At 62.2% G+C, this 55,573-nt stretch carries 56 protein-coding genes; 29 read left to right on the top strand and 27 right to left on the bottom strand.

Annotated features, from left to right (window positions below):
• Positions 1 to 430: hypothetical protein (locus tag ABIE33_RS23485; protein ID WP_429130168.1), on the top strand; the 430-nt coding region annotated here is incomplete at its 5' end.
• Positions 431 to 494: 64 nt separating this feature from the next.
• On the top strand, positions 495 to 1,232 hold the full coding sequence (locus ABIE33_RS23490; RefSeq protein WP_429130170.1) for a LuxR C-terminal-related transcriptional regulator: 738 nt from the start codon (positions 495 to 497) through the stop codon (positions 1,230 to 1,232).
• A gap of 8 nt (positions 1,233 to 1,240) precedes the next feature.
• Here the strand turns inward: ABIE33_RS23490 and ABIE33_RS23495 are convergent, their stop codons facing one another.
• The 5 genes from ABIE33_RS23495 to ABIE33_RS23515 all read right to left on the bottom strand — a co-directional run bounded on the left by ABIE33_RS23495 (position 1,241) and on the right by ABIE33_RS23515 (position 7,003).
• Positions 1,241 to 1,510: a transposase gene (locus ABIE33_RS23495; RefSeq protein ID WP_429130172.1), complete on the bottom strand. Its 270-nt coding sequence runs from the start codon at positions 1,508 to 1,510 to the stop codon at positions 1,241 to 1,243.
• Between the two features lie 137 nt (positions 1,511 to 1,647).
• Positions 1,648 to 3,090 (bottom strand): HlyD family type I secretion periplasmic adaptor subunit, encoded by a 1,443-nt coding sequence (locus tag ABIE33_RS23500; protein WP_429130173.1) that lies wholly within the window; start codon positions 3,088 to 3,090, stop codon positions 1,648 to 1,650.
• 15 nt (positions 3,091 to 3,105) lie between these two features.
• Positions 3,106 to 4,821: a type I secretion system permease/ATPase gene (locus tag ABIE33_RS23505; protein ID WP_429130174.1), complete on the bottom strand. Its 1,716-nt coding sequence runs from the start codon at positions 4,819 to 4,821 to the stop codon at positions 3,106 to 3,108.
• A 99-nt stretch (positions 4,822 to 4,920) separates the two neighbouring features.
• Positions 4,921 to 5,544, bottom strand: coding sequence for a PE-PGRS family protein (locus ABIE33_RS23510; protein WP_429130176.1), 624 nt, complete (start codon positions 5,542 to 5,544; stop codon positions 4,921 to 4,923).
• A 376-nt stretch (positions 5,545 to 5,920) separates the two neighbouring features.
• Complete coding sequence (locus ABIE33_RS23515) at positions 5,921 to 7,003, bottom strand: hypothetical protein (RefSeq protein ID WP_429130178.1); 1,083 nt, start codon at positions 7,001 to 7,003, stop codon at positions 5,921 to 5,923.
• A 370-nt stretch (positions 7,004 to 7,373) separates the two neighbouring features.
• Between ABIE33_RS23515 and ABIE33_RS23520 the strand changes: the two genes are divergently transcribed.
• Genes ABIE33_RS23520 through ABIE33_RS23530 form a run of 3 tightly spaced genes read left to right on the top strand, consistent with a single transcriptional unit; the run spans position 7,374 to position 11,055 of the window.
• On the top strand, positions 7,374 to 8,834 hold the full coding sequence (locus tag ABIE33_RS23520; protein ID WP_429130180.1) for a DUF3300 domain-containing protein: 1,461 nt from the start codon (positions 7,374 to 7,376) through the stop codon (positions 8,832 to 8,834).
• 25 nt (positions 8,835 to 8,859) lie between these two features.
• Positions 8,860 to 9,816, top strand: coding sequence for a DUF2950 domain-containing protein (locus tag ABIE33_RS23525; protein WP_429130182.1), 957 nt, complete (start codon positions 8,860 to 8,862; stop codon positions 9,814 to 9,816).
• Positions 9,817 to 9,822: 6 nt separating this feature from the next.
• Positions 9,823 to 11,055, top strand: a complete 1,233-nt coding sequence (locus tag ABIE33_RS23530) for a hypothetical protein (protein ID WP_429130184.1) — start codon at positions 9,823 to 9,825, stop codon at positions 11,053 to 11,055.
• 326 nt (positions 11,056 to 11,381) lie between these two features.
• On the opposite strand, the gene ABIE33_RS23535 is transcribed toward ABIE33_RS23530, so the two are convergent.
• The 12 genes from ABIE33_RS23535 to ABIE33_RS23590 form a co-directional block, all read right to left on the bottom strand.
• Positions 11,382 to 11,726 (bottom strand): cytochrome C oxidase subunit IV family protein, encoded by a 345-nt coding sequence (locus ABIE33_RS23535; RefSeq protein ID WP_429130186.1) that lies wholly within the window; start codon positions 11,724 to 11,726, stop codon positions 11,382 to 11,384.
• 9 nt (positions 11,727 to 11,735) lie between these two features.
• Positions 11,736 to 12,458: a heme-copper oxidase subunit III family protein gene (locus tag ABIE33_RS23540; RefSeq protein WP_429130187.1), complete on the bottom strand. Its 723-nt coding sequence runs from the start codon at positions 12,456 to 12,458 to the stop codon at positions 11,736 to 11,738.
• A 10-nt stretch (positions 12,459 to 12,468) separates the two neighbouring features.
• Positions 12,469 to 13,173: a cytochrome c oxidase subunit 3 gene (locus tag ABIE33_RS23545; RefSeq protein WP_429130189.1), complete on the bottom strand. Its 705-nt coding sequence runs from the start codon at positions 13,171 to 13,173 to the stop codon at positions 12,469 to 12,471.
• Complete coding sequence (ctaD, locus tag ABIE33_RS23550; protein WP_429130191.1) at positions 13,170 to 14,948, bottom strand: cytochrome c oxidase subunit I; 1,779 nt, start codon at positions 14,946 to 14,948, stop codon at positions 13,170 to 13,172. Before ctaD ends, ABIE33_RS23545 begins: the two co-directional genes overlap by 4 nt.
• A 35-nt stretch (positions 14,949 to 14,983) precedes the next feature.
• Positions 14,984 to 15,826 carry a cytochrome c oxidase subunit II gene (locus tag ABIE33_RS23555; protein ID WP_429130377.1) on the bottom strand — a complete coding sequence of 281 codons (843 nt, stop codon included), beginning with the start codon at positions 15,824 to 15,826 and terminating at the stop codon, positions 14,984 to 14,986.
• Between the two features lie 140 nt (positions 15,827 to 15,966).
• Complete coding sequence (locus ABIE33_RS23560) at positions 15,967 to 16,353, bottom strand: c-type cytochrome (protein ID WP_429130193.1); 387 nt, start codon at positions 16,351 to 16,353, stop codon at positions 15,967 to 15,969.
• 211 nt (positions 16,354 to 16,564) lie between these two features.
• Positions 16,565 to 17,632 carry an ABC transporter ATP-binding protein gene (locus ABIE33_RS23565; RefSeq protein ID WP_429130195.1) on the bottom strand — a complete coding sequence of 356 codons (1,068 nt, stop codon included), beginning with the start codon at positions 17,630 to 17,632 and terminating at the stop codon, positions 16,565 to 16,567.
• Between the two features lie 10 nt (positions 17,633 to 17,642).
• Positions 17,643 to 18,476, bottom strand: a complete 834-nt coding sequence (locus ABIE33_RS23570) for a carbohydrate ABC transporter permease (protein WP_429130197.1) — start codon at positions 18,474 to 18,476, stop codon at positions 17,643 to 17,645.
• 5 nt (positions 18,477 to 18,481) lie between these two features.
• A complete protein-coding gene (locus ABIE33_RS23575) occupies positions 18,482 to 19,414 on the bottom strand; it encodes a carbohydrate ABC transporter permease (RefSeq protein WP_429130199.1) in 933 nt (310 codons plus the stop codon).
• A 100-nt stretch (positions 19,415 to 19,514) separates the two neighbouring features.
• Positions 19,515 to 20,774 carry an ABC transporter substrate-binding protein gene (locus tag ABIE33_RS23580; protein WP_429130201.1) on the bottom strand — a complete coding sequence of 420 codons (1,260 nt, stop codon included), beginning with the start codon at positions 20,772 to 20,774 and terminating at the stop codon, positions 19,515 to 19,517.
• Positions 20,775 to 20,865: 91 nt separating this feature from the next.
• Positions 20,866 to 22,038: a PLP-dependent transferase gene (locus ABIE33_RS23585; protein ID WP_429130202.1), complete on the bottom strand. Its 1,173-nt coding sequence runs from the start codon at positions 22,036 to 22,038 to the stop codon at positions 20,866 to 20,868.
• The gene (locus ABIE33_RS23590) at positions 22,035 to 22,751 is read right to left on the bottom strand and encodes a FadR/GntR family transcriptional regulator (RefSeq protein WP_429130203.1); all 717 of its coding nucleotides are present in this window, start codon (positions 22,749 to 22,751) and stop codon (positions 22,035 to 22,037) included. Before ABIE33_RS23590 ends, ABIE33_RS23585 begins: the two co-directional genes overlap by 4 nt.
• Before the next feature lie 147 nt (positions 22,752 to 22,898).
• On the opposite strand from ABIE33_RS23590, the gene ABIE33_RS23595 reads away from it, so the two are divergent.
• Positions 22,899 to 23,153, top strand: coding sequence for a hypothetical protein (locus ABIE33_RS23595; RefSeq protein WP_429130205.1), 255 nt, complete (start codon positions 22,899 to 22,901; stop codon positions 23,151 to 23,153).
• Positions 23,154 to 23,320: 167 nt separating this feature from the next.
• Here the strand turns inward: ABIE33_RS23595 and ABIE33_RS23600 are convergent, their stop codons facing one another.
• From ABIE33_RS23600 to ABIE33_RS23610, 3 genes are all read right to left on the bottom strand, one after another.
• On the bottom strand, positions 23,321 to 24,424 hold the full coding sequence (locus ABIE33_RS23600) for a M24 family metallopeptidase (RefSeq protein WP_429130207.1): 1,104 nt from the start codon (positions 24,422 to 24,424) through the stop codon (positions 23,321 to 23,323).
• Between the two features lie 171 nt (positions 24,425 to 24,595).
• Positions 24,596 to 25,282 carry a helix-turn-helix domain-containing protein gene (locus ABIE33_RS23605; RefSeq protein WP_429130208.1) on the bottom strand — a complete coding sequence of 229 codons (687 nt, stop codon included), beginning with the start codon at positions 25,280 to 25,282 and terminating at the stop codon, positions 24,596 to 24,598.
• A 194-nt stretch (positions 25,283 to 25,476) separates the two neighbouring features.
• Positions 25,477 to 26,169 carry a GntR family transcriptional regulator gene (locus tag ABIE33_RS23610; RefSeq protein WP_429130209.1) on the bottom strand — a complete coding sequence of 231 codons (693 nt, stop codon included), beginning with the start codon at positions 26,167 to 26,169 and terminating at the stop codon, positions 25,477 to 25,479.
• Positions 26,170 to 26,291: 122 nt separating this feature from the next.
• Here ABIE33_RS23610 and ABIE33_RS23615 point away from each other — a divergent pair, with 122 nt between their 5' ends.
• The 4 genes from ABIE33_RS23615 to ABIE33_RS23630 all read left to right on the top strand — a co-directional run bounded on the left by ABIE33_RS23615 (position 26,292) and on the right by ABIE33_RS23630 (position 30,555).
• Positions 26,292 to 27,659, top strand: coding sequence for a glutamine synthetase family protein (locus ABIE33_RS23615; protein ID WP_429130211.1), 1,368 nt, complete (start codon positions 26,292 to 26,294; stop codon positions 27,657 to 27,659).
• Positions 27,656 to 28,969, top strand: a complete 1,314-nt coding sequence (locus ABIE33_RS23620; RefSeq protein ID WP_429130213.1) for an NAD(P)/FAD-dependent oxidoreductase — start codon at positions 27,656 to 27,658, stop codon at positions 28,967 to 28,969. Before ABIE33_RS23615 ends, ABIE33_RS23620 begins: the two co-directional genes overlap by 4 nt.
• A gap of 388 nt (positions 28,970 to 29,357) precedes the next feature.
• Positions 29,358 to 30,272, top strand: a complete 915-nt coding sequence (locus tag ABIE33_RS23625; RefSeq protein WP_429130214.1) for a transglutaminase-like domain-containing protein — start codon at positions 29,358 to 29,360, stop codon at positions 30,270 to 30,272.
• 133 nt (positions 30,273 to 30,405) lie between these two features.
• On the top strand, positions 30,406 to 30,555 hold the full coding sequence (locus ABIE33_RS23630) for a hypothetical protein (protein WP_429130215.1): 150 nt from the start codon (positions 30,406 to 30,408) through the stop codon (positions 30,553 to 30,555).
• Positions 30,556 to 30,571: 16 nt separating this feature from the next.
• Here ABIE33_RS23630 and ABIE33_RS23635 read toward each other — a convergent pair whose 3' ends face one another.
• Positions 30,572 to 30,964: a nuclear transport factor 2 family protein gene (locus ABIE33_RS23635; RefSeq protein WP_429130217.1), complete on the bottom strand. Its 393-nt coding sequence runs from the start codon at positions 30,962 to 30,964 to the stop codon at positions 30,572 to 30,574.
• 46 nt (positions 30,965 to 31,010) lie between these two features.
• A complete protein-coding gene (locus tag ABIE33_RS23640; protein ID WP_429130219.1) occupies positions 31,011 to 31,628 on the bottom strand; it encodes a TetR/AcrR family transcriptional regulator in 618 nt (205 codons plus the stop codon).
• Between the two features lie 114 nt (positions 31,629 to 31,742).
• Here ABIE33_RS23640 and ABIE33_RS23645 point away from each other — a divergent pair, with 114 nt between their 5' ends.
• The 7 genes from ABIE33_RS23645 to ABIE33_RS23675 all read left to right on the top strand — a co-directional run bounded on the left by ABIE33_RS23645 (position 31,743) and on the right by ABIE33_RS23675 (position 38,970).
• On the top strand, positions 31,743 to 32,840 hold the full coding sequence (locus tag ABIE33_RS23645; RefSeq protein ID WP_429130221.1) for an ABC transporter substrate-binding protein: 1,098 nt from the start codon (positions 31,743 to 31,745) through the stop codon (positions 32,838 to 32,840).
• Positions 32,841 to 32,963: 123 nt separating this feature from the next.
• The gene (locus tag ABIE33_RS23650) at positions 32,964 to 33,827 is read left to right on the top strand and encodes an ABC transporter permease (RefSeq protein ID WP_429130222.1); all 864 of its coding nucleotides are present in this window, start codon (positions 32,964 to 32,966) and stop codon (positions 33,825 to 33,827) included.
• The gene (locus tag ABIE33_RS23655) at positions 33,827 to 34,618 is read left to right on the top strand and encodes an ABC transporter permease (protein WP_429130224.1); all 792 of its coding nucleotides are present in this window, start codon (positions 33,827 to 33,829) and stop codon (positions 34,616 to 34,618) included. Before ABIE33_RS23650 ends, ABIE33_RS23655 begins: the two co-directional genes overlap by 1 nt.
• Positions 34,615 to 35,715, top strand: a complete 1,101-nt coding sequence (locus ABIE33_RS23660; protein ID WP_429130226.1) for an ABC transporter ATP-binding protein — start codon at positions 34,615 to 34,617, stop codon at positions 35,713 to 35,715. The genes ABIE33_RS23655 and ABIE33_RS23660 overlap by 4 nt, the downstream gene beginning before the upstream one ends.
• Before the next feature lie 4 nt (positions 35,716 to 35,719).
• The gene (locus ABIE33_RS23665; RefSeq protein ID WP_429130228.1) at positions 35,720 to 36,454 is read left to right on the top strand and encodes an MBL fold metallo-hydrolase; all 735 of its coding nucleotides are present in this window, start codon (positions 35,720 to 35,722) and stop codon (positions 36,452 to 36,454) included.
• A gap of 15 nt (positions 36,455 to 36,469) precedes the next feature.
• A complete protein-coding gene (locus tag ABIE33_RS23670) occupies positions 36,470 to 37,903 on the top strand; it encodes an aldehyde dehydrogenase family protein (RefSeq protein WP_429130230.1) in 1,434 nt (477 codons plus the stop codon).
• A 221-nt stretch (positions 37,904 to 38,124) separates the two neighbouring features.
• On the top strand, positions 38,125 to 38,970 hold the full coding sequence (locus tag ABIE33_RS23675) for a DMT family transporter (RefSeq protein WP_429130378.1): 846 nt from the start codon (positions 38,125 to 38,127) through the stop codon (positions 38,968 to 38,970).
• Positions 38,971 to 38,975: 5 nt separating this feature from the next.
• Here ABIE33_RS23675 and ABIE33_RS23680 read toward each other — a convergent pair whose 3' ends face one another.
• Together ABIE33_RS23680 and ABIE33_RS23685 are read right to left on the bottom strand one after the other, a co-directional pair.
• Positions 38,976 to 40,154, bottom strand: a complete 1,179-nt coding sequence (locus ABIE33_RS23680; protein ID WP_429130232.1) for an aminotransferase — start codon at positions 40,152 to 40,154, stop codon at positions 38,976 to 38,978.
• 18 nt (positions 40,155 to 40,172) lie between these two features.
• On the bottom strand, positions 40,173 to 41,219 hold the full coding sequence (locus ABIE33_RS23685; protein WP_429130234.1) for a LysR substrate-binding domain-containing protein: 1,047 nt from the start codon (positions 41,217 to 41,219) through the stop codon (positions 40,173 to 40,175).
• Between the two features lie 222 nt (positions 41,220 to 41,441).
• On the opposite strand from ABIE33_RS23685, the gene speB reads away from it, so the two are divergent.
• From speB to ABIE33_RS23740, 11 genes are all read left to right on the top strand, one after another.
• Positions 41,442 to 42,503, top strand: coding sequence for an agmatinase (speB, locus tag ABIE33_RS23690; protein ID WP_429130236.1), 1,062 nt, complete (start codon positions 41,442 to 41,444; stop codon positions 42,501 to 42,503).
• A gap of 93 nt (positions 42,504 to 42,596) precedes the next feature.
• A complete protein-coding gene (locus ABIE33_RS23695; RefSeq protein ID WP_025428168.1) occupies positions 42,597 to 43,391 on the top strand; it encodes a transporter substrate-binding domain-containing protein in 795 nt (264 codons plus the stop codon).
• A gap of 62 nt (positions 43,392 to 43,453) precedes the next feature.
• A complete protein-coding gene (locus ABIE33_RS23700) occupies positions 43,454 to 44,122 on the top strand; it encodes an amino acid ABC transporter permease (RefSeq protein WP_429130238.1) in 669 nt (222 codons plus the stop codon).
• The gene (locus tag ABIE33_RS23705) at positions 44,119 to 44,766 is read left to right on the top strand and encodes an amino acid ABC transporter permease (protein WP_429130240.1); all 648 of its coding nucleotides are present in this window, start codon (positions 44,119 to 44,121) and stop codon (positions 44,764 to 44,766) included. The genes ABIE33_RS23700 and ABIE33_RS23705 overlap by 4 nt, the downstream gene beginning before the upstream one ends.
• A gap of 73 nt (positions 44,767 to 44,839) precedes the next feature.
• On the top strand, positions 44,840 to 45,919 hold the full coding sequence (locus ABIE33_RS23710; protein WP_429130241.1) for an ABC transporter substrate-binding protein: 1,080 nt from the start codon (positions 44,840 to 44,842) through the stop codon (positions 45,917 to 45,919).
• A 114-nt stretch (positions 45,920 to 46,033) separates the two neighbouring features.
• Positions 46,034 to 47,071, top strand: a complete 1,038-nt coding sequence (locus tag ABIE33_RS23715) for an ABC transporter ATP-binding protein (protein ID WP_429130243.1) — start codon at positions 46,034 to 46,036, stop codon at positions 47,069 to 47,071.
• Positions 47,068 to 47,922 (top strand): ABC transporter permease, encoded by an 855-nt coding sequence (locus tag ABIE33_RS23720; protein WP_065783651.1) that lies wholly within the window; start codon positions 47,068 to 47,070, stop codon positions 47,920 to 47,922. Before ABIE33_RS23715 ends, ABIE33_RS23720 begins: the two co-directional genes overlap by 4 nt.
• Positions 47,919 to 48,719 carry an ABC transporter permease gene (locus tag ABIE33_RS23725; RefSeq protein ID WP_429130245.1) on the top strand — a complete coding sequence of 267 codons (801 nt, stop codon included), beginning with the start codon at positions 47,919 to 47,921 and terminating at the stop codon, positions 48,717 to 48,719. Before ABIE33_RS23720 ends, ABIE33_RS23725 begins: the two co-directional genes overlap by 4 nt.
• Entirely contained in the window at positions 48,716 to 49,495 is a 780-nt protein-coding gene (locus ABIE33_RS23730) for a carbon-nitrogen hydrolase family protein (RefSeq protein ID WP_429130247.1), read from the top strand. Before ABIE33_RS23725 ends, ABIE33_RS23730 begins: the two co-directional genes overlap by 4 nt.
• A 105-nt stretch (positions 49,496 to 49,600) precedes the next feature.
• Complete coding sequence (locus tag ABIE33_RS23735) at positions 49,601 to 50,554, top strand: ring-cleaving dioxygenase (protein ID WP_429130249.1); 954 nt, start codon at positions 49,601 to 49,603, stop codon at positions 50,552 to 50,554.
• Positions 50,555 to 50,676: 122 nt separating this feature from the next.
• Entirely contained in the window at positions 50,677 to 51,240 is a 564-nt protein-coding gene (locus ABIE33_RS23740) for an NADPH-dependent FMN reductase (RefSeq protein WP_429130251.1), read from the top strand.
• Positions 51,241 to 51,451: 211 nt separating this feature from the next.
• Here ABIE33_RS23740 and ABIE33_RS23745 read toward each other — a convergent pair whose 3' ends face one another.
• Together ABIE33_RS23745 and ABIE33_RS23750 are read right to left on the bottom strand one after the other, a co-directional pair.
• Entirely contained in the window at positions 51,452 to 53,005 is a 1,554-nt protein-coding gene (locus ABIE33_RS23745) for a VOC family protein (RefSeq protein WP_429130252.1), read from the bottom strand.
• A 95-nt stretch (positions 53,006 to 53,100) separates the two neighbouring features.
• On the bottom strand, positions 53,101 to 53,958 hold the full coding sequence (locus ABIE33_RS23750; protein WP_429130379.1) for an SDR family NAD(P)-dependent oxidoreductase: 858 nt from the start codon (positions 53,956 to 53,958) through the stop codon (positions 53,101 to 53,103).
• A gap of 211 nt (positions 53,959 to 54,169) precedes the next feature.
• On the opposite strand from ABIE33_RS23750, the gene ABIE33_RS23755 reads away from it, so the two are divergent.
• On the top strand, positions 54,170 to 54,925 hold the full coding sequence (locus tag ABIE33_RS23755; protein ID WP_429130254.1) for a Crp/Fnr family transcriptional regulator: 756 nt from the start codon (positions 54,170 to 54,172) through the stop codon (positions 54,923 to 54,925).
• A gap of 80 nt (positions 54,926 to 55,005) precedes the next feature.
• Here the strand turns inward: ABIE33_RS23755 and ABIE33_RS23760 are convergent, their stop codons facing one another.
• A complete protein-coding gene (locus ABIE33_RS23760; RefSeq protein WP_429130256.1) occupies positions 55,006 to 55,518 on the bottom strand; it encodes a Dps family protein in 513 nt (170 codons plus the stop codon).
• Positions 55,519 to 55,573: the final 55 nt, after the last annotated feature.

Below are 55,573 nucleotides of genomic sequence, written 5' to 3' on the forward strand. Positions count from 1 at the left end.
AGGCCGAGGAGGTGATCGCCTCGTCAGCGGCCCGCAAGGAGGCAAAAGCCGACGCCGTGGGACAGAAAACCACAAATCCTGCCACCGCAACCAAATCAAACAAAAAGCCCGCCAGGTGAAAACCCGCGGGCTTTTTGTCGTTCTGAGGCAGAACAAAGCAATGGCCGGGTGGAAGGAGTTGCCGGACGCGGCAGCAGGCCAGTTCAGCGTCCGCTTCGACAAAACGAGGGCGGCGTGTTGCCGAACTCGGTTGCAAAATTGTGACGGCGCCGGTGATAGGCTTTCGATCATCGTCACAACGAACTGCGCGTATTTTACTACTCAAGATATGTTACAGCGCCCAATGTCAGTGAGTGCGCTTAAAAAAATCATTTGTTGTCAGTGGCTTGCCGAGATTGGTCCGATCGGATTAATCCCCATTTTCTCATGACATGATGCATGTTCGGGCATAATATGCCGGTCTTAGAGGTTGCAAACATCCTGGGGGTCGGCTCGTGTCCATCAGTTCAGGAACGCTGCGCCGCAAAGGGCGCAATGCACCCACCGGTATCGTCGTCGAACCGCATACCCTCGCCCGCACTGCCATTGTCACGCTGCTCGAGCGCGAACTTGCGGGGTGGAGCTTCATCGACATGATCTCGACCGCCAGCCTGGACAGAGCTCTCGGTATGGACATTCGTCTGATTACGCTGGATCTGGCGGGGAGAGGCGTCGGAAGCAGCAGTCTGCGCTCCGATCTTGCAGCCATCACCGAGCGGTTCTCCGATGCTCCGATCGCCTTGCTGTCGGATACAGATGATATCTCGATGGCAACGCAGGCGCTGCAGATGGGCATCCGCGGCTTCTTCACCACGTCGCTACCAATCGAGATCGCCCTTGCTGGGCTCAGGCTGGTGCTGGCGGGCGGTGTGTTCTGTCCGCATCCGCTGGGCACCTTTGCCGATGGAGCCGCGCTGCATTTAATGCCTGACGATGCTGACCCCGAGGCCAGGCGGCCGCGCCGCGACGATCTCCTTCATGCCGACTTCACGCCGCGGGAAGCCGATGTTCTGGCTGAGTTGCAATGCGGCTCGTCCAACAAGGTTATCGCCGGCAAGCTGAACCTGTCGGGGCACACCGTGAAAATGCACCTCCAGCACATCATGCGGAAGCTGCAGGTTCAGAATCGCACAGAGGTCGTCGCCCGGCTCGGCGGCAGGACATCGCCGCGCAACGGAGTGGCGATCACGTAGTCGCCATCTTATTTCGAGGCCTTCTCCAGCATCTCGCTCAGTGTCGCGGCCGTCAGCATGGCTTCGGCCAGCAGTTTCTTGAGCTTCTGGTTCTCCTGCTCCAGCGCACGTAAGCGCCCGACGTCGAAGCCGACGGTTCGAAGCTGTGACGATTGCCAGCGGTAGAAGGTCGGCTCGCTGATGCCATGGCGGTGGCAAACCTCCGCCACCGTCGCGCCGGCCCGATGTTCCCTCAGAATGCCCATGATTTCGTCGTCGTCGAATTTTCGCTTGCCCATCATGGTATCCTTCAATGGGATCGAGCCAAGGGTGCAGGTGACCAAGAATGCAAGAGGCCAAGGATGCAAGGGGCGTCGCGAATGATGGAGCGGCGCCTCCATTCGCATCGCGCACGGAGCCACCGGCCAAGGCATCGTCAGTCCTCACGAAATGCTCTGTTGAAACTGTCGAGCAGTGGTCTCAATGCATAGAGCGCCACACTGTTCGTGCCCGTTTCGATCAGTGTTTGAGTCGGCATGCCTGCGACCAGCTCGACCTCGCGCATCGTGGCCAATCGTTCATCAACGACGTGGATTGTTGCGGCGTAATAGGATTGGCCGGTTTGTTTGTCGACCAGGCGGTCCGCCGAGACATATTCGACCTGGCCCTTCAGCAGCGGTACCCGGCGCTGGTTGTAGGGGAGCAAATGCACCTGCGCATCGAGGCCGGGATGCACGAGATTGATGTCCTCTGGCCGGACGCGGGCGGAGACGATCAGGCGCCCTTTGCGTGGAACGAGATCGACAAGCGGTTCACCGGCGCCGATGACGCCGCCGGTTGTATGGACGCGCAAGTCCATGATCACACCGTCCTCAGGCGCCCTGATCGCAGTTCTCGCAAGCTGGTCGTCGATCGCACGCAACCTTTCGCTCAGTTGCAGGATTTGTGTCTCCGTTTCGCGCATGATTTGCGCCACCTCGTTCAGGCGATCGCTTCGAAGCTTGACGAGGTAGGCCTGGGCTTCGCTGATCACCTGATAGGCACGGGAGATCTGGGCGGCGATATCGCCGGCCCGCCCGCTGATATCGGCCTTTTCCCGTTTCAGATTGAGCACACGGCTCTTCTTTTCCAGCCCCTTGATGGTCAACGTCGTGACGGTTTCTAATTCCTGTCTGGAGATTTCGACGCGTTCGCTCAGCGCCGACTTCTGGGCGGTGAGGCCGACGACCTCCTGCTGCACCTGTTTGATCTTTTCTTGCGTGATCGCAATCTCGGCGCGCATGACCTGGCGGCGGGTTTCGAAAATCCGCTGCTGGCCGGTGACGATCGCGCTGATTGCGGGATTGTCGACCATGACGGCCAGCATTTCGGGCGGGTAGGTTATGTTGTCGGCATCGTCCTGCTCGGCAAGCAGGCGTGCGCGTCTGGCTTGCGCGTCCCAAAGCTGCCCCTGCAGGCTGTCGCGCTCCGAGCGGAACTTGGTGTCGTCCAGGTCTATCAGGACCTGGCCGGACGTGACCGTATCGCCGTTCTTCACCCGGATCTGCCTGATGATGCCGCCTTCCAGATGTTGAATGGTTTTGCGGCTGGATTCCGGTTCGACGACCCCGGAGGCGATCGCCGCGCTGGTGAGCGGCGCCAATGCTGACCAGGTGCCGAGGCCGATGACGAAAAAACCGATCAGCAGATTGCCGGTTCGGGCGACGGAGCGAAGCCGCGACATCGGCGAGGCGGCGGCGAGTTCGATCGGGACGAGGCCGTCCTTCGGTGCATAGGTCAGCAGCTTGCCGATTTGACCTTGCGCCTTTGCCAGGTGGTCGGCCGCGCTGCGAGCAACAACGGATCGTGATGGAGGCGGGTTGATCTGTGTGGGGAGCATTGCGCCATCCCCCTCCTATGTTCCGGTCCGCGCCGGAGGTTGAAGATGAGTTTCGAAGATCTGCTCGCTGTCTCCGAAGGCGTCGACCGTGCCGTTGCGCAGGATGGCGATCTTGTTGGTGACAGGCAGAATACCCATGCGATGGGTGATGACGACGACGATCATGCCGCGTGACCTCATCCGCGATATGGCGGTGAATAGCTTGCGCTCGCCGTCATAGTCGAGGCTCGAATTCGGATCGTCGAGCACAACCAGTGACGGATTGCCGTAGGCGGCGCGTGCCAGTCCAAGCTGCTGGCGCTGCGCACGCAGGAGCAGGCCGCCACCTTCGCCTATATCGGTATCGTAGCCCTTGGGCAGCCGCATGATCGTTTCATGCAAGCCGACGAGCTTGGCCGCCTCGATGGCCTTGCCGGGGTCGGATCCGTCCAGCCGACCGATGACATCCTTGACGGCGCCGCCGAAGAGCTCGATATCCTGCGGCAGGTAACCGACATGGCGTGTGCCCGCGCAAAGGCGCAGGGCGGAGATATCGACGCCGCCGAGAAGCGCACATCCGCTCGACGCCGCCTCGACGCCGGCCATGATCCGGCCGAGCGTCGACTTTCCCGATCCCGATGGCCCGATCAGGGCGACGCAATCGCCCGGCACGAGTCGCAGGGTCACGCCCTGCAATATCTGGCGATCGGCATAGGGCAGGGTGTAGCCGACACTGTCGAGGATAAGGCCGCTCGGCTCCGGCACGGGAACCATGCGCGCGTCGCTGTCGGCAGCAACGGCAATCAGCATCTGATTGAGCCGCTCGAAGGCGTTGCGGGCAAAGGTAAAGGAGCGCCAGGCGCCGATTGCCCCTTCGACCGGGGCAAGGCCGCGGCCGAGCAGCAGGCTGGCGACGAAGATGATGCCCGGACTGCTGTTTTCCTCGAGCACCAGCCAGGTGGCAGCACCCATCATCAGGATCTGCGTGAGCGTCCGCACGGATTTTGACAGGCCGAGAATGATCTCGGTGCGCTGCATCGCGGCGTCCTGTGCCTTCCTTGCCGCTTCGGCATCGCGGTAGACGATCTGGGCAGCACCATCCTGCATGCCCATCGCCCGGATCACCTGAATGTATTTGAGGGCGCTCGCAAAGCGCACGTAGCTGCGCGCAAGAGCGCGGTTGGCGTGGGCAAGCGGGCGCCGGGTCGCGAGCTCGGTCAGGACGGCCAGGAGCAACAGGGCGATGGCGCTCAATACGCCGATCACGCCGAGCAGCGGGTGGACGAGAAACAGCAGCAGCAGGAATACGGGCGCCCAGGGAACGTCGAAGAGCAGCGAACTTGCCGGCGAATCCAGAAACTGCCGGAGCGTCGACAGGTCCTTGTAGCAATCGGTCGCAACTGCGGTGCTGGTGCGGGCGCCATATTCGAAGGAGGCGGTGAGAACCACCGGGCGCAACCGATGATCGAGCCAGCTGCCGATACGCGACAGGGCGGCGCGACGCACGATATCCAGCAGCGATCCGACCACCACGGCGACCGCGACGATCAGCGTCAGCATCACCAGCGTGTCGGCGCTGCGGCTCGACAGCACGCGATCGTAGATCTGCAACAGATAGATCGAGGGGGTGAGCAGAAAGAGATTGTAGCCGCAGCTATAGAGGAAGACGAGACCAAAGGCGCCGGCGCAGGCCCTGAGGGCCATGACCAGATGCGTCGGTTCGCGCGATGTGGGTGTCAAATTGGCTGTCATTATCAGATCTCGGTGCAATCGATTCTGACAAGGCAAGGCTTGGCAAGACGCTGCGTAGATGAGGATCGTCGGCCGGAACCGGCGATCCTCATGGCAAATTCACGAACCGAGATCGCTGAGGTCGATCGATCCGAATGCGTTGATGAAATGGTCGAGCGCGTTCGAGACCGTTGTGGTTTCGGTCGTGGTGTCGGTGTCTATGTCTGTTGACGTTTTGGTTTCCGTGTACGGATTGGTGTGAACCAGGGCCGAAGAGATATCGCCGCCCTTTGCCAGGTTGCCATCGCCGCCATCACCGCCGACGCCGGCGAGAATGGTTGCATGCTGGTCGGCCAGGAACTGGGTGTTCTGCGTGGCCGTGGTGTCTGCAGCAACCGCTGCAACATTGCCACCGCTGGTGTTGCCTTGATCGCCATTGGAATAGGCGTCGCCGCCGGCACCGCCGGAGCCGTTGTTGGTCAGAATAGCCAACAGGCCTTCCCGTGCCTGGGCAAGTCCACCGTCGCCGCCGTCACCGGTTCCCCATCCGGCATCCTGCCAGACATGATCGCCGTTGTAGAGCTTGGTGTAGGCACCTTCTACTGTTTGTGAATTGGCGACATAGGCGACCGGATTGTAGTGAATATCACCATAGTTGAAACCGTCACCGCCATTGCCGGCGCTTGCGTCGCCAGCATTGGAGTCGCTGAGGTTGATCGTGTCAGATGCTTGCGGAATAGGCATAGCGTTGCTCCTCTACGTATCGTGACCCCCCGTGTTCTCTTGAGCGGTTCGGTGCCAGCGATACCGTGTGGCAGACGGGGTAACCGCGATTGAATGGTGCGCGCTATCGAGCGTCCGAACTAGCTGGATATTCGGGGACGTCCCTTTGGGCGGGGTATGGGGCTCTGGGCAGAGCCTTTCCAGGAAAAGTCCGAAGCGGTCTTCCGCAGGAATGCGAAAAGGCAAAAAATGGAGCGTCCGTATGACCCAGTTTAAGACGGAAACGCTCTATGCGGGGGCGCATGGTATCCGAGACAGACAAACGCACCCGAGTGCGGGTGCGTTTTGAAGGTCATTGCGAGGCAGGTTCGAGACGAGCTGGGCGAGCTGCCCGACTTCAGATTCCGTCGACGAGGCTGAGAATATCGTCCACGAGCGCGGAATGGGCATCCGACAGATTGCCTTCACCGCCAAGGCCGCCGACACCAGCCATCTGCAGCGCGTGTTGGTCGAAGAGCACGTGATCAAGCTGCTGGGCATCGGCCGTGCCACCGGCCGGCACCGCGATGTTGATCGGGTGGAAATAGCCGATGCTGACATCGACCATGCTGCCGTTCGAGTAACCGGACCCGCCGCCGCCGGCCATCTGGCCGCCGGTGAAGATCGTGTCGGACGACAGGTTGAAGCCACCGCCGGCGCCGCCGATACCGGCGATCTGCACGCCGCCCTGATCGAAGATGGCGTTGTTGGTCTGGTGAGCCGAGGCGGCTCCGCCGGCGGCTCCGACGGCGATGTTGATCGGCGAAAACACCGCCACGTTCACATCGATCATGCTGCCGATGAAGGTGCCATCGCCGCCGTGTCCGGCGAAGTTGTCGCCGGTGAAGGTGATGGATGTCCCATGGTTGGCGGATGTGCCGCCGCCGGCAATGTTGTGATCGCCGCCCGATCCGCCGATGCCGCCGATCTGGGTGGCGCCTTGCAACATTGCCGCATTGTTGGCCTGGTTGGCCGTGGCTGTCGATCCCGGTCCCGCTGCAACGGCGGTGTTCACCGGGGCAAATACCCCCACGTCCGTGCTCACCAGGCTGCCGAGGAAAGTGCCGTGACCGCCGCCGCCGGCATTGCCGCCGCCGCTACCCGCAAGGTTGTCGCTGCCGCCGTCGCCTCCCATGCCGGCCATTTCGGTGGCGTGCTGGTTGATCAGTGCGTCATTGCCTTGCTGCGCATCCGCGGCCGAATGCGGGCCGGTGATGGCGGCATTGGAGGGCATGAAGACGGCGAGCGTATTGCTGTCGAGGGTACCGATGCTTGTTCCATTGCCGCCGCTTCCGGCCGAATTGTGGTCCGGATCGGGAACGAGATCGAGGGGAAGCCAGGTGGGGACCAGCGCGAGATGCCCGCCGGCAGCGGTCGCGACCGTGTTCTGATTGGTGTTCGCATTCGGCGCCGCTTCCGACAAGGGACGATTTTCCGTCATTGCCGTTTCTCCAATCCACGGTTCAGCCCGGCGCCCTGCGATATCGCGCAGGACATGGGTCCGCATTAAACCGCTATTCTGGAGCCAGATGCTGGAAAAGAAGAGCCTGTAATTCGTCTACATCCAATTGGGCGGGATCTAGCCGTTTGGCCGTAGGCCCGTGGCGCCAACTTGGCACAACCTATGGCATGTGCTGTCGGGCGGTCATCATTTGTGCATTGAAAAACAAAGAGCTTTTGCAGTAGTATCCGCCAATACTTGCGGTGGCCGAAGCGCTGCCAACATATGAGACCAGCAGACAGGCAGATAGAGACCTACGCACCAGCAGACAAGACAGGTGACGCCACAGCGCGTCCGATCGGGAGGGGAAATGGCAGCCAAGCGTGTCATCCGTTTACATCGATCGATCTGCTTCCTGGCAACCGTGTGTTTGCTGATCCCGGAGCCCTACACTTACAACTTTCGTGCATTTGCGCAGCAACAGGCCGCCGCCGATCCTTCGGCCGCCCAGCAGGCCGATGCGGACAAGCCGGAGCCGCTCAGCGAAGACGAACTCGAAATCCTCGTGGCCCGTATCGCGCTCTATCCCGACGAGTTGGTCGCGCTGATAGCGTCGGCTTCCCTCTTTCCACTGCAGATCGTCGAGGCTGAGCGCTATCTTGATAACCTCAAGAAGAACAAGGACCTGAAGCCCAAGGACACTTGGGACGGCAGCGTCGTTTCACTCCTGAACTATCCCGATATCGTGAAAATGATGAGCGAGGATATCGATTGGACGCAGTCCCTGTCTGACGCGATGGCCTATCAGCAAAAGGACGTGCTGATCGCCATTCAGCAATTGCGTGACAAGGCGGTCGCTTCAGGCGTGCTCAAGACCGACGACAAGATGAAGGTCGTTCAGGAGAACGACAACGTCATCATTCAGGCGGCCAATCCGGAAAAGATCTACGTGCCGCAATACGAGCCTGAAATGCTCTATGTTCCGAATTACGCGATGGAGCCGCTGGACTACTATCCGGAGCCTTATCCGAACTATTACTATCCAATGGCGACCTTCTTTGCCGGTGCTGTGACGGGAGCGGTGTTCGGTGCCATTGTGGATTGGGACGATTGGGGTGTCTGGGGCGGGCGGTTTGACGGCGACATCGACGTCGACTGCAACCGTTGCTTCAACGACATCGATATCAACGGCAAGGTCAAGTTCAACGACATCGACTGGAAGAATGTCGACCGCAGCAAGATCAACATCGACAAGAGCCAGTTCGCCAAGCTCGACCGATCGAACATGAAAAACAGGCTCGAAACCAGCGGTCACAACAATATCCGCGACAAGGCCAAGCTCACTCGAAGCAATGCGAGTGCAAGCTTGCGGCAGAAGGTCGACACGGGTTCCTTCAAGGATCTGAAGGATGTTCGGGCCAACAAGCTCGATGGCGCGAAGGACCGGCCGGGGAGTGCAAGGCCGAATGCCGGACAGGGCAACAGGCAGGCCGGTGCTGCCGCGGCGGCAAAGCGAGCCGGCAATGTCTCAAGACCCGGCGCGGGCTCAGGCGGCAAGATCAATCGGCCGGCGAGCAAGCCGCGTCCGGCAGGCAAGGTCGACAAACGTCCGCGCAAACCGTCAGGGCTCGGGGAAGTGCGTCCCGGCAAGGTGACACATATCCAGTCGCGGCGCGGCGGGCAGGCACTCGGCGGGGGCGCCCGTAGCGGGCGCGCGCCGCATCGGTCCATTGGACACGGCGGTGGTGGCGGACGGTCCATGGCCCGGCACGGCGGCGGCGGTGGGGCTCGTCATGGTGGTGGACGCGGTGGTGGCGGGCGTCGTCGTTGAGCGCGTGAAACGGGAGGGTATGGTCATGACCAAGTATCATCGTCAGAGCATGATTTTCCGTTCGGGTGTCGGGCTGCTGCTGCTCGGCCTGTCGGCCTACGCTGGAGTGACGTTGGCGGCGGAGAGCCAGCCGACAGACCTTACAGACTATATCTCGGAGACCGATCCTCCTACCTTCGACGACCCCGACAAGGCGCTTGCAGCTTTCAAGGATGCAATGAGTTCGAGCGACTTCGGCAAACTTGCCACGTTGCTCGGCCTTGATGCCGAAAAGCTGAAAACGGGCGAGGGGGTGATGAACACCTACGAACAGATCAAGGCAGGCGCCGTCAAGAAGGTAGCCCTGACGGATGCCGGCGACAACAAGATCGTCGCGATCGGCGACCAGCTCTGGCCCTTGCCCTTCCCGATTGTCAAGGGAGAAGACGGCAAGTGGGCTTTCGACACCTATGCCGGGATCGAAGAGATCATCAATCGCCGCGTCGGTGAGAATGAGCTCGAGGCGATCAACACGGTGCGAGCCTATGTGGACGCGCAGGAGGAATACACCCAGGAAGATCATGACGGCGATGGCGTGTTCGAATATGCCCAGAAGCTGATTTCGAGCGACGGGAAGACGGATGGTCTCTATTGGCCCGCAGAGCAGGGGGATGGCGACAGTCCCGCAGGCGATCTTTCACAAGCCCAGTTGGACAAGGCCAAGGCCAACGAGGGCTACTATGGGTACCGCTTCAAGATCCTGACACGTCAGGGCGGAAACATCGCCGGCGGCTCCTATGATTATGTCATCAATGGCAACATGATCGCAGGCTTCGGGCTCGTGGCCTGGCCGGTGAAATACGGCGAGACCGGCGTTCATACCTTCGTCGTCAACCGGAACGGCATCGTCTATCAGGCGGATCTCGGGGCGGGCACCGACACGATGGCGCGCGATATCAAGCAGTTCAATCCCAACGACAACTGGACCATCACCGAGGATTGAGCGCGATTGGGTATCGAAGACAAGGCTCGCAAGAGTGCCGAGCAGGTGGCGGCGACGTCGCCGCGCCGCGATCTGCCGCCAGGCGAGTATCTCGCCGCTCATGGCGGGCCGTTTTTCGAATTGCAACGCCGGCTCGGGCTTCTACGCGAACATGCGCTGAAGACGGGGCGGCGCGCGCTGCTGTTCGTGGCGCTCGCCTGGCTGGTGCCATTGCTGCTTGGGCTTCCGCGCAGCTTTCTGTCTGCCGATGCGCCAGGCTCCTATCTCGGTGATCTGGGCGTATGGGGCAGGTTTGCGATCGGCGTCGGCGCTTTTGTGCTGGCCGAGCAGCAGGTCGAGCACGGACTGCACATCAAGCTCGGGCAGTTCCTGAAGGCTCCCATCGTTGCGCCCGGCTCGGTGACCGCATTTGGCGACGCCGTGACAGTTGCGCTTGCACGCCGCGACTCGCGGCTGGCGGAGGCAGTCTGCCTCGGTCTGGCGCTTCTCGCCGCCTTGTTCGCTTACCTCAACATGCGCACGTCGGGTGTCGCATCCTGGGCGGTCGACGTCTCCGCGGAGGGGCAGCGGATCACTGCGGCCGGCTGGTGGACGATTATCGTCAGCCAGCCGCTGTTCGTGTTCCTGTTGCTGCGCGGCCTGTGGCGACATCTCGTCTGGGCGCAGCTTCTGCGCCGGATCGCTCGACTGGAACTCCGGCTTGTCGCGACCCATCCAGACGGCAATGGCGGGCTCTCGTTTCTTGCTAGTTATCCCAATGCCTATGTTCTCTTCATTTTCGGTATCAGTGCCGCGATCGGCGCGGCGATCGCCAAGCATCTGCTCCAGGAGAGCCTGACGACCACCACCTTCAGCATGATCGCAACCGGCTGGCTGGTGATCGTGCTTGCGCTCTTTGCCTATCCGCTATCGGCCTTCTCGAAGCCGCTTGGGCAGTTGAAGGAGCGCAGCCTGCTGATGCTGGGGACACAGGCGACACGCTATCACCGTTCAAACGAGCGCAAGATCCTGGGGACCAATGTCGTAGCAGCAAGCACCGACGAGGCGCAGCAGGCGGACGACATTACCGATCCGACGAAACAGTTTGAAACGACGCGCAAGCTGTCGGCAATGCTGTTGAGCAGGACGGCGGTCGTGCCGGTGGCCGCAGCTGCACTCCTACCGATCGCCGCTGCCGGCGTCACCATTCTTCCCTATAAGGAAGTCTTCTCCGTGCTCAAGAAGCTGCTGCTGCTGTGAGCGGTTCCTGGCCGCAGCGTGGAGCATGTCGCGCAAAAGTGCGCCGCGGTTTTGCGATAACGACATGCGCAAAAACAAGAGCTAAAGGCACAGCAAGCGGATACTACTGCATGGTTCCTTAAATCGTAGCCGATTTAAGGATAAAAACATGCAGCAATTCAAGGTGCTACAGCGACCTTTGCGCGTCTGATAAGACGCGCGGCGCTGTAGAGATCGCGACGCGCTTTGGAGCGTTTCCGTGTTTAACTGAGCCACAGAAACGCTCGATCTCTTTATTTCCAAGCATTCCTCACGGAAAACTGCCTCGCACTTTTCCGGGAAATGCTTTAGGGCGCGGCGCCGAAAAAGGTGAGGCGGCTGAAGAGCACGTAGTGCGATTCCGATACCATCAGCGCGACGAAAACCAGCACCAGAAGCGGCGGCAGCAGGATCGCGTAGATTAACGCCAGACGTTCCCAGGCCATATGCATGAAAACGGCAACGATGAGCCCCGCCTTCAGCATCATGAAGATGAGGATCAGCGACCATCTGAGATAGCCCTGCAGGCCGACGTAATCGACCATGTATGAGAAGGCGCTGAGCACGAAAAGCAGGCCCCAGACCAGCAGATAGAGACCGATCGGGTGTTGTTGGTGCTCTTTGACCGCGATATGTGCCGGTGCGTCAGTCATGGTCGTTCCTCACCAGAGATAGAAGAATGCGAAGATGAAGACCCAGACGAGGTCGACAAAGTGCCAGTAAAGGCCGGTGATTTCGACGATCTCGTATTGCCCCTTGCGGCTGGTGAAAAAGCCGCGCTTGCCCGTTTCGAAGTCGCCGCGCCAGACCTTGCGCGCGATGATCAAGAGGAAGATGACGCCGATCGTCACGTGCGTTCCGTGGAAGCCGGTGATCATGAAGAAGGTGGAGCCGAATTGGGGCGCACCCCACGGGTTGCCCCAGGGGCGTACGCCTTCGGAGATCAGTTTGGTCCATTCGAAGGCCTGCATGCCGACGAATGTGGCGCCGAAGAGCGCCGTCAGCAGCATAAGGGCCGCAGTCTTGCGCCGGTCGCGGCGATAGCCGTAGTTGACCGCCATCGCCATGGTGCCGCTCGATGAAATCAGCACGAAGGTCATGATGGCGATCAGGATCAGGGGGACGTCCGAACCGCCAATATGCAGCGCGAAGACCTCGCTCGGGTTAGGCCAGGGAACGGCGGTCGACATGCGCGCCGACATGTAGGCGATGAGGAAGCAGCCGAAGACGAAGGTGTCGCTCAAGAGAAAGATCCACATCATGGCCTTTCCCCAGGAGACATTCTTGAAGGTGCGCTGATCCGATGCCCAATCGGCGGCAAAGCCGGCGAGACCCGAGGGTCGTGGCAAGGGCTCTGTGACAGGTGCGTGTGTCGGCGCGGACATGGGACGGCTCCTAGGTCAAGATTTGCCGGCAGAGGTCGATGAAGTCGTTGGCCCAGCCGGAAAACAGCGCAAACAGCACGAGCCAGACAGCGAGCATGAAATGCCAATAGGTGGCGCAGAGCGTGATCGACAGGGTCGCCTTTTCGTCGATCGGCGCCTTGCGCGTGGCGAGAATGGTGCGGGCAAGTGCAATCAGGCCGCCGACGATGTGCAGGCCGTGCATGCCGGTGATCATGTAGAAGAAGCTGTTGGCGGCGTTGCCCGTGAGAAGGTACCCGGCATCGGTGAGTTCGCGCCAGGCGAAGACCTGGCCGACGAGGAAGGCGAGGCCCAAGGCAAGGGCGGCGATGAGAGCCGTGCGACTGGCATCGTCGCGGTGTCGTTCGGCCGATACCTTGGCGACATGGAGCATCAGGCTTCCGGCCGCAAGCACCGCCGTGTTCAGCCAGAGAAGGTTCGGCATCGGCGTCGACCACCAGTCGGTCGATGCCATGCGCATGAAGTAGGCGCTGATGAACAACGTGAACAGTGCGCCGACCACGGCGAGGAAGACGCCGAGGCCGAGTTTAGCGGGTTCGATCGGGTGCCGGCCCTGTGGGCGCGGGTCGTGGTGATGGCCGACCTCCAGCCAAGGCTTCGACATCATCCGCTGCTGCGACAGCCACCATCCGGCGATCGCCGCAATGACGGCGAGGAAGATCAGCGTGACGCTCATGTCGCGGTCTCCCGCGTCAGGTTGTCGGGGCCGGGCTGGTTCTGCGGGATGAAATCCTCCGGCGCGCCCGGCACGCTGTAGTCATAGGCCCAGCGATAGACCACCGGCAGATCCTTGCCCCAGTTGCCATGGCGTGGCGGCGTTTCCGGCGTCTGCCATTCGAGCGTCGTTGCCCGCCAGGGGTTGCCGCCGGCATCGCGGCCGTGGCGGATGCTCCAGACGAGATTGAAGAGGAAGACGATTTGCGCTGCGCCGACGATGAGGGCAACGATGGTGATGAACTCGTTGAGCGTATGGGCCGAGGCCGGGACGAAGGCGGTTTCGCCCATCTCGTAGTAGCGCCGGGGCATGCCGATCAGGCCGAGATAGTGCATCGGGAAGAAGATGAGGTAAGCGCCGACGAAGGTGACCCAGAAGTGAAGCTGGCCCATCGCCTCGTTGAGCATGCGCCCGGTGACCTTCGGATACCAGTGATAGATGGCGCCGAAGATGACGAGGATCGGCGCGACACCCATGACCATATGGAAATGCGCAACCACGAACATCGTATCGGAAAGCGGCACGTCGACCACGACATTGCCGAGGAACAGGCCCGTCAGGCCGCCATTGACGAAAGTGACGATGAAGCCGAGCGCAAAGAGCATCGGCAGGTTGAGATGGATATCGCCGCGCCACAGCGTCAGCACCCAGTTATAGACCTTGAGTGCTGTCGGCACGGCAATGATTAGCGTGGTCGTCGCGAAGAAGAAGCCGAAATAGGGGTTCATGCCGCTGACATACATATGGTGCGCCCAGACGACGAAGGAGAGCGCGCCGATGACGACGATCGCCCAGACCATCATGCGGTAGCCGAAGATGTTCTTGCGGGCATGGGTGCTGATGAGATCGGAGACGATGCCGAAGGCGGGAAGGGCGACGATGTAGACTTCGGGGTGGCCGAAGAACCAGAAGAGATGCTGGAACAGGATCGGGCTGCCGCCGCCATGCTGCAGCTGTTCGCCCATCTCGACGATCGCCGGCATGAAGAAGCTGGTGCCGAGCACCCGGTCGAACATCATCATGACGCAGGCGACGAAGAGGGCGGGGAAGGCGAGCAGCGCCATCACCGTCGCGGTGAAGATGCCCCAGATCGTCAGCGGCATGCGCATCAGGGTCATGCCGCGCGCGCGGCCCTGGAGCACCGTGACCACATAGTTGAGCCCGCCCATGGTGAAGCCGATGATGAAGAGGATGAGCGAGGAGAGCATCAGCAGAATGCCCCAGTCCTTGCCTCCGGGTGTGCCCGAAAGCACGGCCTGCGGCGGATAGAGCGTCCAGCCGGCTCCGGTCGGTCCGCCGGGTGCAAAGAAGCTTGCGGCCAGCACGAGCACGGCAAGCAGATAGATCCAGTAGCTCAGCATGTTGGCGTAGGGAAACACCATGTCGCGTGCGCCGAGCATCAGCGGGATCAGGTAGTTGCCGAAGCCGCCGAGAAACAGCGCGGTCAGCAGATAGATCACCATGATCATGCCGTGCATGGTGATGAACTGGTAGTAGCGCTCGGCGTCGATGAAGGCGAAGGCGCCCGGAAAGCCCAGCTGCAGGCGCATCAGCCAGGAAAGAACCAGCGCAACCATGCCGATGGCGATGGCGGTCGAGGCATATTGCACGGCGATGATCTTGGCGTCCTGGCTGAAGACATAGCGCGTCCACCAGCTGTGGGGATGGTAGAGTTCAACATCCTCCACCTCGGCGTGTCCGAGCGCGCCATCTGTGCCTGACCGGATGTCGACCATCTAAACTCTCCCAACAATTGCCGTCGGGGCGCCTCCTACCGCGCCGGGGCGGCATTTTCTGCCTGTGCCGTTTCCTTCGTCTGCGCTGCTGCCATCAACTGTGAAAAGGTCTGCTGGCTTGCGAGCCAGGTCTGGTAGTCGGCCTCACTGTCGACGACGACGGTGCCGCGCATCTGCGGGTGGCCAACGCCGCAGAGCTCCGCGCAGAGCACCTCGAACGTGCCGGTGCGGGTGGGGGTCATCCAGAAATAGGTGACCATGCCGGGCACCATGTCCATCTTGGCGCGGAACTCGGGCACGTAGAAATCATGCAGCACGTCGACGGAGCGCAGTAGCACCTTGACCGGCTTGCCGATCTCGAGGTGCAGTTCGCCGCCTTCAATGACGACGTCATCGAGGGCGGCCGTGTCGTCGCGGTTGAGGCCAAGCGAATTTTCCGGCGAGATGTCGCGTGTCTCGGAGGTGCCGAGCTTGCCGTCGACGCCGGGCAGGCGGTAGCTCCACAACCATTGCTGGCCGATGATTTCGACCTCGCTGGCGCCGTCGGGCACGGTGACGAACTGGTGCCAGACGAACAGGCCCGGCGTCAGCATGGCGGCGACGCCCAGCGTCGTGCCTGCGGCGAGCCAGCTTTCGAGCTTCTTGTTTTCCGGTTCATAGGCTGCCCGGTTTCCCGGGCGATGCCGAAAACGCAGGACGCAGTAGGCCATGAACAGGACGACGGCGACGAAGACGACGCCGGTGATCCAGAAGGTGATGATGAGTGTATTGTCTATGTAGTTCCAGTTGGACGCGATCGGCGTCCACCACCACGGGCTCAACAAATGGAACAACACCGATCCGGCGGCCAGCAAAACCAGAATAACCACCACGGCCATTTCTTGTCCCTCCTCGCCGCTTGCGGCTGTGGGCATGAATACGCAATCCGTAGAGTTCTAAATGCAATTATTGCACGAACGGAAAACACTCGCAATTGACCGTTCGCTTGTGTGCCTGTCGGCGCCCCAAACCGTTTCGTCTACTGCGAATATTGCTTGAGATAGGCGAGCAGGTTGGCGATATCGGCCTCGTCCTTCAGGCCGGGAAAGACCATCTTGGTGCCTTTCACCTTCGCCTTCGGATTGTGGAGATAGTCGCGCAATGTTGCCTCGTCCCAGACAAGTCCGCCCTTGCCGGCATCGACCATCGCCGGTGAATACTTGAAGTCGGGATGCGTGCCGGCGGTTCTGCCCAGCACGTGGTTGAGCGACGGGCCGACCTTGTTGGTATCGCTGTCGGCGACATGACAGATCGCGCATTTCTTGAAGACGGTCGCGCCGGCCCCCGCATCGCCCTCTTGCGAAAGGGCGACGACGGGACAGAGCAGCGTTGTCGAAAAGGCAAGGGCGACAACAAAATTTCGCATGACACTTCCTCAATATCGCCGGGCGCGGGGCAAGGAAGGCTATCGTCAATTCGTCGTACTGGCGGTACTTGCTTCTCTCAATTGGGCGCCACGGGCGGTTGATACTTGCGACGGGATGACCGTACGCCTCGTCCGGGAGATGTCAATCTCCGGTCTTGGGCGATACCGCCTGCGCCGCGTCAGTTGTTAACCGCCACTGGCGCCCCGGCAATCAGACCCGATTGCCGGCGGCGTCGAAGAAGTGCAGACGCTCCGGCGGCAGTCGTACCGGGATCTCGCCGGCTGCCTTGAGGAAAGTGCGGTCGTTGGTGAAGGCCTTGAAGCTCGCCTTGCCGAAGGACAGATGCAGGATGATGCCGAAGCCGGTCGGCTCGACCAGGTCGACGGTTGCCTTCAGCGAATCCGGCGCCGTGGTGCCGATCTCGACATGTTCGGGCCGAATGCCGAGCGTTGCGTTGGCACCGTCAGTCAGTTCGGCATGCACTTGCGCTGGAATGGTCACGCCACCCTCAGTCTCGAAGCGTGGCACCGCGCCGTTTCTGTAGGTGCCTTCGAAGAAGTTCATGCCGGGCGAACCGATGAAGCCGGCAACGAAGAGGTTTGCGGGGCGATCGTAGAGATCGAGCGGGCTGCCGACCTGCTGCACGAAACCGCCGTTCATGGCGACGATCCGGTCGGCAAGCGTCATGGCTTCGATCTGGTCGTGGGTGACGTAGATTGAGGTGGCGCCCAGATCCTTGTGCAGCTTCTTGATTTCAGCCCGCATCTGTTCGCGCAGCCGCGCGTCGAGGTTCGACAGCGGCTCGTCGAAGAGGAAGGCCTTAGGTTCGCGCACGATCGCGCGCCCCATGGCGACGCGCTGGCGCTGGCCCCCGGAAAGGGCGCGGGGGCGGCGTTCCAAGAGCGGATCAAGCCCGAGCTTGGCGGCAGCGCCGGAGACAATGCTGGCGATCTTTTCCTTGGCCGTCTTCCTGAGCCTCAGGCTGTAGCTCATGTTCTTGGCGACCGACATGTGCGGATAGAGCGCATAGGACTGGAACACCATGGCGATGTCGCGGTCCTTGGGCGCCAGCTCGTTAACGCGTTTGCCGGCGATGCGGATTTCGCCTGATGTGACGCTTTCAAGGCCGGCGATCATCCGCAGCAGGGTGGACTTGCCGCAGCCGGAGGGGCCGACCAACACCACGAATTCGCCGTCGCCGATCTTCAGGTCGACGTCGTGCAGGACCGGATGGATGCCGTAGGATTTGCGGATGTTGGCGATATCGATGGAAGCCATGAAACAATCCTCAGCCTTTGACCGCGCCGGCCGTAAGGCCCTGGACGAGATAGCGTTGAATGAGCAGGAAGAAGAGGCAGGCCGGGATCAGAGCCAGCACGCCGGCGGCCATCATCTGACCGAAGTCGACCGAGAATTTCGACACGAAGGACAGCAGTCCGACAGGGAAAGTCGCCTGGTCGTTGCCGGAGATCAGCATCAGTGAGAACAGAAGCTCGCTCCAGGCGGCGGTGAAGACGAAGCCGAGCGTCGCGGCAATGCCCGGCAGCGTCAGCGGCAGGATGATCTGGCGGAAGGCGACGAACTGGGTGGCGCCATCGATCATCGCGGCTTCCTCCAAATCCTTCGGAATGCCGTCGAAGAAGGACTGCATCAGGAAGGTGGCAAACGGCACGTTGAAGGCGGTGTAGACGATGACGAGGCCGGTCAGGCTGTTGGTGAGGCCAAGCGGCGACAGGATCTTGAAGATCGGCGCGACCAGCATGACGAGCGGGAACATCTGCGTCAGCAGCATCAGCGCCACCAACCAGTACTTGCCGCGGAAATTGAACCGCGACAGGGCGTAGCCGGAAAGCGAGGCGAGGACGGTGACGATGACGGCCGTCGAGCCCGAGACGATCAGGCTGTTGCGGAAGAATACCGGGAAGGCGCTGTGGCGCAGCACGAAATCGAAATGCTCGAGACTGGCGCGCGATGGCCAGAGGCGAATGCCTTCGGAATAGAGCAGTTCGTTCGGCGTCACGGCCACTTTCAACAGCCAATAGAGCGGGAAGAGCGCGAAGGCGATATAGGCGAGGATCGCCAGCCGATGCGCGGTCACGAGAAGGATAGGTTTGGCGCGCATCGGTCTCAATCCTTGCTCAGCAGCCATTGGCGCAGGATGACGATCAGCATGGAATAGGCGAGCAGCAGCGCCAGAAGCACCAGCGCAATCGCCGAGGCGTAGCCGAAGTCGAGCCGCTTGAAGGCCTGGGTGAAGATGTAGCTGGCGACGATCTGGGTACGATCGGCCGGTCCGCCATTGGTCATGACGATGATCAGGTCGGCGAAGTTCGAGATCCAGACAGTGCGCAAGAGAATGGTGATGGCGATCGTCGGCGCGAGGAAGGGCAGGGTGATCGACAGGAACCGCTGCACTGGGCCGGCGCCATCGATGCTGGCGGCCTCGTAGAGATCGCGTGGGATCGCCTGGAGGGCGGCGAGCAGGGTGATGGCGAAGAACGGAATTCCCCACCAGACATTGGCAATGATCGGCCCCCACATCGCCAGTTGCGGATCGGACAGAATGTTGGAGGGCTCGCTCATGATGCCGAGCGCGTAAAACCAATGCGGCAGTGGTCCGACGACCGGATTGAACAGCCACGACCAGTTGAGGCCGGCAAGGAAGCTCGGCACCGCCCAGGGCAGGAAGACGAGCGCCTGCGCGAGGCCGCGACCATAGAACGGCTTGTCGAGCAGCAGCGCGAGGATGAGACCCAGCAGGAACTGCAGGAAGACCGAGGCGCCTGTCCACCACAGCGTGTTGCGCAGCGCTCGGTAGAAGGCCTGGTCCTGCGACAGGGCCCGGAAATGATCGAGGCCGATGAAGGCGCCGGAGAACGGATTGAGCAGCTGGATATCGCGGAAGGCGTAGGAGATGCCCAGCGCCAGCGGCACCAGCATTACGGTGACGATCAGGATCAGCGCCGGCGCGCTATAGAGATAGGGTGCGGCGTGATCGGCGATACGCTTCATCAGCGGCCGGCGTGCAGGCAGGCCGTCATGGCGGGCGGCATAGGCCATCGGTCGAAATTTCCCCTGTGCGGCCGCCGGTTTTCTCGGCTTGCCCTGTTCTCAAGACATTGGGCGACCGGCGGCAGTCAGTCCGCCGCCGGTCAAAGGCTCATTTCTTGGCGAGGTGCTTCTGCTGCGCCTTGGTGAGATAGTCGGCCCACTGGTTGGCGAGGTCCGTCGGCGTGATGTCGCCGAGCAGGGCTTCCTGTGTCGTCTTGATCGCCAATGAATCCTTGAAGAAGGCGAATTCTTCGAGGTAGGTCGGCATGACAGTCAAAACGACGTCCTTGTCGGCAAGCTCGTCGAACCAGCCCTTGAACTGCGGGCTTGCGTAGAAGGGATCCTTTTCGGCCGCCTTGTGGACCGGCAGTGCACCGGTGCGCTTGTTCCACTCGATGTTGCCTTCCGGCCCTTCGAGCGTTTCGATCAGCTTCCAGGAGAGGTCCTTGTTCTGGCTCGCCGACAGCATCGACCAGCCGGCAAAGCCGATGGTGGTGAAGGCCTTGCCGCTCGGGCCCTTCGGCATGGTGGTGACGCCGAAGTCTTCCGATTTCATCCGTTCGGCAATAGCGATCAACGCGTCCGGGTCCTGGTCGAGGAAGGCGCAGGTGCCGCTATAGAAACCGGCGACGATTTCGTTGAAGCCCCAGTTGACGCTGTCCTTCGGAGCCAGCCCGTTCTTGTAGAGGTCGATCACCCAGGTGAGGCCCTTGACCCAGCCTTCGCTGTTCATGGTCGAGGTGCCGTCCTCGTTGAAGAAGGTGTTGCTGCCGGCCATGGTCGCGCCGAACATCACCCAGCCGTTGAGGCCGCCCGGACCACCGCGCAGGCAGTAGCCGGATTTGCCCGGCAGCTTGGAGACGGCTTCCGATGCCTTGACGAAATCGTCCATGGTCTTCGGCGGCTCGCTGACGCCGGCTTCAGACAAGAGCTTCTTGTTGTAGAACATGGCGCGCAGATAGAAGCCGTAGGGCAGCATATAGGCGGTGTTCTTGATGTCGCGGCCGAGCTCGAGCGTGCGCTCGGTCAGACCCGGCGTGTGCTCCCACTTCTCGAGATAGGGCTCGAGGCTTTCGAGCATGCCGTTGTTGGCATAGAGCGAAAGCCAGGTGTCCGGCATTTCCATGACGTCGGGCAGTTCGCCGGCCGAAACCATGGTCGCGAACTTCTGGAAGGCTTCGCCCCAGGGCAGCGAGATGATCTCGACGGTGGTGCCCGGGTTTGCCGCCTCGAACTTGGCGACGATCGACTTCAGGGTTTCGGTGCGCTCGGGGCTGGTAATGACCTCGACGAGCTTCAGCTTGGTGTCGGCCAGCGCGCTTCCTGCCATCAGGGTGGCAAGCAGAGTGGCGGTAATCAGTTTGCTCATTTTTGTTCCCTTTGTTTTTTGATGGTTGATCCACATTCGAAGAGCAGGATGCTGGCGGAAAGCCGCTTGTGCTTTCCTCATCCCGCTCCCGTCAGCCTGCTGAAGCGGCTGACATCGCCGCTTCAAGATCGCTCCAGAGGGCCTCCGTTCCCTCCAGGCCGACATGGAGCCGTACCGACCGCGGTGAGATGCCGAAGGCGGCCGCGGAATTGGGCTGGGCTTTCTGCGACAGGACGACTTCGCCCGGCACGATGAGACTTTCGTGCCCGCCCCAGGAAACGCCGAGCTTGAACAGTTCGAGATGATCGGCGAAGCGCCTGATATCGACGCCGTCGCGGAAGATGAAAGAGAAAAGGCCCGATGTGCCGGAAAGGCCCGGCGGCAGGGTGTTGCCAAGGCCCGGGTGGCAGACGGTTTCGACCAGCGGATGGGACTGCAGGCGCTGCGCCACCGTCAGCGCCGAGCGCTCGTGTGCCTTCATGCGGATCGGCAGGGTGCGAAGGCCGCGGATCAACAGCCAGGCGTCGAAGGGCGAAAGCTTGCCGCCGAGATAGGGATAGGCTTCCGAGCGTATACGGCCGATCAGTTCCTTGGAACCGGCGACCACGCCGGCGACCACGTCGCTGTGGCCGCCGAGATACTTCGACGCCGAATGGATGACGAGATCGACGCCGAGCGACAGCGGCTGCTGGAAAATCGGGCTCGCCCAGCTGTTGTCGATGGTGGTGATGATGCCCTGATCCTTGGCGAGGCGGGCAAGCGAGGCCACGTCATGGGTGTCCATCACCCAGCTCGTCGGGCTTTCCATGTAGAAGAGCTTGGCGCCCGGCAGGGCCTTGGCGACCGCTTCCTCGTCGCGGCCGTCGACATAGGTTACTTCGATCTTCATCCGCTTCAGATGCGTGCCGAAGAGCCGGAATGCGTCGGGATAGACATGGTTGACCGCGACGATGCGGTCTCCTGGCTCGACGAAGGAAAGCACGGTCGAGGAGATCGCCGACATGCCACTGGCAAAGCCGATCGCGTCTTCGGCGCCTTCGAGTTTCGCCAGCATCTCCTCGAACATCCGGACCGTCGGGTTGAGGCCGCGGGTATAGATCGGCCGCACACGCTCGCCCTTGTAGGACGCGACCATGTCGTCATAATCCCTAAAGGTGAACAGCGAGGTCTGGACGATCGGAGGCACGACGGCATCGAAGGCATTGCCTTCGTCATGCGCGACGATCAGCGAGGCGTGGTCGAACGGATCGAGGCCGTTGTTCATTTGGACATTTCCTTGATGTCTTCCTCGACGATCGCGAGGATTTTCAGTGTTTCGTCACGCGCAGCTTCCGGATCCTGTGTGGCAATCGCGTTGAAGAGCGTGCGGTGGAACGGAAAGGAGCGGCGGGCAAAGTCCGGCCGGTTGAAGGGCTTTTCCCAGAAGCGCTCAAAGGCCCCGCGCATCTGCTCCAGCAGCTGCCGAAACAGCGGATTGTGGGTCGCGTCATAGATCGCCAGATGAAAGGCGAGATCTTCCGGCCCGGACGTGCCCTTCGACAGGTGCACGCGTTCCATTTCGTTCAGCTTTTCTTCGATCGTTACGAGGTCGTGTTCGGTGCGGCGGCGTGCGGCGACCATGCCGGCCTCGACTTCGATGCCGCGGCGGACTTCGAGCGTCATCAGGAGAATATCGCGCAGGTGGCCGGTATCGAGCGTCAGCGGCATATGGACGGTGGCGGCCGAGATGGCGCGCAGCAGATAGGTGCCGCTGCCCTTGCGCGCCTCGACGACGCCGAGCGCCTGGAAATGGCGAATGACTTCCCTGACGGTCGAGCGCCCGACGGCCAGTGCCGTCATCAATTCGCGCTCCGCCGGCAGTCGGTCGCCGGGTTTCAGGTCGGATTGCTGGATGTAGTCCGCGAGCGCGGCAATGACCTGCTGCGCCCGATCGGCGGGTGGCAGTGGCCGAAGGGCTGCTCTTGCTTGTTCAGTCATTCAGCCTCCCCCTCGGCGCTAAATTGGTCTGACATCTGATCAATATGGCCAAGGCTTGGGTGGCGGTCAAGCGGCAACTTATAAACGCGAGCGCCGGTTGACCGGCCGCCGTGCGCGGAGTGATATGGCGCAGCAAGGAGTTCGAAGATGAAGAAAACAGGACGTCTGCTCGTGGCACTGGCGGCGATCGCAATCGCAGCAGGCACTGCTACGAGCAGTGCCGAGGCGCAGATGCGCACGAGCAAGGGCGAGTATTACCAGGGCATCCAGCGTGCGCCCTATGGCAGCTATCTCTGGATCTGGCCGCCGGAGTGGAGGCGGGAACCGGCCTATCAGCAAAGGCCGCAGAACAGGCCGACCGGCGGCAAATCTGACAGCCGCAAGAAGTCTTACGCGCAATAGTCTACAACGCCGTGCGTCTTGTCAGACGCGCAAAGGTCGCTGTAGCACTTTGAATTTCTGCATGTTTTTATCCTTAAATCGGCTACGATTTAAGGATACATGAGTAGCGGCCGCGAGCGGCCGGGACAAAGAGAAGTGGCGCCCGAAGGCGCCACCTGAAAGTCACGTCAGATTTGCGCGATATGGGCGTCGCGCGGCAGTGACGACAGCACTTCCGGTCCGTCCTCGCGAAGGATGACGATATCCTCGAGCCGGATGCCGAAGCGACCCGGCAGATAGATACCGGGTTCGATCGAGAAGACCATGCCTGCCTCCAGCACCGTTTCCGACGTTGCGGTGATGTAAGGCGGCTCGTGGCCGTCGATGCCCATGCCGTGACCGGTGCGGTGGACGAAATATTCGCCGTAGCCGGCATCCGCGATCACCTTGCGTGCCGCATCGTCAACGTCCTTGGCGAGAACGCCGGGGCGAGCCGCCTTGAGCGCCGCCTGAACGGCCCTTTCGACGATCGTGTGGATCTGGCCATAACCTTCCGGTGCGCGGCCGACGATCGCCATGCGGGTGATGTCGCTCGGGAAGCCCTGCTTGCGGCCGCCGATGTCGATGACGACCGCATCGCCTTCGGCAATCACCCGTTCGCTGGCGGAGTGGTGCGGGAAAGCGCCGTTGCCGCCGGCGCCAACGATCCAGAAGGCCGGTGCTGCACCTTCGGAAGAGAAGTGCGAGCGGATTTCTGCGGCCAGTTCCTTCTCGGTCATGCCCGGGCGGATCTTGGAGAAGGCCGCCTGCATGGCGCGATCGGCAATACCGGCATTCATCTTCAGGAGGTCGTATTCGCTCCGATCCTTGCGCATGCGCAGGGCGCCGAGCGTTTCCGGCGTGAAATCGCGGGCGGTGTCATCGGGTAGATTGTCGAGCAGCAGCAGCGCGAAATCGGCGCGCATGGTCTCGTCGATCACCACGCGGCCCGGTTTTTCCGCGCCGAGGCCGGCAAGCGCCAACGTCAAAGCCTCCACGGCACCTTCGGCGTCGGACCAGTTGTAGAAGTCGATATCCGTATGCTCGCGGGTGCCTTCGGCATTGAGCGCCGGCATCAGGAAGGCTTCCTTCTCCGGGCCGATCAGCAGCAGGCAGGGGCGTTCGTCGGGATGCGGATGATAGCCGATCAGCCAATCCATGTGAGATCCGGGGGCGAGTGCAACCAGCCCGCTGCCGGTCTCATTCATCTTGGCCCGCAGGGCTGCGAGGCGCGCTTTCGTCTGTTCTTTCATGGCGTTTCCAGTTCTGGTTCCGGCAGGGTTGTGGGTGAGGTGAGGGGCCGCGCGTCGGTCTCGTGTTCGGGCGTCGATCGACGCGCGGCGGTCGCCGGGCTAATGCGCCCGGACGAAAGACTGCTGGTCTGAGGGTGCAATCGACAAAGCGTTTGCGCAACCGACAAGAGGCTATCCGCTGCCCTTGCCAGGGTTCGCAGCAGCGCTGCGACGGTCCTCGGCGCGTGTTACCGCGAATGCACCTTCCGGCGTTTCCGTTGCCTGGGCGTCGCCGAAGACATCCATCGTGCAGGTGTGCAGAATGACGGTCGGTTCGGTGGTGTGGTTCCAGGTGAGGTGGGTCAGACCCGACAGGAAGTGGGCGGAATCGCCTGTTTCCAGCACCGTCTGTTCGCCGTCGATCTCGATCGTCAGGGAGCCCTGGAGGATGAAGAACATCTCCTCGCCCTCGTGGGTCATGGCTTCGCTGCGGTGGCCGGGCGGCGTGTGCACCACGGTGCTGCGCAGAACACTGCCGGGAAAGGAAGCCGACAGGCGTTCGTAGGAGATGTTGCTGTCGGGCGAGCCGGCCAGCGCATAGGCGCGGCGCTGATCATGGCGGGTAAACGGCGAGGCCACCCTCGGCGAATTCAGGAACGTTCCGACCTCGACCTTCAGTACCCGACAGACCGCGACCAGCGACGTCAGCGACGGCACGGTGATGCCGCGCTCGATCTGGGAGATGAAGCCGACGGAGAAATCGGCCCGATCGGCAACTTCCTTGAGCGTCAGCTTCAGGGCTTTACGCCGCTCACGCAGCCGATCGCCGAGCGAGGGAAGTTCCGATGCCGGATCGTTTGGCCGAGACTGCGAATCCACCGTGAAATCCCCTCTCAACCCACATCATCCCTCGGGGACGATCTCCTGCGCGGGTGCAAGCATACGCGCCTAGAAATCGCCAAGGATTTCAGGGCTATGCGCTTGTATTTTCTGAACTTTGCTGTGGCGATCGCGGCTTGTCAACGAAAATTTTAGTCAGACTAAAATTTCGCGATAGTGATGGTGGTTGGCCGTCAGGCTGCAAGCTTCAGCAGGCGTGCAACGGCCTGCTGGTCGAAACCGCCGATACCCTCGCGGATGTCGGCCGCAATGGCATCGGCAACGGCATCCTCGTCGCGGCGGCGCAGGGCTTCGATCGCCTCGCGATGGCGGTCGACGACATAGAGTTCGCTCACATGTTCCATGGCGATGCCGAGGATCGGACCCAGCTGCAGCCAGACGCTTTCGATCAGCGGCATGACGATCTGGTCCGGATTGGCGGTGTAGATCGTCCGGTGGAAGGCCTGGTTGGCAATCAGCGCCGCCGCCTGGTCGCCACGGCGGATTTCGTCCTCGATGCTGTCGTCGATCGCCGAGATCCGTTCGATCTGGCGTTCGGAAAGATGGGCGACGGCCCGGCGGGCGGCATGGCTCTCGAGCGCGATGCGAAGCGATATCAGCTCCTCGAAGCGGGCCGGCGTGATGCGCGGCACAACGATGCGGCGGTTTTCGAGGAATTGCAGGGCGCCGATGGAGGTGAGCTGCCGCAGGGCCTCGCGAACCGGCGTCGGGCTGCTTTCCAGTGCCTCGGCAAGCCCCCGGATCGTCACCGAGGTGCCCGGGCGGAAGCTGCCGACCATGATCGCCTGGCGAAGCCTGGCAAAGGCATAGTCATGCGTGGTCATGCCTTCCGGACGTTCGAGAAGAGGCAGCGATGGGGTCTTCAAATCAGCAGGCTCCTTCTGCCACGCGGGAATGGTCGCGGGCTGATAGCATCCGTCGAGGTTGACTCCAACTTCTAAATTATGTCAACTTTCTGATAATGTGATCACAAAATGAGATTTGCGATATGTCCCTCGACGCGGAAGACCCGAGCGCCTTCAAGGCCTGGCTGGAGCAGAACGGCCCTATCGAAAGCATCCAGGCCGTGGTCTGCGACCTGAACGGCATCATGCGCGGCAAGCGGGTGCCGGTGGAGCAGGCCTCCAAGGTGCTGGGCGGCGGCATCCGCATGCCGCTGTCGATCGTCGGTGTCGACGTCTGGGGAGAAGACATCATCAACAGCGAGCAGGTGTTTGCGAGCGGCGACAGGGACGGTATCTGCGCCGTTACGGGGCGCGGGGCGCTGCCGGTCAACTGGACCTCGCGGCCGAGCGCTCTGGTGCCGCTGTGGCTGCTGCTCGAGGACGGCAAGCCGTTCCTCGCCGATCCGCGCCAGGCGCTGGCGGCGATCGTGCGCGAATACGAGGAGCTGGGGTTGCGCCCGGTGGTCGCGACTGAAATGGAATTCTATCTGATCGATCCTGAGCCCGACAGCGCGGTGCCGCCGATCTCGCCCTATACCGGCAAAAGGCTTGATTCCGATGCGATCCTGTCGATCGACGAACTCGACGATTTCGGCGAATTCTTTTCCGACGTCTACAAGGAATGTGCCCGGCAGAACGTGCCGGCGGATGCGGCGATCGCCGAGAACGGCATCGGCCAGTTCGAGATCAACCTGCTGCACACCGACGATCCCTTGAAGGCCGCCGACGACGCGATCTTCTTCAAGCGCATCGTCAAGGGGGTCGCCCGCAAGCACGGACTGGCGGCGACCTTCATGGCCAAGCCCTACGGCACCCGCTCGGGCAACGGCATGCACATTCACTTCAGCCTGCTCGACGCCGACGGCAACAACGTCTTCAACGACGGCAGCGATGAGGGGTCGGCGGTCCTGAAGAACGCCGTTGCGGGCCTGCTGCGCGGCATGCCGGAAACGACACTGCTGTTTGCGCCGCATTTCAATTCCTATCGCCGGCTGCGGCCGGATACACATGCGCCGACGGCGGTGTGCTGGGGTTACGAGAACCGGACGTCGGCGATCCGCATTCCCGGCGGCAATCCGGCGGCACGCCGCATCGAGCACCGTGTTGCCGGTGCCGACGCCAACCCCTATCTCGTCATCGCCGCGATCCTCGGGGCAGCACTCGTCGGCATTCGCAACAAATGGAAACCCTCAGCGCCGGTGACGGGCCGAGCCTATGCGGCGGAGAAACTGCCCAAAATTCCCGCCGATTGGGGGCAGGCGGTCGATGCCTTCGAGGCAGGGCCGATTGCCGCCGAGATCTTCGATCCGACCCTTCGCTCGATGCTGATCGCCTGCAAGCGGCAGGAGATCGCCGGTTTTGCCGAGCAGGTCACGGACTATGAGTTCAGCGCCTATCTGGAAATCGTATGATGACGACAAACCACAAATCCTATGCCGGCGACGGCAGCTATCCCACCAGCTACTACGCCGCCTCCCGCAACATCATCCGCACGCCGGTTTCGCTCAAAGGCCGCGTCGAGACCGATATCTGCGTCGTCGGCGCCGGCTATTCCGGCCTGTCGACGGCAATCCACCTCGCCGAGAAAGGCTACAAGGTCGTCGTCGTCGAAGGCGCCCAGGTCGGCTGGGGTGCATCGGGCCGCAATGGCGGCCAGGTGGTCAACGGCTTGAATGCCAGCCTTGCCACCATCCAGCGCCGCTACGGCGAGGATGCGGCAAGCTTCGTCGGCGGCCTGGTGCAGGAGGGCGGCAAGATCATCCGGCGGCTCGTCAGCCAGTATCAGATCGACTGTGACTTGAAGCCGGGCAACATCTATGCGGCCTATACGCCTGTTCATATGAAGGAACTGGAAGCCAAGCAGGCGCTCTGGCGCAAATACGGCATGGACGACCACCAGCTTCTCGACCGCGACTCGCTCCGAAAGCTGGTGAATTCCGACGCCTATTGCGGCGGCATGCTGGATACGACGGGCGGGCACATGCATCCGCTCAATCTGGTGCTCGGCGAAGCGCGTGCGCTCGAAAGCCTTGGCGGCACGATCTACGAACAGTCGCCGGTCACGCGGGTCGACCATGAGGCGGCGCGACCGACGGTCTATACCGCCGACGGCCAAGTGTCGGCGCGGACCGTCGTTCTCTGCGGTAACGCCTATCTCGGCGATGCGGTGCCGAAGCTCGTCTCGCGCGTCATGCCGGTTTCGACCCAGATGATCACCACGGCGCCGCTCGGCGAGGAGCTCGCCCATTCGCTCATTCCAAGCGACATGTGCGTCGAGGACGTGCGCTACATCCTCGATTACTTCAGGCTATCGGCGGACAAGCGCATGATCTTCGGCGGCGGCACCGTCTATGGCGGCACCGACCCGGCCGACGTCGTGGCCAAGCTCAAACCCAATCTGGAAAAGGTGTTCCCGAAACTTAAAGGCGTGAAGATCGACTATGCCTGGAGCGGCAACTTCGCGCTCTCCTTTACCCGCGTGCCGCAGATGGGCCGCATCGGTGCGAACACCTATTTCGCGCACGGCTATAGCGGCCATGGCGTGACCGGATCCCACCTCTTCGGACGCACGCTTGCCGAGGCGATCGACGGCGACGCAACACGCTTCGACATGTTCGAGAAGCTGCCCTGGTACCCGTTCCCGGGCGGGCGAATGTTCCGCGCGCAGTATTCGACGATCGGCTCCTGGTGGTATTCGTTCAAGGATGCCGTTGGCTGGTAAAGCGTCTTCAGGTTTTCTTTGTCTGGGACAAAAGGCGGCAGGGATCGCTTCCTGTCGTCCAGACGCGTGCGCGCATCCGTCTCTCTGGAGGCTCTCCTCGGCTTGTCGGTGCGAGGGAATTCGGTTGTTGCCGGCGGAATTCGGGCATAAAATCGCGTAGGAAAAGCGGGAATGAAAGGCTCTGCCAGCTTCGCCGAAGGAGAGGCTTGCGCTGTCCCATGAAGTGTCTTTGCCGGCCGTCGCCATTCACATTTCGCGCTCTGGTCACGGCTGCGGTGCGTCTCAATTTCAGTTGCTTCCTGTGTGCGTCTTCAGCACTGATTTCGTCCTCATATGAGGGAACAAAAAGGGTTCGCAAAACATTCCTGCCGAGCGAGGGAGGTTGGAGATGTTCGTACGCTTTGGCTATGAGATCGGCATCCGCTGCCCCCAGCCGACGCCGATGATGACTTACCTTTCCGTCGTCGCAGAGAAACGCCCCGACATCCGGCGCGAGCGCGGCCCCGTGACCTCACCAATCGTCAAGATGGAGGAGATTGTCGACCCGCACCGCAATGCCTGCCTGCGCATGATCGCGCCTGAAGGGGATTTCAAGCTCAGTTATGATGCCGTCATCGAAGACGACGGTCGGCCTGATGTTTCCGATCCGCTGGCGCAGGCTGTGTCCGTCGAAAGGCTTCCGCCGAACACGCTGCCCTATCTGGCCGCCAGCCGCTATTGCGAGACCGATCGGCTGGGCGCGCTTGCCTGGAGGCTCTTCGGGGAGGCGGCGCCCGGCTGGCCGCGCGTGCAGGCGATCTGCGACTACGTACATGAACGCCTGGTGTTCAGCTACGGCTACGCCCAGGCGATGCGCACGGCGCTCGAAGCCCACGAGGATCGCCTCGGCGTCAGCCGGGACTATGCGCACCTTGCCATCGCTTTATGCCGGTGCATGAACATGCCGGCGCGGTACGTCAACGGCTACATGGCTGACCTTGAAACCGAGCACAGGGTTGCGCCGATGGATTTCAATGCCTGGTTCGAGGTTTTTCTCGGCGATCGCTGGTACACGTTCGACGCCAAGAACAATGCGCGCCGGGCGGGGCGCATCGCCGTTGCCCGGGGTCGCGATGCTGCTGACATCCCACTGATCCAGACCTTTGGGAAACACGAGCTGACGGGGTTTACGGTGTGGACCTGCGTCGAAGCCGACGGCGGTCTCACCCGCTCGCACCGCGATGCCAATGTATCGTTGCTGACGCCATGGTTCAGCGAAAACTGGTCGAGACATGTGCAGGAGCGCGACCGCAATCGCCACTGAAGGTGCCGCCCGCCGGACGATTTTTTACTTTTGGGGTGGAATGGAGAAATTAATATCTATAAACTCAATCGAGAATATCGGAGAACATGGCTATTGCCGGTCCTGTTTCCGGCCTGAACGACGGAGAGACGCGATGAACGCTGCGAAGCCGACAATCCAGTCCCGATATGCGTTTTACGCGGCAGCCCCGCCGCGCCGCTCGCCCATCGCCCTGTTTCCGCATGCGATCGCTTTTGTCGCTGCCTTCTGCTTCGTTTCCGCTCTCGTCATCGGCGCCCTCTGAACGTTCTCAGGCGCTGTTAACCGGTGCGCGACAGATGCTCGTGGACCGCCAGCCAGGCTCCGGTCCCATCCCGTTCAAACACGATCGTTTCTCTCTCCCGTGACGTCAGTGCTTCACCGCCGATCTCGAGTTCGGTCTGAACGCCGTGCGTGAAGACGGCAACGTTGCCAATCACTTGCACATGCCGGTCGCTGGACTGGCAGGCGTGGACACGAAAGTTGTCGCGGGTTTCCCATAATGCCCATTCCGCCTCGTATTCGGCCCGGCTGCGCAAGGGGCGATCGAGATTGTGGAAGATGAAGGTTGCGTTCGGCGAAAAGGCCGAAAAGTAAGCCGCGGCATCATGGCGGGCAAAGGCTGCGACGAGCCGATCGGCGGCGGCAAGCACCGACTGTTCCAAGTCTTGCATCAATACGCTCTTCATTGTCAGGGTTGGCTTCATTGTCCGGCTTGGATCATGGCGCCGCGATCAGTGTTGCGAGCGGCCGGTTCTGTCTGGTAACGCGCGCCTTGAGCTCATCGAGCGGCATCGCCTCGTGCTTTGCGAATTCGATGAACATCATGTTGAGATTGTTGAACAGCATCTCGCCGACGGCGCGAACGTCGGTGCCGGGGGCAACAAGCCCTTTCACCTGCAGCTTGTGGATGAGCGTCGAGACCTGATCGCAAAGCCGGCGGTCGAGTTCGGTATAGCGCTTGCTGAATGGGCTCTCCGGCTGCTGGATCGAGATCGCCATCGCCGTGCGCCACATCTCCTTGCTGAGATAGACGAGCGAGTGATCGTAATATTGGCCGATCAGGGCCTCCAGCGCGCCTTCGACGGAGGAAGGCGGATTGTCGACGATGGTGCGACCGGCGGTGAGAACTTCCTCGACCTCCATGGAAACCGTGGCGACCAGGATGTCGCCCTTGTTTTCATAGTAATTGTAGAAGGTGCCGACCGACACTTCGGCCCGTTCGGCGATATCCTCGATGCGGGCGCTGTCGTAGCCGACCTCTCGAAACAACAAAGCAGCGGCGTCCAGGATACGTCTGTTCCGGTCGGCTTTCTGCCGTGCGCGCAGCCCTGTCATATGCATGTCCTTGAATTCTGAATGTCCTCAAAATTGAGATTGACTTAAAAAATGAATTCATTCAATCTTTTTTTGAAGACGCCGAAACGAGTGTCAAAACAAGAGGGCAACAGCATGATGCAGTCAGTTCATGACGGCGCGCACCTGCGCCGATTTTTCTCCTCGGTCGCCGCAGGCGCGATGGTTAGTGCCTCGCTCGTCTCGGTTCCGGCGCCGGCTTTTGCCACCGAAGAACTCAACGCGCTCGTCTGGTGCGATCACACGGATCCCGCCCTGGTCGAGCCGTTCGAAAAGGCCAACGACGTCAAGGTCAACCTGAAGGTCTATGAAGGCACAGGTGCCGCGCTTTCGATCCTCGATCAGTCCCGTCCGGGCGACTGGGACGTGCTTGTCATCGACGGCGTCGACGTGCATCGCGCCATCGATCTGGACCTGCTCGCCGAAATGCCGGCCGACGCTTTGCCGACGGCCGACATCTTCCCGGAGGTGCGGATGGAGGCCAACAACACCAAGGACGGCAAAACCTATGCCGTCACGGAAAAGTTCGGCTACAACACCATTTCCTACGACAAGTCCAAGGTCGACCCGAAGGATATGCAGGATCTCTCGGTGATCTGGTCGGACAAGTACAAGGGGCGCATCGCGCTCTATGATTACTACCTGCCGATGATCGGCCTCGTCGGTCTCGGCCTCGGCAAGAAGACCGCTGATCTGACCGAGGCGGACATGCCGGCAATCAAGGAAAAGCTGGCGGCAATGCGGGCGGTTTCCAAGCAGGTCAGCGACGTCGTCTCTTCACAGACGGCGCTGGCAACAGGCGAGGTCGATATTCTGGTGGGCGGCGGCGAGTGGATCACCGCGGTGCTTTCCGCCGACAAGCCCAACCTCGACTGGACGATCCCGGAGCAGGGTGCGGTGCGCTGGGCGCAGTCGATCGGCGTGATGAAGGATTCGACCAAGCAGGATCTGGCGCTGAAATTCGTGCAGTACATCGTCAGCCCCGAGGGTCAGGCGCGGCTTGCGACATCCTCCTGCTACTGGGCGATGCCGGCAAACAGCAAGGCGGGCGAGCATCTGACCGACCCGCAGAAGGCGGCGCTGCGTTTCAACGAACAGGCCGAATACCTGAAGAAGACGCAGCTCTATCCAATCCCGTCGACCGAGCTGGATCAGCAGTTCCAGGATGCCTGGACGGAAATGCTGCAGCAGTAACTGCCGGGACCTGGCGAACGCACGCCGCGTTCGCCGATCCTTTAGCCGATCGCCGCCCCAACTGTCGGTGGGACGGTGAACTGCGTCCAGCACCTTGTCCGGGCGCTCAACTCTGGAGTTTTGATGACTGCGACAACTCTCGAAGATGCTGACCGCCGGAAAGCCTGGGGCTTTGCTGCCCCTGCGCTTTTGTGGACGCTCGCCTTCTTCGTCGTTCCTTTCCTTTTCATGGCGGCGATGAGCCTCTGGAAGCGCGAAGGGCGGGAGATCGTCCGCGTCTGGAACCTCGACAACTATTCTCGCTTCTTCTCCGAGAACGCCCTGTTGCAGGGTCTGGTCAATTCGCTCGAAATCACGGCCATCGTCACGGTCCTTTCGGTGCTGCTTGCCTATCCGCTTGCCTGGATCATCGCCGAGCGCGTGCCGAAGCGGTTTCAGCGCCTGGCGCTGATCCTGGCAATCCTGCCGTTCTGGACCTCCTATGTCGTCCGCTCCTATTCCTGGCTGCTCGTGCTGTCGAAGAACGGCGTCATCAACCAGATGCTGACGGGCCTGGGGCTGATCGCCGAGCCGCTGGAGATCGCCAGCACGCGAACGGCAACAGTGATCGGTTTCGTGCACTTCTTCGTCATGCTTTTGACGCTGACCATCTATTCGAACCTGATCCAGCTCTCGCCGAACTACCGCCGCGCGGCCGCCGACCTTGGCGCCAACGCCTTCCAGACCTTCTGGCATGTGGTGTTGCCGCTGACATTGCCCGGTATCATGACCGGCGCGTTCCTCACCTTCGTGCTTTGCATCGGCGACTACGTCACGCCGCAGATTCTCGGCGGCAACAACGAGTTGGTACTGCCGCAGATCATCATGCTGCAGCTGGGCCGGCGCGCCGATTTTCCGATGGCGGCGGCGCTGTCGATCATTCTCATGCTGGCCATCACCGTCGCCTATGTGCTGTGCGCCCGTTGGCTGAAGATCGAGAGGGCGTGATGTTGCGCAGAGTTGTCATTGGCGGCGTGTCTTGGGCCTACCTCGCCATCGTCTACGCCTTCATCTTCCTTCCGGTTGCGGTGCTCGTGCTGTTCTCATTCCAAGACGGGCGTCTGCCGGTACCACCGTTCAATGGCTTTTCCACCCAGTGGTACGAGGCGGTGTTCGTCGACCGCAAGCTGATGGCAGCACTCGGCAATTCGATGCTGGTCGCCATCTTCTCGTCCGTGGTCTCCTGCGTGCTCGGCTTTCTCGCTGCCTATTCGCTGGCGCGCTACAGGCTGCCGGGCTCGGCCTTGCAAAGGGGTCTGCTGATCGCGCCGATGACGGTCAGCTATCTGATCATCGCGCTCGGATTGCTGGCGCTTCTCAATGCGCTGCATATGCCGCTGTCGCTTTTGACTGTGGGTATCGGGCACGTGGTGATCAACCTGCCGCTCTGCTTTGCCATCATCTATGCCTCGATGGGCGACCACCAGATCAACATCGAGCGGGCGGCGCGCGATCTCGGCGCCAGTGATTTCAAGGTGATGGCGCTGGTGACCGCGCCGATGCTGATGCCTTCGATCCTCGCCGCCTTCTTCCTGTCGGTGACCTTCAGCTGGGACGAGTTCATCATCGCCTTCCTGCTGTCGCGCTTCGACGTGACCTTGCCCGTCGAGATCTGGAGCATGCTGCGCTCCGGCCTCAATCCCAAGACCAATGCCATCGGCTCGCTGGTCTTTCTCGCCTCGGTGGCGCTGCTGCTGATCCTGGAGTTTTCCCTGTTCGGAAGGACAAAGAAACAATGACCGCTCCCGTCTCGACCGAAAACGTCAGCAAGACCTTCGGCCACTTCACGGCGCTGGACAATGTTTCGCTCGATATCCGGGCGGGGGAGTTCATCGTGCTGCTTGGGCCCTCGGGTTGCGGCAAGACCACGCTTCTTTCCATTCTCGGCGGGTTCCTGTCGCCAAGCTCCGGGCGGGTGGTGATCGGCGATCGGGACATGACCTTCGTCACGCCGGCGAAACGCCCGACCACGACGATGTTTCAGGACTATGCGCTGTTCCCGCACATGCGGCTCGTCGACAATGTCGGCTTCGGGCTCCGGATGCGCGGCCTCGGCAAGGCGGAGCGAGACGAAAAGGCGCTCGGATTTCTTGATCTCGTCGGTCTCAAACATTCTGCCGGCAAGCGGCCGCACGAACTTTCCGGTGGCCAGCGCCAGCGCGTGGCTCTTGCCCGCGCCCTTGCCGTCGATCCTGAAGTGCTGCTGCTCGACGAACCGCTCGGCGCGCTGGACCTGAAGCTGCGTCGCCAGATGCAGGATGAGTTGAAGGCGATCCAGAAGCGGGTCGGCACCACCTTTGTGCATGTGACCCATGACCAGGAGGAGGCAATGGCGATCGCCGACCGGATCGTCGTCATGAACCAGGGTCGGATCGAGGATTTCGGTCCGCCGTCGCAGATCTACATGCGGCCGCGGTCGCTGTTTTCGGCGGGCTTCATGGGTGAGGTCAATTTCGTCCCCGGCCGTGTCCGTGCCGCCGACGCCGCCTCGGCGGAGGTGGAAACGTCGCTCGGCAGCCTGGCGCTACCCGCGGCCAACTTTACCGCCGCAGCGCCGAAGGCCGGCGACGCAATCACGCTCACCATCCGGCCGGAGCATTTTCGTGGCGCGGACAAAGCGGATGATCCGATGTTCACTTTGGGTGACGCGCGGGTCGCCGGCAGTGCGTTTTTCGGCACGCACTACCGCTGCCACCTCAAGCCTTGCGCGACTGACGGAGATGCGCTGGTGGCGCACCTGCCGCAATCCTCCGACGTGCGCGATGGCGAGATCGTCCCCCTTGCCGTACGGGCTGCCGACGTCGTAGCCTTGCCGGCGGCAAGCGGAACCCTGTAGCAACATGCGGCGAATTGCTCCGAAAGACTGGTATGCGGTGAAGCGTCTCGACGACGATGTCACCTACATCTGCGAACCCTTCATCCAGGAGTTCTACCGCTGCAACATGTGGCACGTGCGCGGACGCGATCGTGACATGCTTGTCGATAGCGGTATGGGCGTGGTGTCCCTGCGCGAGTGGGTGCCGCTGGTCACCGAGCGCAAGTTGACCGCCGTTGCCAGCCACACGCATTTCGACCATATCGGCTGCCATCACGAATTCGATTGCCGGGCGGTGCATGCGGCGGAAGCCGAGCTGCTGGCGCATCCGACGCGCATCAACACGCTTGCCGACCCCTATGTTGCCGACGAGATCTTCGACGCGCTGCCACCCGAGCCCTATGCCTCGACCACCTATGCGGTGAAGGCTGCGCCGGCGACGATCGTTCTTGCCGATGGTGACCATATCGATCTCGGCGATCGCGTCTTCGAGGTGATCCACACGCCCGGGCATTCGCCAGGTGGCATCGCTCTCTGGGAGGAGAGGACCGGCGTGCTCTTTTCCGGCGATATCCTCTACGACGGGCCGTTGATCGAGGATACCTACCATGCCAATGCCGACGACTATCTGGCGTCGATGGAACGGTTGCTGCGCATTCCGGCGCGTATCGTCCACGGCGGACATTTTCCGAGCTTTTCCGGCGAGCGCTATCGCGCGCTCATCAAGGACTGGCTCGCGGAGAAAGAAAAGACAATCTGACGGAAGGAGGAGCGCATGCTCGACAAGAGGAAGTTTTATATTGATGGCCAATGGGTCGATCCGATCACGCCTAACGATCTCGAGGTGCTGAACCCGGCAACCGAGAAGCCGGTCGCGGTGATTTCGATGGGCACGGCGGCAGACATCGATCGTGCGGTCGCCGCGGCGAAGAAGGCCTTTGCCACCTTCAGCCGCACCAGCGTCGACGAGCGGCTGGCACTGCTCGAAAAGCTGCTGGCGATCTACAGGCGCCGCTACGACGAGATGGTCGCGACCATCACCATGGAGCTCGGCGCCCCGACGACGATGACGCGCGAACAGCAGGCCGATGTCGGTGTCGGCCATCTGCAGGGCTTCATCGATGCGCTGAAGCGACTGAAGACGCGCGACACGTTGCCAAACGGCGACGTGATCCTGCGCGAGCCGATCGGCGTCTGCGGCCTGATCACCCCTTGGAACTGGCCGGTCAACCAGATCGCGCTCAAGGTCGTTCCGGTCCTTGCGACCGGCTCGACCTGCGTCTTGAAGCCGAGCGAATTCACCCCGCTCAACGCCATGCTTTATGCCGAGATGATCGATGAGGCCGGTTTCCCCGCCGGCGTCTTCAACCTGGTCAACGGCGATGGTCTCAACGCAGGTGCGGCGCTGTCGAAGCACCGGGATATCGACATGATGTCGTTCACCGGTTCGACCCGCGCCGGCATCGCGGTCAGCAAGGATGCGGCCGAAACGGTCAAACGGGTGACGCTCGAACTCGGCGGCAAGTCGCCGAACATCGTCTTTGCCGATGCCGACCTCGAAGACCGGGTGACCGGAAGCGTGCTCGAATGCTTCAACAATTCCGGCCAGTCCTGTGATGCGCCGACCCGCATGCTGGTCGAGCGCAGCGTCTACGACAAGGTCGTCGAGATCGCCGGCCGCGTCGGTGGCGGGGCGGCTGTTGGCGATCCGACCAAGGAGGGCAGCCACATCGGCCCGCTGGTCAGCGACGTCCAGTTCGGCCGCGTGCAGGCGCTGATCGAGGCGGGTATCGCCGAGGGCGCGCGTCTTGTCGTCGGCGGTGCCGGCAAGCCCAAGGGCTTCGAGACCGGTTATTTCGTCAAGCCGACCATTTTTGCCGACGTCAACAATACCATGCGCATCGCCCGCGAGGAGGTGTTCGGACCGGTGCTGACGATCATCCCCTTCGATACCGAGGAGGAAGCGATCGCGATCGCCAACGACACCAATTACGGCCTTGCCGCCTATGTGCAGACCGGCGACCCCAAGCGGGCCGAACGGGTGGCGTCGCGCCTGCGCGCCGGCATGGTTCACATCAATGGCGGGCCGCATCGTTACGGCAGTCCCTTCGGCGGCTACAAGCAGTCCGGCAATGGCCGTGAAGGCGGCATGTTCGGGCTCGAGGATTTCCTCGAGGTCAAAACGGTGCACATTCCCGACGCGGCCTGACGACGCGAAGCATCGCGCGCGAGGTGCGATAGAACAATCTGGCGGCCGCCCGTGCTCCTGCGTGGCGGCCGTATTTGTTGCATCGGGCGATTTATTGCGACTGTCGCCGGTGCCGGTCTTCTGCTAGCTGCCTTGTCAAGGGCGCCGTGATCGCCCGCCAGCACCCGGACATTGACTTGACCTCAGCACCCGCCACCGCCTCATCCCATAACCGTCTTGCCATGGCCGCGCTCCTGATCGGCGGGGCTGCGATCGGCGGTTCGCCGATCTTCGTGCGCCTGTCCGAGGTCGGGCCGATGGCGACGGCCTTCTGGCGTGTGGCGCTGGCGCTGCTTCCTCTTCTCGCCTGGTCCTGGTTTCGCGGGGCGCCCGCGTCGGACAGGCGGCCCGAGCGGCTCTCGGAATATGCGCTGCTGGTGCTGCCGGGTGTCTTCCTCGCGATCGACCTTGCCGCCTGGCACTATGCGCTGACCAAGACGTCGGTTGCCAACGCCACCCTGCTTGCCAACCTTGCTCCTGTGTTCGTGACGCTTGCGAGCTGGCTGCTTTTTCGCGCCCGCATCAGCGCGGTCTTTGCCATCGGACTTGCGACGGCGGTCGCCGGCGTGATCATCCTCAAGGGCGGGCCGATGGCGCTTGCCGACGGCAATCTGCTGGGCGACGGCGTCGCTGTCATCGCTGCGATGTTCTATGCGGGCTATATCTTGGCGATCGGCCGGCTGCGCAGCCTTTTCAGCACCATCCGGATCATGGTCTGGAGCACGGCTTCGGCGGCCATCTGCATGCTGCCGATCGTGCTTCTCTCCGAGCCGACATTGTTGCCTCCGACGCTCTTCGGCTGGTCGATGCTGTTTGGTCTGGCCTTCGTCAGCCATGCGGGCGGTCAAGTTGCGATCACCTATGCGCTTGCCTACCTGCCGCCGGCGTTTTCGTCGTTGACGCTTTTGCTGCAGCCCGTCGTCGCTGCGATCCTGGCTTGGATCTTGCTCGCCGAGCCGGTCGGGCTGATGCAGGCGATCGGCGGGGCGATCGTGCTTGTCGGCATCCTGATCGCCCGCCGGGGTTAGCCCTATTACAGACCGGGCAGGTTGAAACCGGCGAGCCGCTCCTCCAGCTGGCGGATCGTGTCCGCATCGGCATTGGCAAAGGCGAAGCGCAGGTAGTTCTCCTGGCCTTCGCCGAAATAGTCGCCCGGCAGGCAGACGACGCCGGCGAGTTTCGCCAGTTTCTCGGCGACGAACTGCGAATCGATATCCGGGAACGGATGGCGGATGTAGGCGAAGTAGGCGCCGATCGCCTGTAGTTTCCATTGCTGCAACCGGCTCATGACATCGCGTAGAGCATCGGCACGTGCGGCGATCTCGGCGCGATTGCCAAGACGCCAATCGGCAAGCGCCGGGATGGCCTTGGCGACCGCAGCCTGGGCCGAGCGGGGCGCGCAGATCTGCAGGTTGTCCATGATCTTGGTGACCTGCTCGACCAGCGCCGGACCTGCCGTGATCGCGCCCAGGCGATGGCCCGGAATGCAGAAGGATTTGGAGAAGCTGTAGAGGCCGATGAAGCTGTCCTGCCACCCTTCCACCTGCAGCAATCCGTGCGGTGCCACGGCGGCATCGGGCAGGAAGTCGCGATAGGTTTCGTCGAGGATCAGCCAGGTGCCGTTGGCGCGGCAGGCTTCGTGAATGCGCGATAGAAGCTCGGGCGGATAGATCGCCCCGGTCGGGTTGTTCGGCGAAACGAGGGCGAGCGCCCGGATGCCCGGCCGCAGCGCAGCAGTGATCGCCTCCACCTCCGGCAGGAATCCGTGACCGGCATCGCAGGGAACCAGTTCGACGTTGATGCCGAGCATCGCCAGCGTCGTTTCCTGGTTGAAGTAGTAGGGGTTGGTCATCAGGATCGTATCGCCGGCGGCGGCGATCGCCATCGCGGTAGAGATGAAGGCCTGGTTGCAGCCCGAGGTGATGTGGATGTTGTCGGCCGTGATCGCGGCGCCATAAAGACCTGCCACATGCGCGGCATAGGCCTCGCGCAGCACCGCTTCGCCCTCGATCGCGCCATAGCCGGTATAGGCAGTCGACGCCGCCGCTTCGCCGAGCCATGCCAGCATATCCGGGTGCGCCGGATAGCCGGGCACTGCCTGCGACAGGTCGATCAGCGGCCCGCGGGAGCCATCGTAGCTTTTCGCCCAAGCGAGCACCGAGGGTACGGGCGGCGGCGAGAGCTTTTCGACGAGCGGATTGAAATGCGGCATGGTGGGAGTTCCTATGGCTCAGGCTTTGTTCTTGCGTTTCTGTGGGCGTTCCAGGCGTCGGCCGCGGGCCGGAGCTGAAACCGGCTGAAAGCCGTCCTTCACCGATTTACGGTCTGTCGGCTCGGATTTCGAGGCTCGGCTGCGAATAATCGTGCGCGCCGAGGTCTGCAGTTCCGGCATGGGGTCGTTTTCCAGCGCCGAGAACATCCAGTCGATGAAGATGCGCACAATCGGGGCGGCCAGCACCTCGTTGCGGCAGGCGACGTAAAAGGCGTCGTTCGCCGGAACCGTCAGGTCGAAGGGCGCGATCAGTTCGCCGCGCGCGATCAGGCTGCCGGCGGTGATGGTGTCGCCGAGCGCGACACCCTGATTGTGCAGCGCCGCTTCGGTGGAAAGCCGCGCGTCGCTCATGAAGTGCTGGCGGCCGCGCTGGAGGTCGCTGGCATCGGCTGCCGCCAGCCAGGTGTTCCATTCGCGCCCGTCGTCGCCATGCAGCATCACATGGTCGCGCAAGTCGCGCACGGAGCGCAACGGCCGCATGTTGAGCAACGTCGGGCTGACGACCGGGAACAGTTCCAGCCGGCTCCAGAGCTTTGACCAGCAGCCCGGCCAGTTGCCGTCACCATAGATCAGGCAGACATCGACATCGGGCGCATCGAGATAGGCGGCGTCATTCGACGCGATCAGCGTCAGGCGTACATCGGGAAACTGCTCGGTGAAGAGATGCAGACGCGGAATCAGCCAGAACGAGAGCAGGGCGGGAACGCAGGTGATACGCAATTCGCCGCTGGTGGTCGGGCGCGTCATGGCGGCGGTTGCCGCAGCGATCTCGGCAAAGGCGTGGGTCACGGCGGGCAGCAGCAGCGCGCCCTGCGGCGTCAGTTTCAGTCGCTTGCCGCCGCGCTCGAACAGCGTGGCGTTGATCGACAGTTCGAGCGCGCGGATCTGGTGGCTGATGGCGCCGTGCGTCACGTTGAGTTCGCGCGCGGCAGCCGACACGGAGCCACGACGCGCCGTTGCCTCGAAGGCGCGCAAGGGGTTCAGGGGCGGCAGGCGGCTGGACAAAAGGGTTGGTTCCGGCGGGCTGTTGTCATGTGAATTTTTCTCACACGAAACGCTATAACAATGTCAATTGATTTTCCAGAGGATTTGTCACCTAATGGCGCTCAACAAAGGCAAAAGCCTGGGGAACATGATAGAGCCGGAGAGAACCGGCCCCATCTGCAGATGCTGATCTGTGGCGCCTTTGTGCGCATTCCCCGGCTGACATGACGGAGGTTTGAGCGGATGGCCTGGGACGAAAAGAAGCTTGGTGAACTCAAGGCGAAATACGGCGAGAGCCATGGCGGCGAACTGTTCGACCCCACCTTCCGCCGCGTCGCCGACAAGATCTTCACCAAGAGCGGCACGCGCCTTGCACCCTATTCCGGCATCCCGACCTTCCTGACCGCGCCGCACATGGCCGTCGATGCCGACGAGCCTGATTTCGGCAATCTGCAGGTCGCAATCGTCGGCATTCCCATGGATCTCGGCGTCACCAACCGTCCGGGCTCGCGCTTCGGACCGCGGGCGCTGCGCTCGATCGAGCGCATCGGCCCCTACAATCACGTGCTCGGCTGTGCACCGGTTCACGAACTGCGTGTCGCCGACATCGGCGACGTGCCGTTCCAGAGCCGCTATCGGCTGGAACTGAGCCATGACGACATCGAAAAGCGCATCAACCAGATCATCGATGCCGGCGTCCTTCCGCTGTCGGTTGGCGGCGACCATTCGATCACCCACCCGATCCTGAAGGCCGTCGGCAAGAAGAAGCCGGTCGGCATGATCCATATCGACGCCCATTGCGACACCGGCGGCGCCTACGACCTGACCAAGTTCCACCATGGCGGCCCGTTCCGCAACGCGGTGCTCGACGGTGTGCTCGATCCGACCCGCGTTGTGCAGATCGGCATCCGCGGCTCGGCCGAATATCTCTGGGAGTTCTCCTACGAGTCCGGCATGACCGTCATCCATGCGGAGGAAGTTACCGGTCTCGGCATTCCCGCGATCATCGAGAAGGCCAAGAAGATCGTCGGCGACGGCCCGACCTATCTCTCCTTCGACATCGACAGCGTCGATCCGAGCTTTGCGCCGGGCACCGGCACGCCCGAGGTCGGCGGTCTTACCACCCGCGAAGTGCTGGAACTGATCCGCGGCCTCAAGGGCATCAACCTTGTCGGCGGCGACGTCGTCGAGGTCGCGCCGCAATATGACGCGACGACCAACACGGCGCATGCCGGCGCCCAGGTCCTGTTCGAGATCCTCAGCCTCATGGTCTTCAGCCCGGCTGTGACCGGCAAGTCCGCCTGACGCCTGAGAAAATGATTGTCGGCTGCCGGACTGGAAGCGGCGGCCGACCAGCAAATGCCACAACCAACAATGCTTCCGGACAGGGGAACGACAATGACACTTCACAAGACGATGAAAGCAGCCTTCGCCGCCGCTCTGATGCTGGGTGCTGCAACCGGTATCGCGCGTGCCGACGCGCTCGCCGACATCAAGTCGGCCGGCCAGATCAATGTCGGCATCTTCTCGGACTTCCCGCCCTTCTCCTCGGCCAGCGCCGACATGAGCATCAAGGGCTATGACGTCGATGTCGCCCAGCAGATCGCCGACGGCCTCGGCGTCAAGCTGAACCTCGTCAGCGTCACCGGCCAGAACCGCATTCCCTATCTCAACGACAAGCGCGTCGACATCCTGATGAGCGTCGGCTTTTCCAAGGAGCGTGCCGAAGTGATCGACTTCGCCGCGGCCTACGCGCCTTACTACATCGCCGTCATCGGCCCCGCCGAGCTTAAGGTCGCCGGCAAGGACGACCTTGCCGACAAGACGATCGCCGTCAACCGCGGCACGCTGGAAGATACCTCGTTGACCGAGGCAGCGCCGTCGACCGCTGCGATCCAGCGCTTCGACAACTACAATGCCGTGATCCAGGCATTCATCTCCGGCCAGACCCAGCTGATGGTCGTCGGCAACGATGTCGGTGCACAGGTTCTTGCCCGCCAGGAGGCGCTGAAGCCGGAACAGAAGTTTCAGCTCCTGACCTCGCCGTCGCATATCGGCCTCAACAAGAACGAGGAAGCGCTTAAGACGGCCGTCAACGACGCCGTTGCCAAGATGCTGGCCGACGGCAAGCTGAACGCCAGCTCCGAGGCCTGGCTGAAGACGCCGCTCAACCCCGAAAACCTCAAGGACTAATCAGCACTTGACGCCCACGGGGACTTGCGTCTCCGTGGGCCTTTCGGGGAAAGGTTGCGACGATGGGTTACAGCCTCGATTTCGGGTGGCTTCGAGACGCCGCGGGCGCAATCGTCCATGGCGCCGCGATGACGCTCTTTCTGATCGCCTGCACCACCGTGCTCGGTATTCTGATCAGCATTCTTTTTGCCGCAGCCCGCCGCAGCCGCTACGGGGTTCTGCGCAAGGCGGTTGCCGTCTATGTCGAAGTGATCCGAAACACGCCGTTTCTGGTGCAGCTGTTCTTCATCTTCTTCGGTTTGCCGAGCATCGGCATTCGGCTCGATCCGATTGTTGCCGCGATCCTGGCGATGACGCTCAACATGGCGGCCTACACCACCGAGATCGTCGGCGCCGGCCTCGACGCCGTGCCAAAAGGCCAGGGCGAGGCCGCCTTTGCGCTCGGTCTCAGGCCACGGCAGGTGTTCGTCAAGATCATCCTGCCGCAGGCGCTTAAGGTCATCTTTCCGGCACTGATCAGCCAGGTGATCATCATGATGCTGGAATCGGCCGTCGTCTCGCAGATCGCGGTGCAGGAGCTTGCGCATGAGGCCGACCTGCTGCAGGCGCGGACCTTCCGCTCCTTCGAGACCTATTTCGTCGTCACGCTGATCTATCTCGCTTTGTCGATGGCGATCCGCCGTCTGTTCGTCGCGGGCGGCAGGCGCGTACTGGGAGCGGGCGTGTCATGATCGAATTCACCTTCTGGGATATCCTGCGCAACCTGGTTTTCGCCACCCGCTGGACGGTGCTTCTGTCGATCGTCGCCTTTGCCGGCGGCGCTACCGTCGGCCTCATGATCCTGTTTGCCCGTATATCGAAACAGAAGTGGCTGCGCCGCTTCGGCTCGGGCTACATCGCGCTGTTTCAGGGCACACCGCTGCTGATGCAACTGTTCCTGATGTTCTTCGGCCTGCCGATGCTTGGCTTCCGCATCGAGCCGTGGACCGCCGCGGCCCTGGGGCTCACCTTCTATGCCAGCGCCTATCTCGCCGAAATCTGGCGCGGCGGCGTCGAAGCTCTGCCGGTTGGCCAGTGGGATGCCGGCGCCAGCCTCGGCCTGCACCGTCTGCAGGAACTGCGCCTCGTGATCCTGCCCCAGGCGTTTGCGATCACCCGGCCGCCGATCGTGGGCTTTCTCGTGCAGCTCATCAAGAGCACGGCGCTGACGTCGATCATCGGCTTCGAAGAGCTTCTCAGGACCGCCAATGCGATCAATAATGCAACCTTCGAACCTTTCACGGTCTATGGGCTGGTTGCGGTGATCTTCTTCGTGCTGTGTTATCCGCTGACGCAATATGCACGGATGCTGGAGCGCAAAATACCCGCGCACTGAGACCGAAAATGTGCAAGAAATCAAAGAGAACAGGGAACAAGGCGGATCACCGCCGAAACAAAGGAGACAGACGATGATCACCACTTCCATCAAGCGCCGCACGCTGCTCGGCGCAGGCCTTGCCGGCGCTTCGATGCTGGCGATGCCCTCGGTGCTGCGTGCCCAGGACAAGTCGCTGAAGGTCGGCGTTTACGGCGGCTATTTCAAAACCTCGTTCGACAAGAACATCTTCCCGGAATTCACCAAGGCGACGGGCATCGCCGTCGAATCGATTGCCGAGCCGACCGGAGAAGCCTGGCTCGTCCAGCTGGAGCAGGCCGCGCGCGCCGGCCAGGCGCCGGCTGACGTTTCGATGATGTCGCAGGTGGCGATGCTCAAGGGCCAGTCGACCGAGCTGTGGACGCCGATCGACATGGCGAAGATCAAGAACGGCTCGAACCTGCTCGACCGCTTCGTCAACAAGTACCCGGATGGCCGCGTCGCCGGCATCGGAGCCGTGTCCTGGTACATCACGCTGGTGACCAACACCGATGTCTACAAGGAAGCGCCGACCTCCTGGACCGCCTTCTGGGATCCGGCGAACGCCGACAAGCTGGGCCTGCTGGCGCTGGTCTCCAACTCCTTCCTGCTCGAAGTGACCGCCAAGACCTACTTCGGCGGCACCAATGCGCTCGATACCGAAGAAGGCATCCTCAAGGTCTTCGAAAAGCTCGCCGAGGTGAAGCCGAACGTCCGGCTCTGGTACCGCGACGAGGCGCAGTTCGAGCAGTCGCTGAAGTCGGGCGAAATCCCGATGGGCCAGTACTACCACGACGTGACCGGCCTTGCGGCTGCCGACGGCAATCCGGTGCGCTCGACCTTCCCGAAGGAAGGCGGCATCCAGGATTCCGGTTGCTGGGCGCTGTCGCGCGCGTCGCAGAAGTCCGAGGAAGCCCATGTCTTCATCGACTACATGTGCCAGCCTTCGATCCAGGCGACCCTGTCGCGAAAGGTCGGCACGTCGCCGACCGTCAAGCGCGAAGTCACTGACCTGACGGACAAGGAGTTCGCAGCCGTTTCGTCCGACATCGAGCCGATCGTGCCGCGCTACGACCTCTACCAGTCCAAATCCGATTGGCTGAACCAGAAGTGGACCGAACTGATCGTCGGCTGATGACAAGAGTTGGCCCGCCGCTTTAGGGGAGGGCCGGAGCTTAAACGAAAAGGGGGCGTCGTCTCCCTTGCCACCCCTCCCGCAAACGGGAGGGGCCTATCCCGCGGAGAGACAATGTCCGGACTTGCCCTTCAAAATGTCGTCAAGGAATTCGGATCCTTCAGAGCCGTCAACAATGTCGACCTCAACGTGCCGCACGGGACGTTCGTCTGCATGCTCGGCCCGTCCGGCTGCGGCAAGACCACGCTTCTGCGCATGATCGCCGGCCTTGACCTGCCGACCGGCGGGGCGATCCGGCTTGATGGCGATGACATCACCCATGTGCCGACGCACAAGCGCAATCTCGGCATGGTGTTTCAGTCGCTGGCGCTTTTCCCGCATCTGACCGTCGGCGAGAACATCGCCTATCCCTTGCGCATCCGCGGTGCGGCAAAGGAAGACCAGAAGAAGCGGGTCGATGAGTTGCTGTCGATGATCCATCTCACCGGCTACGCCGACAGGCCCGTTGCCAAGCTTTCCGGCGGCCAGCGCCAGCGTGTCGCGATCGCCAGGGCGCTTGCAATCTCGCCCAAGCTTTTTCTTCTCGATGAGCCGCTTTCGGCACTCGACGCCAAGCTGCGCGAGGCGATGCAGGTGGAGCTGCGCCAATTGCAGCAGAAGCTCGGCATCACCACCATCGTCGTCACCCATGACCAGCGCGAAGCGATGACCATGGCCGACACGGTCGTCGTCATGAATGGCGGCGAGATCCGTCAGGCTGCGTCGCCGATCGAGATCTACCGTCGCCCGGCCGACAGTTTCGTCGCCGACTTCATCGGCCAGACCAATCTGCTCGAGGTGCAGGCCGATAGCATGGGCCGCGTCGAGGTGCTGGGACAGCCGATTGCCGGTCTCGCCTTGCCGGCAGGCGCTTCCAAGGGAACGCTGTCGGTTCGCCCTGAAGATGTGCACCTGACCGCGCCCGGTGCCGGCGCGCTGACCGGCAAGGTCACCTTCGTGCGCGATCTCGGCGGCACGATCGAAACCTTCGTCGACATTGCCGGCCGGCAGATCGTCGCTGTCTCGACGCCGCGCGCCCGGCCAGACGTCACCGTCGGCCAGGAGGTCGGCATTGCGCTCACCCCTGACGTTTGTGTGGTCTTGAAGAAATGAGACGCGAACCGCCCCAAACCCTTGGCGATTACGCGCCGCTTCTCTTTCCCGCGGCGATGCTGACGATCTTCTTCGTCGTGCCCTTCGGCACGATGATCGCCGTCAGCTTCTTCCAGCGTCAGCAGGGCGGCTTCTACACGCCGGCCTTCGTCTTCGACAATTACGCGCGCTTCCTCTCCGCCTTCTTCGGCGGTGTGCTCGGCTTCTCGTTGCTGCTCGCGATCACCGTGGCGATCTGCTGCGTCGTGCTGGCGCTGCCCTTTACCTACATGCTGACGCGCATGGGACGAAAGGTGCAGGTGGTCTGGCTGGTGGCGCTCTTATCGATCCTGTCGCTGTCGGAAGTCATCATCGGCTTTGCCTGGTCGACGCTGTTTTCGCGCACGGCTGGCATTACCAACATTCTCGTGGCGCTCGGCATCATGAGCGAGGCGAAGGCACTGACCCCGAGCTTCGGCGCGGTGCTAACGGGCATGGTCTACCAGGCTTTCCCCTATACGGTGCTGGTGCTTTTCCCGGCGCTTGTGCGGCTGGATCCGACCCTGACGGAGGCAGCCCGGACGCTTGGCGCGTCGCCGCTGAAAGCCTTCTTTACCGTTGTTGTGCCGGCGCTGAGAAACACCATTACCGCCACGCTGATCATGGTCTTCATCTTCGCGCTCGGCTCCTACCTGCTGCCGCAGTTGCTCGGCCGGCCGCAGCATTGGACGCTGTCGGTGCTGATCACCGACCAGGCGATCTACCAGTCCAACATGCCTTTCGCGGCGGCCATGGCGGTGTTCCTGGTGCTGGTAACGCTCGGGCTCGTGGCGCTGACCGTGATTGCCGGACGCAAGGGAGAGGCGGCATGACCCCGATCTTTCGCAAGGCCTATTTCTTCCTGATCGGGCTTTTCCTGGCGCTGCCGCTGATCGTCGTTGCCGGCGTCTCGGTCAACGCCAAGCAGACGCTCGCCTTCCCGCCGCAGGGTTTTTCGCTGTCCTGGTACGGTGAGATCTTCCTCAATCCGGAGTGGCGCAGCGCGCTTTTTGCCTCCGTCACGCTGGCGCTGCTGTCGGCGGCGCTCGCGGTTGCGATCGCGCTGCCGCTCGCGTGGTTCCTCTGGCGGCGGATCGCGCCCTGGGCCAATATCTTTCAGCTGCTCGGCGTCGCGCCCTTCACGCTGCCGCCCGTCATCACCGCCCTCGGCCTGCTCACCTTCTGGGCGACGGTCGGCTTCTACGGCCAGCCCTGGACGGCGGTCGTCAGCCACGCGATCTTCTTTGTGACGCTGCCATTGGTGACATTGTCGCTCGGCTTCACCTCGATCGACCGATCGCTGGTCGAGGCGGCCGCAACCATGGGGGCCGACGAACGCACGATCTTCCGCACCGTCGTCTTGCCGCTGATCCTGCCCTATATCGTCTCGGGCTATGCGTTCGCCTTCGTGCTGTCGCTCAACGAATATATCGTTGCCTACATGACTGTCGGCTTCACCATGGAAACGCTGCCGATCAAGATCTTCAACGCGCTTCGCTATGGCTACACGCCGACCATGGCTTCCGTGACGGTTCTGTTCGTCACCACGGCAGCCGTGATCTTCGGTCTCGTTGCCCGCTTCGGTGATCTGCCGAAGCTGCTGGGCGCCATGTCGTCGGACGGAAAATGATGAAACTTGCAGCCCTCCAGATGCAATCGGCCTGCGGCGACGTCGCCGCCAATCTCGACCGTGTTGCTCGGGCGGCGACGGAGGCTGCGGCCAAGGGGGCGACGCTGTTGATGACGCCGGAACTCGGCCTCACCGGGTATGGCGCTGGCGACGCCATCCGCGACCTGGCCGAGCCGGCGGATGGTTTGATCGTCCGACGCCTGGCGCAGATATCGCGGGAGAATGGCATCGCGCTGATCGCCGGTTTCGCCGAGCAGGACGGCAACGACATCTACAACAGTGCCGTCTATGTCGATGGCGATACGACGCCAACGGTCTACCGGAAATCGCATCTCTACGGCGACTACGAGCGGTCGCTGTTTACGGCCGAGACGCCGTCGACACGGCTATTCGTCCATCGTGGCGTCACCTGCGGCATGCTGATCTGCTATGACGTCGAGTTTCCGGAGAATGTGCGCCGGCTGGCATTGGCGGGCGCCGAAGCGGTGCTGGTGCCGACGGCGCTGCCGGCCGGATGGTCGGGCACCTTCATCACCGATCACATGATCCAGACGCGTGCATTCGAGAACCAGGTCTTCGTCGCCTACATCAACCATTGCGGTTCCGACCCGCTGTTCTCCTTTGCCGGCCTGTCGCGCATCGCATCGCCGGATGGACAGGTGCTCGCAAAGGGTGACTCCGGCCCCGAAACGCTGATTTATGCCGACATCAATCCGGCAAGCTTCGCGATCTCGCGGCTAGAAAATACCTATCTCGGCGATCTGAACGGCGCCTGAGATCGTTCACTCCAGAAGAACATTCCGTTCTTTATTGTCTACTTTTGATATCGCCGTGCCGACCCATATTGTGCTCAACGGAAAAGCCACACATTGGAGGCAATCATGAGCTTGCAACTGACGGGTATTCACCATCTGACGGCGATCACGGCGAACGCGCCAGAGAACCTGCGCTTCTACACCAAGGTTCTCGGGCTGCGCCTGGTCAAGAAGACCGTCAACCAGGACGATACCACCGCCTATCACCTGTTTTACGCCGACGGCAAAGCGAGCCCGGGAACGGACCTCACCTTCTTCGACTGGCCGGTCGGACGAGAGGGCCGCGGTACGCACAGCATCTCGCGCACTGGCCTGCGCGTCGGCAGTGCCGATAGCGTTCGCTGGTGGAAGGGCCGCCTCGACGAGATGAAGGTGACCGCTGGCGACGTCACCGAAATCGACGGTCGCACCTCGCTCGACTTCGAGGACGGCGAAGGCCAGCGTTTCCGGCTGATCGACGACGGCGGACTTTCGCCCTCGCACCCCTGGGAAAAGAGCCCGGTTCCGGCCGAGCATCAGATCAAGGGTCTCGGGCCGATCACCATCAGCGTACCTGATATCACCAATACTGAGCTGGTGCTGACGCAGGTGATGAACATGACCGAAGCAAGACGCTATCCGTCGCCGGACGGCGAGGGCCAGGTGCATGTGTTCTCGATGGGCGAAGGTGGTCCGGCAGCCGAGTTGCATGTCGCCGTTCAGCCGGGCCTGCCGACCGCCCGGCAAGGAGCCGGCGCCGTGCATCACGTCGCCTTCCGGGCGCCGGATACGGACGCGCTGACGGCGTGGACCGAACGCCTGCAGGGCTTCCGCCTGCCGTCGAGCGGTGAGGTCGAGCGCTACTATTTCCGCTCACTCTACTTCCGCGAGCCGAACGGCGTGCTGTTCGAGATCGCCACCGACGGACCGGGGTTTGCCGTCGACGAGCCGATGGAGACGCTGGGCGAAAGCCTGTCGCTGCCGCCGTTCCTGGAGCCGAAGCGGGCCCAGATCGAGGCGCGGCTGAAGCCGCTGGAGTAACGATCGAAAACAGAAAGCCGGGGCTCGCCCCCGGCTTTTTCCGTTCTATATCCCTCTGATCCCATTGGCTTTCCCGCCGTGTGAACCCATGATGGCGGCAACCAGCAACAAAGGGTCAGATCATGGTCAAAATCCTCGGCATATCCGGAAGCCTCAGGAAGGTGTCGTTCAACACAGGCCTGATGAAAGCTGCCGCCGCCGATCGCCCCGATGGTGTCGAATTCGAAACCGCGACGCTGCACGGCATTCCGCTCTATGACGGCGATGTCGAAGCCAAGGACGGAATCCCTAAGGCCGTTACCGCGCTGAAACGGATGGTTATGGCGGCCGACGGCGTGATCCTGTTTACGCCCGAATACAACAATTCGATGCCGGGCGTTTTCAAGAACGCGATCGATTGGCTGAGCCGGCCATCGGCCGATATCGCCAAGGTGTTTCGTGGCCGACCCTTTGCGCTTGCGGGCACGTCGCCGGGCAATTTCGGCACGATCCTCAGCCAGAACGCCTGGCTTCCCGTCATGCGCACGCTGGGTGCGGAGTTATGGTCGGGCAAACGGCTGATGCTGCCGCGTGCGGAAACCCTGTTCGATCAGGATCAGGTGCTGACGGATACGGATGCAAGCGACCGCCTGCGCGCCTTCGTCAAGGCTTTTGCCGATTTCGCCGGGGCGAAGAGTGGCAAGTAAGGTTGCCGCTCCTCAGGGCGTCGCCTGTTCGCGGGAGTCCTGCGGCTGGTCATCCTCGGGCTTGACCCGAGGATCCACAATGGTTGCACACCGGGCCCTGCTTTACGTTCAGCGCCCGGGGGTATGGATGCTCGGGTCAAACCCGAGCATGACGGTGAGCGCGGGTCGCCCGCGACCGTGGCACCGGAAGTCGCCAGCAGCCTGCGAGGCCTCAGAGGTCGTTTTCTTTCAGCCATTGCTGGATGGCGGCGATATCGGGAGCGCCGATTTCGTGGCCCATGTCGAGGTCGATGGCCGTCAGCTTCGCGCCGGTCATCTCCAGCTCGGCCTTGAGGCGCGGCGCGAACTGGCCGTAGCTGTCGCTGCGGCCGGTGAGGAGAAGAACATGCGTCCCCGCCAGGTCCGGCGTCGGTATGTCGTCGAGCACGAGCATCGAGCGCATCAGCACTACGTGCCGGATCAAGCCCGGATGCAAGGTCATCAGCGCGACCAGCAGATTGGCGCCGTTGGAGTAGCCGATGAAGACAGCCTTCGTAAGATCGATGCCGTAGCCGTCACGCGCGCCTTCAAGAAAAGCCGCAAAGGCGTCGGCTTCGGCGCGAGCATCCTTCTGGTCGAAAGTGGTCGAGGAATAGCGGCGGAACCAGCGCGGCGAACCTTCTTCGGTGGAGCGACCGCGAACGCCGAGCAGCGTGGCGTCGTTATCCACCTGATGGCCGAGGTGCAGGAGTTGCGTCTCGTTGCCGCCGCTGCCGTGCAGGAGCACGAAGGTGCGTTCGTCGGGCGTATCAGGATGATAGAAACGGTGAACGAAAGGCAGGTCCCGTTCCGTCAGACGCGGCTCGCCGGGCAACGCGAACTGCGGCAGGCTGACCAGCGTTTCCGCAGTGCGATCGGCAAAATGGGCGGGGATGAAAAGCTCTGTGCCGAGCGTTTCCTTCGGTTCGTCGAGGGTGAAGCCGGGCTTATCCGTGGCAAACTCGTAAAGCGAGCCGCCAGGTTCGCGCGCATAGAGTGAATAGAAGTACTTGCGGTCATGGGCGTTGACGGTGGCATCGTCGCGCTTCAACTCGTCGCGCACCTTCAGCACCGTTTCCTTGTCCGGGGCGCGAAAGGCGATGTGGTCGATCGTGCCGGTGCCGGGTGCGGAGGTCCAGAAGCCGGTCGCGTCGCGCACGTCTATGATGTCGCCCGATTGCGAGGTGAAGCGGCGGATCGTGTCGGTGGCGCCGGTCTCGACATAACCGAAGTGTTCGGCGAGGAAACGGGCGGATTCGGCCGGCTGCTCCGTCAGGATCGTTGCGCCGCGCAGGCGCCGGATCGCGTCCGCCTCGGGAATGTCGCGCGTGCTCCATGGCGCTGCAGCGGAAAGCGCATCCGTTCCAACGAGCTTGACGATGACGCCGTCGGGATCCTTGAGCCGCAGCACCGGCTCGCCGAATTCCTGGGCAGGACCGGAGATCTTGATGTTGTATTGAAGCGCCCGCGTCAGCCAGAAGCCGATACTCTCAGGCGCGATGGCAAAGGCGATCTCGCTCGGCTGGCCGTGGCCGACGCGGCCGGGCGCACCGTCTTCCCACATCAGGACGGTCACGAGCGAACCGGGCGACCCTTCGGCGTCGCCATAGAAGAGATGGAGTTGGGTGGCATCCTCGTAACCGCCGGTTCGCTTCACCAGGCGCAGGCCGAGGAAGCCGACGTAAAAGTCGACATTCGCCTGCACCTTGCGGGCAATCAGCGTGATGTGATGGATGCCGCTCGTCATTTTTCGTCTCCCGATATCATGCGCTCACAAACCACATGCGGGTCATCCGCGCCAGAACCGCGGCGGAGAACGCTGTGTTCAACGTGGGCGGAAAATCAGCTGCGGTCCTTGGCGAGGAAGGCCTTGAAGGCATCGGCATAATCCGGATGCCAGCGCGACAGCGGCGGCCTATTCTCGACGATATCGCCGGCTGCCCACAGAATGCGCTTCTCGTCGGTCGACCGGGCCACGTCGTTGTCGGGGCAGAGGATGTAGAAGTCGCCGCGCTCAAGGCTTTCCATCATGAAGTCGACGGTCTGATCCGGCGTCCAGGCGCCTTCGGGTTTTTCGGTGCGGCCATGGGCCGTCAGCGACGTGTAGACGAAACCGGGGATGAGCAGATGGGCGTGGATCTGTCCGCCGGCGATATTGCGCAACTCGTGTTCCAGCGCTTCGGTGAACGCTTTCACGCCGGCCTTCGACACATTGTAGGCGGGGTCGCCGGGCGGCGTGGTGATGCCCTGTTTCGAGCCGGTATTGATGATCACGCCCGGCTGGCCGTGGGCGGTCATGTGCGGCGCGAAGACGCGCGAACCGTTGACGACGCCCCAGAGATTGACGGCGAGCACGGCCTCCCAGTTCGCCTGGGGACCAAACATTGCGCTGCCAGGCTGAATGCCGGCATTGTTCATCAGCACATGGACGCGGCCGAAGCGTTCGTGGGTGGCGCGATGCAGCGCTTCGATATTCTCAAGGCGAGAGACATCGGTGGGGATGGCGGCGACGTACTTCGTGCCATGCGGCGAAACGCTCGCTACCTCCGCTGCGGCTTGCGTCAGGCGCTCACCCTCGAGATCGGTGAGCACGACGCGCATCCCGAGCCGCGCGAAGCGGCGGGCGCTGGCAAGGCCGATGCCGGAAGCGGCGCCTGTGATGACGGCAAGATGATCGGGGACAAAGGCGGGATGAGGCATGGCGGTGGCTCCAGCGGGCAGGATCGAATGCAAGAGATAGGGCGCGACGTGGCCGCTGTCCATCGCTGCGCCCCGTTGCGGCAAGTGATGAAGCGCCTGAAATCTATCCGTTTTCCGCACGGAGAACCTTGCCGCCCCGGCCGTGCACGCTAGTTCCGATCAGGACCATGGTAGCCAAGGTGGCCTGCCGCAACAGGTATCGGATGGATTGATGGCAGGAACGGCAACCCGCAACGACAAGCGTACCCCATGCGAAAGCTGTCCCTTGCGCAAGCTCGATCATTTCCGGGCATTCACCTCGGATGAGCTTGCCTTCGTCTCGGAGTTCAAGACCGGCGAACTTGCGGTCGACAGCGGGGCGACGATCCTGGTGGAAGGCTCGCACAGCGCTCATCTCTTTACCGTGCTGACCGGCTGGGGCTTTCGCTACAAGATGCTCGACGACGGGCGCCGGCAGATCCTCAATTACATCATGCCCGGCGATCTCGTCGGGCTGCAGGGCAGCCTCATGGGGGAAATGCAGCACTCGATCGAGGCGCTCTCTCCCGTCACGCTCTGTGTCTTCGAACGCGGCAAGCTCAATCGGCTGTATAGCAGCTATCCTGATCTCGCCTACGACCTGACCTGGATCGCGGCGCGCGAAGAGCGCATTCTCGACGAGAACCTCTTGAGCATAGGCCGCCGATCGGCGTTGGAGCGCGCCGCTTATCTCATTGCCTTTCTCTATCAACGTGCCAAGGCGCTCGACCTCTTCAAGGGCAGCCGTGTGGCGATCCCGATCACGCAGCAGCACGTGGCCGATACACTCGGCCTCTCGATCGTCCATACCAACAAGACGCTGAAGAAGCTGGCCGAGCGTGGCATGATCCGCTGGGCAGACAAGGGCTGCAACGTTCGCGATATCGACGGCCTGCTGGCAATTGCCGGCTGGCAAGGTTTCAGCGAGGCCAAGCGGCCGCTGATCTGACGCTTGTGTGGCGGGAGGAGTGAGGCGCAAGAAACCCCGCCGGATGGCGGGGCTCTGTGACACCGGTCATGGTGGTGCCGTCAGGCGGCGACGATCGCCCTCAGCATCCACAGCGCCTTCTCATGGAAATTGAGCCGGTCCGTCAGCATGTCCGTGGTCACAAGGTCGTTGTTCTCGTCGGCCTTGGTGCCGGCCTCGCGCATGCGCCGGACTGCAGCCTCGTGGTCGGCGATCAGGTCTGCGACCATCTCTGCAGCAGTGGTGTGGTTGACGGAGGCGCTGGTTGGCGCGAACTGATTGGCCTCGCCGAGCTTTGCCGGCGCCAGGTGCCCAAGCGCGCGGATGCGTTCGGCGATGATGTCGGTGGCTTTGAACAGGGTGTTGTAGTGCTCCTCGGTCAGCTCATGCAGCGGCTTGAACAGCGGACCGACGACATTCCAGTGGTAGATGTGGCTCTTGATGACCAGCTTGTAGGTGTCGGCGAGAATGTCGGAGAGCGCGGCCGCCATCTGCTGGCGATAGACCTTCTTCAACCCGATGTCGAATTCCTCGTCCTTGACCTTCGGTTTCAGCACGGAGGCTGCCTGTGCCATGTTCTTTCTCCAATCCGTTTCGGAAATTCATCCTGGGTGTCGAGACGCGGCTGCG

It is taken from the genome of Ensifer sp. 4252, assembly GCF_050434565.1.
In the GTDB taxonomy this organism is placed as follows: Bacteria; Pseudomonadota; Alphaproteobacteria; order Rhizobiales; family Rhizobiaceae; genus Ensifer.

Bases quoted from the DNA above. Each gene is read 5' to 3' on its own strand.
- ABIE33_RS23495 (WP_429130172.1), bottom strand. From the start codon at position 1,510: ATGGGCAAGCGAAAATTCGACGACGACGAAATCATGGGCATTCTGAGG.
- ABIE33_RS23500 (WP_429130173.1), bottom strand. From the start codon at position 3,090: ATGCTCCCCACACAGATCAACCCGCCTCCATCACGATCCGTTGTTGCT.
- ABIE33_RS23505 (WP_429130174.1), bottom strand. From the start codon at position 4,821: ATGACAGCCAATTTGACACCCACATCGCGCGAACCGACGCATCTGGTC.
- ABIE33_RS23510 (WP_429130176.1), bottom strand. From the start codon at position 5,544: ATGCCTATTCCGCAAGCATCTGACACGATCAACCTCAGCGACTCCAAT.
- ABIE33_RS23515 (WP_429130178.1), bottom strand. From the start codon at position 7,003: ATGACGGAAAATCGTCCCTTGTCGGAAGCGGCGCCGAATGCGAACACC.
- ABIE33_RS23520 (WP_429130180.1), top strand. From the start codon at position 7,374: ATGGCAGCCAAGCGTGTCATCCGTTTACATCGATCGATCTGCTTCCTG.
- ABIE33_RS23525 (WP_429130182.1), top strand. From the start codon at position 8,860: ATGACCAAGTATCATCGTCAGAGCATGATTTTCCGTTCGGGTGTCGGG.
- ABIE33_RS23535 (WP_429130186.1), bottom strand. From the start codon at position 11,726: ATGACTGACGCACCGGCACATATCGCGGTCAAAGAGCACCAACAACAC.
- ABIE33_RS23540 (WP_429130187.1), bottom strand. From the start codon at position 12,458: ATGTCCGCGCCGACACACGCACCTGTCACAGAGCCCTTGCCACGACCC.
- ABIE33_RS23545 (WP_429130189.1), bottom strand. From the start codon at position 13,173: ATGAGCGTCACGCTGATCTTCCTCGCCGTCATTGCGGCGATCGCCGGA.
- ctaD (WP_429130191.1), bottom strand. From the start codon at position 14,948: ATGGTCGACATCCGGTCAGGCACAGATGGCGCGCTCGGACACGCCGAG.
- ABIE33_RS23555 (WP_429130377.1), bottom strand. From the start codon at position 15,826: ATGGCCGTGGTGGTTATTCTGGTTTTGCTGGCCGCCGGATCGGTGTTG.
- ABIE33_RS23560 (WP_429130193.1), bottom strand. From the start codon at position 16,353: ATGCGAAATTTTGTTGTCGCCCTTGCCTTTTCGACAACGCTGCTCTGT.
- ABIE33_RS23565 (WP_429130195.1), bottom strand. From the start codon at position 17,632: ATGGCTTCCATCGATATCGCCAACATCCGCAAATCCTACGGCATCCAT.
- ABIE33_RS23570 (WP_429130197.1), bottom strand. From the start codon at position 18,476: ATGCGCGCCAAACCTATCCTTCTCGTGACCGCGCATCGGCTGGCGATC.
- ABIE33_RS23575 (WP_429130199.1), bottom strand. From the start codon at position 19,414: ATGGCCTATGCCGCCCGCCATGACGGCCTGCCTGCACGCCGGCCGCTG.
- ABIE33_RS23580 (WP_429130201.1), bottom strand. From the start codon at position 20,774: ATGAGCAAACTGATTACCGCCACTCTGCTTGCCACCCTGATGGCAGGA.
- ABIE33_RS23585 (WP_429130202.1), bottom strand. From the start codon at position 22,038: ATGAACAACGGCCTCGATCCGTTCGACCACGCCTCGCTGATCGTCGCG.
- ABIE33_RS23590 (WP_429130203.1), bottom strand. From the start codon at position 22,751: ATGACTGAACAAGCAAGAGCAGCCCTTCGGCCACTGCCACCCGCCGAT.
- ABIE33_RS23595 (WP_429130205.1), top strand. From the start codon at position 22,899: ATGAAGAAAACAGGACGTCTGCTCGTGGCACTGGCGGCGATCGCAATC.
- ABIE33_RS23600 (WP_429130207.1), bottom strand. From the start codon at position 24,424: ATGAAAGAACAGACGAAAGCGCGCCTCGCAGCCCTGCGGGCCAAGATG.
- ABIE33_RS23615 (WP_429130211.1), top strand. From the start codon at position 26,292: ATGTCCCTCGACGCGGAAGACCCGAGCGCCTTCAAGGCCTGGCTGGAG.
- ABIE33_RS23620 (WP_429130213.1), top strand. From the start codon at position 27,656: ATGATGACGACAAACCACAAATCCTATGCCGGCGACGGCAGCTATCCC.
- ABIE33_RS23625 (WP_429130214.1), top strand. From the start codon at position 29,358: ATGTTCGTACGCTTTGGCTATGAGATCGGCATCCGCTGCCCCCAGCCG.
- ABIE33_RS23630 (WP_429130215.1), top strand. From the start codon at position 30,406: ATGAACGCTGCGAAGCCGACAATCCAGTCCCGATATGCGTTTTACGCG.
- ABIE33_RS23635 (WP_429130217.1), bottom strand. From the start codon at position 30,964: ATGCAAGACTTGGAACAGTCGGTGCTTGCCGCCGCCGATCGGCTCGTC.
- ABIE33_RS23640 (WP_429130219.1), bottom strand. From the start codon at position 31,628: ATGACAGGGCTGCGCGCACGGCAGAAAGCCGACCGGAACAGACGTATC.
- ABIE33_RS23645 (WP_429130221.1), top strand. From the start codon at position 31,743: ATGATGCAGTCAGTTCATGACGGCGCGCACCTGCGCCGATTTTTCTCC.
- ABIE33_RS23650 (WP_429130222.1), top strand. From the start codon at position 32,964: ATGACTGCGACAACTCTCGAAGATGCTGACCGCCGGAAAGCCTGGGGC.
- ABIE33_RS23655 (WP_429130224.1), top strand. From the start codon at position 33,827: ATGTTGCGCAGAGTTGTCATTGGCGGCGTGTCTTGGGCCTACCTCGCC.
- ABIE33_RS23660 (WP_429130226.1), top strand. From the start codon at position 34,615: ATGACCGCTCCCGTCTCGACCGAAAACGTCAGCAAGACCTTCGGCCAC.
- ABIE33_RS23665 (WP_429130228.1), top strand. From the start codon at position 35,720: ATGCGGCGAATTGCTCCGAAAGACTGGTATGCGGTGAAGCGTCTCGAC.
- ABIE33_RS23670 (WP_429130230.1), top strand. From the start codon at position 36,470: ATGCTCGACAAGAGGAAGTTTTATATTGATGGCCAATGGGTCGATCCG.
- ABIE33_RS23675 (WP_429130378.1), top strand. From the start codon at position 38,125: ATGGCCGCGCTCCTGATCGGCGGGGCTGCGATCGGCGGTTCGCCGATC.
- ABIE33_RS23680 (WP_429130232.1), bottom strand. From the start codon at position 40,154: ATGCCGCATTTCAATCCGCTCGTCGAAAAGCTCTCGCCGCCGCCCGTA.
- speB (WP_429130236.1), top strand. From the start codon at position 41,442: ATGGCCTGGGACGAAAAGAAGCTTGGTGAACTCAAGGCGAAATACGGC.
- ABIE33_RS23695 (WP_025428168.1), top strand. From the start codon at position 42,597: ATGACACTTCACAAGACGATGAAAGCAGCCTTCGCCGCCGCTCTGATG.
- ABIE33_RS23700 (WP_429130238.1), top strand. From the start codon at position 43,454: ATGGGTTACAGCCTCGATTTCGGGTGGCTTCGAGACGCCGCGGGCGCA.
- ABIE33_RS23705 (WP_429130240.1), top strand. From the start codon at position 44,119: ATGATCGAATTCACCTTCTGGGATATCCTGCGCAACCTGGTTTTCGCC.
- ABIE33_RS23710 (WP_429130241.1), top strand. From the start codon at position 44,840: ATGATCACCACTTCCATCAAGCGCCGCACGCTGCTCGGCGCAGGCCTT.
- ABIE33_RS23715 (WP_429130243.1), top strand. From the start codon at position 46,034: ATGTCCGGACTTGCCCTTCAAAATGTCGTCAAGGAATTCGGATCCTTC.
- ABIE33_RS23720 (WP_065783651.1), top strand. From the start codon at position 47,068: ATGAGACGCGAACCGCCCCAAACCCTTGGCGATTACGCGCCGCTTCTC.
- ABIE33_RS23725 (WP_429130245.1), top strand. From the start codon at position 47,919: ATGACCCCGATCTTTCGCAAGGCCTATTTCTTCCTGATCGGGCTTTTC.
- ABIE33_RS23730 (WP_429130247.1), top strand. From the start codon at position 48,716: ATGATGAAACTTGCAGCCCTCCAGATGCAATCGGCCTGCGGCGACGTC.
- ABIE33_RS23735 (WP_429130249.1), top strand. From the start codon at position 49,601: ATGAGCTTGCAACTGACGGGTATTCACCATCTGACGGCGATCACGGCG.
- ABIE33_RS23740 (WP_429130251.1), top strand. From the start codon at position 50,677: ATGGTCAAAATCCTCGGCATATCCGGAAGCCTCAGGAAGGTGTCGTTC.
- ABIE33_RS23745 (WP_429130252.1), bottom strand. From the start codon at position 53,005: ATGACGAGCGGCATCCATCACATCACGCTGATTGCCCGCAAGGTGCAG.
- ABIE33_RS23750 (WP_429130379.1), bottom strand. From the start codon at position 53,958: ATGCCTCATCCCGCCTTTGTCCCCGATCATCTTGCCGTCATCACAGGC.
- ABIE33_RS23755 (WP_429130254.1), top strand. From the start codon at position 54,170: ATGGCAGGAACGGCAACCCGCAACGACAAGCGTACCCCATGCGAAAGC.
- ABIE33_RS23760 (WP_429130256.1), bottom strand. From the start codon at position 55,518: ATGGCACAGGCAGCCTCCGTGCTGAAACCGAAGGTCAAGGACGAGGAA.